This is a genomic window from Hydrocarboniphaga effusa AP103 (assembly GCF_000271305.1).
Taxonomy (GTDB): domain Bacteria; phylum Pseudomonadota; class Gammaproteobacteria; order Nevskiales; family Nevskiaceae; genus Hydrocarboniphaga; species Hydrocarboniphaga effusa.
This window is the reverse complement of the sequence record NZ_AKGD01000001.1, coordinates 113,180-165,592: the sequence shown is the minus strand read 5'-3', so window position 1 is coordinate 165,592 and position 52,413 is coordinate 113,180. Positions and strand designations below refer to the sequence as shown.

Annotated in this window: 68 protein-coding genes and 2 tRNA genes (2 of these 70 only partly in view); 27 read left to right on the top strand and 43 right to left on the bottom strand. The window is 62.3% G+C overall.

The features are described from left to right. Both WQQ_RS00765 and WQQ_RS24575 read right to left on the bottom strand, forming a co-directional pair. A protein-coding gene (locus WQQ_RS00765) for a tetratricopeptide repeat protein (RefSeq protein WP_007183303.1) crosses the window boundary here: on the bottom strand, positions 1 to 365 show its 5' portion. 2,503 nt of this gene lie to the left of the window's left edge; the window shows 365 of its 2,868 coding nt (coding positions 1-365); its start codon is at positions 363 to 365; its stop codon lies beyond the left edge, outside the window. Next, entirely contained in the window at positions 362 to 2,149 is a 1,788-nt protein-coding gene (locus tag WQQ_RS24575; RefSeq protein WP_192812939.1) for a tetratricopeptide repeat protein, read from the bottom strand. Before WQQ_RS24575 ends, WQQ_RS00765 begins: the two co-directional genes overlap by 4 nt. A 496-nt stretch (positions 2,150 to 2,645) precedes the next feature. On the opposite strand from WQQ_RS24575, the gene WQQ_RS22730 reads away from it, so the two are divergent. Continuing rightward, complete coding sequence (locus WQQ_RS22730) at positions 2,646 to 4,106, top strand: OmpA family protein (protein WP_007183301.1); 1,461 nt, start codon at positions 2,646 to 2,648, stop codon at positions 4,104 to 4,106. A 205-nt stretch (positions 4,107 to 4,311) separates the two neighbouring features. On the opposite strand, the gene WQQ_RS00750 is transcribed toward WQQ_RS22730, so the two are convergent. From WQQ_RS00750 to WQQ_RS00730, 5 genes are all read right to left on the bottom strand, one after another. Further along, positions 4,312 to 5,478: a CmpA/NrtA family ABC transporter substrate-binding protein gene (locus WQQ_RS00750; RefSeq protein WP_007183300.1), complete on the bottom strand. Its 1,167-nt coding sequence runs from the start codon at positions 5,476 to 5,478 to the stop codon at positions 4,312 to 4,314. Positions 5,479 to 5,489: 11 nt separating this feature from the next. Beyond that, positions 5,490 to 6,059 carry an ANTAR domain-containing response regulator gene (locus WQQ_RS00745; RefSeq protein ID WP_007183299.1) on the bottom strand — a complete coding sequence of 190 codons (570 nt, stop codon included), beginning with the start codon at positions 6,057 to 6,059 and terminating at the stop codon, positions 5,490 to 5,492. A 213-nt stretch (positions 6,060 to 6,272) separates the two neighbouring features. Continuing rightward, positions 6,273 to 7,031: an ABC transporter substrate-binding protein gene (locus WQQ_RS00740; RefSeq protein ID WP_007183298.1), complete on the bottom strand. Its 759-nt coding sequence runs from the start codon at positions 7,029 to 7,031 to the stop codon at positions 6,273 to 6,275. Positions 7,032 to 7,036: 5 nt separating this feature from the next. Beyond that, positions 7,037 to 7,480 carry an SRPBCC family protein gene (locus WQQ_RS00735; protein WP_007183297.1) on the bottom strand — a complete coding sequence of 148 codons (444 nt, stop codon included), beginning with the start codon at positions 7,478 to 7,480 and terminating at the stop codon, positions 7,037 to 7,039. 59 nt (positions 7,481 to 7,539) lie between these two features. Further along, the gene (locus tag WQQ_RS00730; protein ID WP_007183296.1) at positions 7,540 to 8,136 is read right to left on the bottom strand and encodes an NUDIX hydrolase; all 597 of its coding nucleotides are present in this window, start codon (positions 8,134 to 8,136) and stop codon (positions 7,540 to 7,542) included. 186 nt (positions 8,137 to 8,322) lie between these two features. Here WQQ_RS00730 and WQQ_RS00725 point away from each other — a divergent pair, with 186 nt between their 5' ends. The 4 genes from WQQ_RS00725 to WQQ_RS24090 all read left to right on the top strand — a co-directional run bounded on the left by WQQ_RS00725 (position 8,323) and on the right by WQQ_RS24090 (position 10,967). Then, the gene (locus WQQ_RS00725) at positions 8,323 to 9,153 is read left to right on the top strand and encodes a hypothetical protein (protein ID WP_007183295.1); all 831 of its coding nucleotides are present in this window, start codon (positions 8,323 to 8,325) and stop codon (positions 9,151 to 9,153) included. 62 nt (positions 9,154 to 9,215) lie between these two features. Then, a tRNA-Leu gene (locus tag WQQ_RS00720) sits at positions 9,216 to 9,303 on the top strand. Positions 9,304 to 9,520: 217 nt separating this feature from the next. Continuing rightward, positions 9,521 to 10,744 (top strand): tyrosine-type recombinase/integrase, encoded by a 1,224-nt coding sequence (locus tag WQQ_RS00715; RefSeq protein WP_040452800.1) that lies wholly within the window; start codon positions 9,521 to 9,523, stop codon positions 10,742 to 10,744. Between the two features lie 43 nt (positions 10,745 to 10,787). Next, positions 10,788 to 10,967: a hypothetical protein gene (locus WQQ_RS24090; protein ID WP_157534463.1), complete on the top strand. Its 180-nt coding sequence runs from the start codon at positions 10,788 to 10,790 to the stop codon at positions 10,965 to 10,967. Between the two features lie 84 nt (positions 10,968 to 11,051). Here WQQ_RS24090 and WQQ_RS00710 read toward each other — a convergent pair whose 3' ends face one another. The 26 genes from WQQ_RS00710 to WQQ_RS23440 form a co-directional block, all read right to left on the bottom strand. Next, positions 11,052 to 11,504, bottom strand: coding sequence for a hypothetical protein (locus WQQ_RS00710; protein WP_157534462.1), 453 nt, complete (start codon positions 11,502 to 11,504; stop codon positions 11,052 to 11,054). Further along, on the bottom strand, positions 11,504 to 13,495 hold the full coding sequence (locus WQQ_RS00705) for a phage tail tape measure protein (RefSeq protein WP_007183291.1): 1,992 nt from the start codon (positions 13,493 to 13,495) through the stop codon (positions 11,504 to 11,506). Before WQQ_RS00705 ends, WQQ_RS00710 begins: the two co-directional genes overlap by 1 nt. Positions 13,496 to 13,503: 8 nt before the next feature. Next, the gene (locus WQQ_RS00700; RefSeq protein WP_007183290.1) at positions 13,504 to 13,812 is read right to left on the bottom strand and encodes a phage tail assembly protein T; all 309 of its coding nucleotides are present in this window, start codon (positions 13,810 to 13,812) and stop codon (positions 13,504 to 13,506) included. 14 nt (positions 13,813 to 13,826) lie between these two features. Further along, positions 13,827 to 14,189: a hypothetical protein gene (locus tag WQQ_RS00695; RefSeq protein WP_007183289.1), complete on the bottom strand. Its 363-nt coding sequence runs from the start codon at positions 14,187 to 14,189 to the stop codon at positions 13,827 to 13,829. Then, positions 14,186 to 14,650 (bottom strand): phage tail tube protein, encoded by a 465-nt coding sequence (locus WQQ_RS00690; protein WP_007183288.1) that lies wholly within the window; start codon positions 14,648 to 14,650, stop codon positions 14,186 to 14,188. Before WQQ_RS00690 ends, WQQ_RS00695 begins: the two co-directional genes overlap by 4 nt. Before the next feature lie 61 nt (positions 14,651 to 14,711). Further along, a complete protein-coding gene (gene gp17, locus WQQ_RS00685) occupies positions 14,712 to 15,083 on the bottom strand; it encodes a tail completion protein gp17 (RefSeq protein ID WP_040452796.1) in 372 nt (123 codons plus the stop codon). Continuing rightward, entirely contained in the window at positions 15,083 to 15,577 is a 495-nt protein-coding gene (locus WQQ_RS00680) for an HK97-gp10 family putative phage morphogenesis protein (protein WP_007183286.1), read from the bottom strand. Before WQQ_RS00680 ends, gp17 begins: the two co-directional genes overlap by 1 nt. Further along, positions 15,567 to 15,914, bottom strand: a complete 348-nt coding sequence (locus WQQ_RS00675; RefSeq protein ID WP_007183285.1) for a phage head closure protein — start codon at positions 15,912 to 15,914, stop codon at positions 15,567 to 15,569. Before WQQ_RS00675 ends, WQQ_RS00680 begins: the two co-directional genes overlap by 11 nt. After that, positions 15,914 to 16,213 (bottom strand): head-tail connector protein, encoded by a 300-nt coding sequence (locus tag WQQ_RS00670; RefSeq protein WP_007183284.1) that lies wholly within the window; start codon positions 16,211 to 16,213, stop codon positions 15,914 to 15,916. The genes WQQ_RS00675 and WQQ_RS00670 overlap by 1 nt, the downstream gene beginning before the upstream one ends. Beyond that, the gene (locus WQQ_RS00665) at positions 16,210 to 17,517 is read right to left on the bottom strand and encodes a phage portal protein (RefSeq protein WP_007183283.1); all 1,308 of its coding nucleotides are present in this window, start codon (positions 17,515 to 17,517) and stop codon (positions 16,210 to 16,212) included. The genes WQQ_RS00670 and WQQ_RS00665 overlap by 4 nt, the downstream gene beginning before the upstream one ends. Beyond that, positions 17,514 to 17,720: a hypothetical protein gene (locus WQQ_RS00660; protein ID WP_007183282.1), complete on the bottom strand. Its 207-nt coding sequence runs from the start codon at positions 17,718 to 17,720 to the stop codon at positions 17,514 to 17,516. The genes WQQ_RS00665 and WQQ_RS00660 overlap by 4 nt, the downstream gene beginning before the upstream one ends. A gap of 3 nt (positions 17,721 to 17,723) precedes the next feature. Continuing rightward, positions 17,724 to 19,616, bottom strand: coding sequence for a phage major capsid protein (locus WQQ_RS00655; protein ID WP_007183281.1), 1,893 nt, complete (start codon positions 19,614 to 19,616; stop codon positions 17,724 to 17,726). Between the two features lie 9 nt (positions 19,617 to 19,625). Then, positions 19,626 to 21,341, bottom strand: a complete 1,716-nt coding sequence (locus tag WQQ_RS00650) for a terminase large subunit (protein ID WP_007183280.1) — start codon at positions 21,339 to 21,341, stop codon at positions 19,626 to 19,628. 3 nt (positions 21,342 to 21,344) lie between these two features. After that, on the bottom strand, positions 21,345 to 21,656 hold the full coding sequence (locus WQQ_RS00645) for a hypothetical protein (RefSeq protein ID WP_007183279.1): 312 nt from the start codon (positions 21,654 to 21,656) through the stop codon (positions 21,345 to 21,347). A gap of 302 nt (positions 21,657 to 21,958) precedes the next feature. After that, positions 21,959 to 22,261 (bottom strand): HNH endonuclease, encoded by a 303-nt coding sequence (locus tag WQQ_RS00640; RefSeq protein ID WP_040452794.1) that lies wholly within the window; start codon positions 22,259 to 22,261, stop codon positions 21,959 to 21,961. Next, complete coding sequence (locus WQQ_RS24085) at positions 22,258 to 22,428, bottom strand: hypothetical protein (RefSeq protein ID WP_007183276.1); 171 nt, start codon at positions 22,426 to 22,428, stop codon at positions 22,258 to 22,260. Before WQQ_RS24085 ends, WQQ_RS00640 begins: the two co-directional genes overlap by 4 nt. A 528-nt stretch (positions 22,429 to 22,956) precedes the next feature. Continuing rightward, positions 22,957 to 23,430 (bottom strand): RNA polymerase sigma factor, encoded by a 474-nt coding sequence (locus tag WQQ_RS00635; protein ID WP_007183275.1) that lies wholly within the window; start codon positions 23,428 to 23,430, stop codon positions 22,957 to 22,959. Then, positions 23,427 to 23,699, bottom strand: coding sequence for a hypothetical protein (locus WQQ_RS00630; RefSeq protein WP_157534461.1), 273 nt, complete (start codon positions 23,697 to 23,699; stop codon positions 23,427 to 23,429). Before WQQ_RS00630 ends, WQQ_RS00635 begins: the two co-directional genes overlap by 4 nt. A gap of 9 nt (positions 23,700 to 23,708) precedes the next feature. After that, positions 23,709 to 24,479, bottom strand: coding sequence for a hypothetical protein (locus tag WQQ_RS23445; RefSeq protein ID WP_007183274.1), 771 nt, complete (start codon positions 24,477 to 24,479; stop codon positions 23,709 to 23,711). A gap of 193 nt (positions 24,480 to 24,672) precedes the next feature. Next, complete coding sequence (locus WQQ_RS00620; protein ID WP_040452789.1) at positions 24,673 to 24,888, bottom strand: hypothetical protein; 216 nt, start codon at positions 24,886 to 24,888, stop codon at positions 24,673 to 24,675. Beyond that, positions 24,885 to 25,145, bottom strand: coding sequence for a hypothetical protein (locus tag WQQ_RS00615; RefSeq protein ID WP_040452787.1), 261 nt, complete (start codon positions 25,143 to 25,145; stop codon positions 24,885 to 24,887). Before WQQ_RS00615 ends, WQQ_RS00620 begins: the two co-directional genes overlap by 4 nt. After that, positions 25,142 to 25,396 (bottom strand): hypothetical protein, encoded by a 255-nt coding sequence (locus WQQ_RS00610; RefSeq protein WP_007183271.1) that lies wholly within the window; start codon positions 25,394 to 25,396, stop codon positions 25,142 to 25,144. The genes WQQ_RS00615 and WQQ_RS00610 overlap by 4 nt, the downstream gene beginning before the upstream one ends. After that, positions 25,393 to 25,674: a DUF3077 domain-containing protein gene (locus WQQ_RS00605; RefSeq protein ID WP_040452785.1), complete on the bottom strand. Its 282-nt coding sequence runs from the start codon at positions 25,672 to 25,674 to the stop codon at positions 25,393 to 25,395. Before WQQ_RS00605 ends, WQQ_RS00610 begins: the two co-directional genes overlap by 4 nt. After that, positions 25,667 to 26,014, bottom strand: a complete 348-nt coding sequence (locus tag WQQ_RS00600; protein ID WP_007183269.1) for a hypothetical protein — start codon at positions 26,012 to 26,014, stop codon at positions 25,667 to 25,669. The genes WQQ_RS00605 and WQQ_RS00600 overlap by 8 nt, the downstream gene beginning before the upstream one ends. 5 nt (positions 26,015 to 26,019) lie before the next feature. Continuing rightward, on the bottom strand, positions 26,020 to 26,511 hold the full coding sequence (locus WQQ_RS00595; RefSeq protein ID WP_007183268.1) for a hypothetical protein: 492 nt from the start codon (positions 26,509 to 26,511) through the stop codon (positions 26,020 to 26,022). Then, positions 26,508 to 26,732 carry a helix-turn-helix domain-containing protein gene (locus WQQ_RS23440; RefSeq protein WP_007183267.1) on the bottom strand — a complete coding sequence of 75 codons (225 nt, stop codon included), beginning with the start codon at positions 26,730 to 26,732 and terminating at the stop codon, positions 26,508 to 26,510. Before WQQ_RS23440 ends, WQQ_RS00595 begins: the two co-directional genes overlap by 4 nt. Before the next feature lie 127 nt (positions 26,733 to 26,859). Here WQQ_RS23440 and WQQ_RS25050 point away from each other — a divergent pair, with 127 nt between their 5' ends. Further along, entirely contained in the window at positions 26,860 to 27,426 is a 567-nt protein-coding gene (locus WQQ_RS25050) for an Arc family DNA-binding protein (protein WP_050997541.1), read from the top strand. A 462-nt stretch (positions 27,427 to 27,888) separates the two neighbouring features. Here WQQ_RS25050 and WQQ_RS00585 read toward each other — a convergent pair whose 3' ends face one another. Beyond that, positions 27,889 to 28,266, bottom strand: coding sequence for a response regulator (locus WQQ_RS00585; RefSeq protein WP_007183266.1), 378 nt, complete (start codon positions 28,264 to 28,266; stop codon positions 27,889 to 27,891). Between the two features lie 539 nt (positions 28,267 to 28,805). Beyond that, entirely contained in the window at positions 28,806 to 29,198 is a 393-nt protein-coding gene (locus WQQ_RS24080) for a hypothetical protein (protein ID WP_157534460.1), read from the bottom strand. A gap of 149 nt (positions 29,199 to 29,347) precedes the next feature. Between WQQ_RS24080 and WQQ_RS23435 the strand changes: the two genes are divergently transcribed. The 3 genes from WQQ_RS23435 to WQQ_RS00575 all read left to right on the top strand — a co-directional run bounded on the left by WQQ_RS23435 (position 29,348) and on the right by WQQ_RS00575 (position 31,278). Next, complete coding sequence (locus WQQ_RS23435) at positions 29,348 to 29,506, top strand: DUF3309 family protein (protein WP_007183264.1); 159 nt, start codon at positions 29,348 to 29,350, stop codon at positions 29,504 to 29,506. 127 nt (positions 29,507 to 29,633) lie between these two features. Further along, positions 29,634 to 30,674 carry a tRNA preQ1(34) S-adenosylmethionine ribosyltransferase-isomerase QueA gene (queA, locus tag WQQ_RS00580; RefSeq protein WP_007183263.1) on the top strand — a complete coding sequence of 347 codons (1,041 nt, stop codon included), beginning with the start codon at positions 29,634 to 29,636 and terminating at the stop codon, positions 30,672 to 30,674. A 58-nt stretch (positions 30,675 to 30,732) separates the two neighbouring features. Continuing rightward, entirely contained in the window at positions 30,733 to 31,278 is a 546-nt protein-coding gene (locus tag WQQ_RS00575; RefSeq protein WP_007183262.1) for a glutathione peroxidase, read from the top strand. Between the two features lie 182 nt (positions 31,279 to 31,460). Here WQQ_RS00575 and WQQ_RS00570 read toward each other — a convergent pair whose 3' ends face one another. Next, positions 31,461 to 31,694 carry a hypothetical protein gene (locus WQQ_RS00570; RefSeq protein ID WP_007183261.1) on the bottom strand — a complete coding sequence of 78 codons (234 nt, stop codon included), beginning with the start codon at positions 31,692 to 31,694 and terminating at the stop codon, positions 31,461 to 31,463. 300 nt (positions 31,695 to 31,994) lie between these two features. On the opposite strand from WQQ_RS00570, the gene WQQ_RS00565 reads away from it, so the two are divergent. The 14 genes from WQQ_RS00565 (at position 31,995) to WQQ_RS00515 (ending at position 42,011) form a co-directional block, all read left to right on the top strand. Further along, a tRNA-Ala gene (locus tag WQQ_RS00565) sits at positions 31,995 to 32,070 on the top strand. Between the two features lie 182 nt (positions 32,071 to 32,252). After that, a complete protein-coding gene (locus WQQ_RS00560) occupies positions 32,253 to 33,467 on the top strand; it encodes a tyrosine-type recombinase/integrase (RefSeq protein WP_007183260.1) in 1,215 nt (404 codons plus the stop codon). Between the two features lie 102 nt (positions 33,468 to 33,569). Next, on the top strand, positions 33,570 to 33,758 hold the full coding sequence (locus WQQ_RS00555) for a hypothetical protein (RefSeq protein ID WP_007183259.1): 189 nt from the start codon (positions 33,570 to 33,572) through the stop codon (positions 33,756 to 33,758). Beyond that, a complete protein-coding gene (locus WQQ_RS00550; RefSeq protein WP_007183258.1) occupies positions 33,748 to 33,999 on the top strand; it encodes a hypothetical protein in 252 nt (83 codons plus the stop codon). Before WQQ_RS00555 ends, WQQ_RS00550 begins: the two co-directional genes overlap by 11 nt. Further along, positions 33,996 to 34,217, top strand: a complete 222-nt coding sequence (locus tag WQQ_RS24075) for a hypothetical protein (RefSeq protein ID WP_157534459.1) — start codon at positions 33,996 to 33,998, stop codon at positions 34,215 to 34,217. Before WQQ_RS00550 ends, WQQ_RS24075 begins: the two co-directional genes overlap by 4 nt. A gap of 41 nt (positions 34,218 to 34,258) precedes the next feature. After that, positions 34,259 to 34,612, top strand: coding sequence for a hypothetical protein (locus WQQ_RS00545; RefSeq protein ID WP_040452780.1), 354 nt, complete (start codon positions 34,259 to 34,261; stop codon positions 34,610 to 34,612). Between the two features lie 132 nt (positions 34,613 to 34,744). Beyond that, positions 34,745 to 35,158, top strand: a complete 414-nt coding sequence (locus WQQ_RS24070; RefSeq protein WP_157534457.1) for a hypothetical protein — start codon at positions 34,745 to 34,747, stop codon at positions 35,156 to 35,158. Between the two features lie 95 nt (positions 35,159 to 35,253). Continuing rightward, entirely contained in the window at positions 35,254 to 35,589 is a 336-nt protein-coding gene (tnpA, locus tag WQQ_RS22720) for an IS66-like element accessory protein TnpA (RefSeq protein ID WP_083844375.1), read from the top strand. Continuing rightward, positions 35,586 to 35,933: an IS66 family insertion sequence element accessory protein TnpB gene (gene tnpB, locus WQQ_RS00535; protein WP_040452778.1), complete on the top strand. Its 348-nt coding sequence runs from the start codon at positions 35,586 to 35,588 to the stop codon at positions 35,931 to 35,933. Before tnpA ends, tnpB begins: the two co-directional genes overlap by 4 nt. A 28-nt stretch (positions 35,934 to 35,961) precedes the next feature. Beyond that, complete coding sequence (gene tnpC / locus WQQ_RS00530) at positions 35,962 to 37,497, top strand: IS66 family transposase (RefSeq protein ID WP_007183254.1); 1,536 nt, start codon at positions 35,962 to 35,964, stop codon at positions 37,495 to 37,497. A 41-nt stretch (positions 37,498 to 37,538) separates the two neighbouring features. Next, entirely contained in the window at positions 37,539 to 37,790 is a 252-nt protein-coding gene (locus tag WQQ_RS25365) for a phage tail assembly protein T (RefSeq protein ID WP_436198055.1), read from the top strand. After that, positions 37,787 to 39,763, top strand: a complete 1,977-nt coding sequence (locus WQQ_RS00525; protein ID WP_007183253.1) for a phage tail tape measure protein — start codon at positions 37,787 to 37,789, stop codon at positions 39,761 to 39,763. The genes WQQ_RS25365 and WQQ_RS00525 overlap by 4 nt, the downstream gene beginning before the upstream one ends. A 428-nt stretch (positions 39,764 to 40,191) precedes the next feature. Further along, positions 40,192 to 40,719 carry a hypothetical protein gene (locus tag WQQ_RS00520; protein WP_157534456.1) on the top strand — a complete coding sequence of 176 codons (528 nt, stop codon included), beginning with the start codon at positions 40,192 to 40,194 and terminating at the stop codon, positions 40,717 to 40,719. Further along, a complete protein-coding gene (locus tag WQQ_RS00515) occupies positions 40,716 to 42,011 on the top strand; it encodes a di-heme oxidoredictase family protein (RefSeq protein ID WP_007183251.1) in 1,296 nt (431 codons plus the stop codon). The genes WQQ_RS00520 and WQQ_RS00515 overlap by 4 nt, the downstream gene beginning before the upstream one ends. Before the next feature lie 10 nt (positions 42,012 to 42,021). Here the strand turns inward: WQQ_RS00515 and WQQ_RS00510 are convergent, their stop codons facing one another. After that, a complete protein-coding gene (locus WQQ_RS00510) occupies positions 42,022 to 44,202 on the bottom strand; it encodes a TonB-dependent receptor plug domain-containing protein (RefSeq protein ID WP_157534455.1) in 2,181 nt (726 codons plus the stop codon). A gap of 509 nt (positions 44,203 to 44,711) precedes the next feature. On the opposite strand from WQQ_RS00510, the gene WQQ_RS00505 reads away from it, so the two are divergent. Further along, positions 44,712 to 45,074 (top strand): hypothetical protein, encoded by a 363-nt coding sequence (locus WQQ_RS00505; protein ID WP_007183249.1) that lies wholly within the window; start codon positions 44,712 to 44,714, stop codon positions 45,072 to 45,074. A gap of 30 nt (positions 45,075 to 45,104) precedes the next feature. On the opposite strand, the gene pgl is transcribed toward WQQ_RS00505, so the two are convergent. Further along, positions 45,105 to 45,824, bottom strand: a complete 720-nt coding sequence (pgl, locus tag WQQ_RS00500) for a 6-phosphogluconolactonase (RefSeq protein ID WP_007183248.1) — start codon at positions 45,822 to 45,824, stop codon at positions 45,105 to 45,107. Positions 45,825 to 46,002: 178 nt separating this feature from the next. Here pgl and WQQ_RS00495 point away from each other — a divergent pair, with 178 nt between their 5' ends. Next, complete coding sequence (locus WQQ_RS00495) at positions 46,003 to 47,487, top strand: DUF7125 family protein (protein ID WP_202800593.1); 1,485 nt, start codon at positions 46,003 to 46,005, stop codon at positions 47,485 to 47,487. Positions 47,488 to 47,489: 2 nt separating this feature from the next. After that, entirely contained in the window at positions 47,490 to 47,861 is a 372-nt protein-coding gene (locus WQQ_RS00490; RefSeq protein ID WP_040452773.1) for a response regulator, read from the top strand. 21 nt (positions 47,862 to 47,882) lie between these two features. On the opposite strand, the gene WQQ_RS00485 is transcribed toward WQQ_RS00490, so the two are convergent. Beyond that, positions 47,883 to 48,236 (bottom strand): YciI family protein, encoded by a 354-nt coding sequence (locus tag WQQ_RS00485; RefSeq protein ID WP_007183244.1) that lies wholly within the window; start codon positions 48,234 to 48,236, stop codon positions 47,883 to 47,885. A 199-nt stretch (positions 48,237 to 48,435) separates the two neighbouring features. Here WQQ_RS00485 and WQQ_RS00480 point away from each other — a divergent pair, with 199 nt between their 5' ends. Beyond that, positions 48,436 to 48,876: a VOC family protein gene (locus WQQ_RS00480; protein WP_007183243.1), complete on the top strand. Its 441-nt coding sequence runs from the start codon at positions 48,436 to 48,438 to the stop codon at positions 48,874 to 48,876. Here the strand turns inward: WQQ_RS00480 and WQQ_RS00475 are convergent, their stop codons facing one another. The 4 genes from WQQ_RS00475 to WQQ_RS00460 form a co-directional block, all read right to left on the bottom strand. Then, positions 48,877 to 49,872 (bottom strand): hypothetical protein, encoded by a 996-nt coding sequence (locus tag WQQ_RS00475; protein WP_007183242.1) that lies wholly within the window; start codon positions 49,870 to 49,872, stop codon positions 48,877 to 48,879. A gap of 22 nt (positions 49,873 to 49,894) precedes the next feature. Then, positions 49,895 to 51,391 carry a protein adenylyltransferase SelO gene (locus WQQ_RS00470; RefSeq protein WP_007183241.1) on the bottom strand — a complete coding sequence of 499 codons (1,497 nt, stop codon included), beginning with the start codon at positions 51,389 to 51,391 and terminating at the stop codon, positions 49,895 to 49,897. A gap of 68 nt (positions 51,392 to 51,459) precedes the next feature. Then, positions 51,460 to 52,263 carry an ABC transporter permease gene (locus tag WQQ_RS00465; RefSeq protein ID WP_007183240.1) on the bottom strand — a complete coding sequence of 268 codons (804 nt, stop codon included), beginning with the start codon at positions 52,261 to 52,263 and terminating at the stop codon, positions 51,460 to 51,462. Beyond that, positions 52,260 to 52,413, bottom strand: partial view of an ABC transporter ATP-binding protein gene (locus WQQ_RS00460; RefSeq protein WP_050997634.1) — the final stretch only. Its footprint extends 614 nt past the window's final position; the window shows 154 of its 768 coding nt (coding positions 615-768); its start codon lies beyond the right edge, outside the window; the stop codon is at positions 52,260 to 52,262. The genes WQQ_RS00465 and WQQ_RS00460 overlap by 4 nt, the downstream gene beginning before the upstream one ends.

The window sequence follows — 52,413 nt, the reverse complement described above, 5'->3', positions numbered from 1 at the left end:
TTGATTGCGCGCTTGACGTCGTCGGGCTTGCCATTCCCCGCGTCGGAGCGCTGCACCCGCAGGTAGGCGGCGCGACGCATCGCCTCGGCGCGCACGACCGGATCGACGGCGGGCAGTTCGAGAATGCGGTCGTAATGTTCGAGCGCGACGCCGATGTCGGCCGGAATCGCTTCCGACATTTCGAGCCGCAAGATGCTCGGCGTCTTGACGACGAACCAGCCGTCGGAAGAGCGTCCGTTATCGTTGGCGACATCGCCGATGGTGGATGGGTTGTCCGCGGCGAATGCGGCCGTGGTCGCAAGCAGGGCTGCGGTGAACGCGGTGACGGTGAAGCCGGCGCTGCGTTGTTTCGGAGAGAGTTTCATTTTGCGCTGACCTGCAGCGGACGATCGTTGAGACGTGCGATCGCGAAATGAGCTTCGACGAGATAGCGTTCGGTCTGTTCCTTGATGCTCGTGATGTAGCGCGTGGCCGCGCTTTCGAGCACGGCGCGTTCTGCAACTTCGGCCGCGATCAGGCGATCTTCGATCGCATCCATGCGCTGTTGTAGTGCGGTGTCGCCCGATTTCTTCACGATGTCTTCGCGGCGCGACATCGCCATGCCGAGTTCGTGCAGCTGGTGCGCGGCTTCGAGGTGTTCGCGGAATTCCTCGTCTTCGGTGAGCCGTTCGAAGTAGAAATTCGGCGGCGCATGCGGGCGGTTCTTGAGCCACCAGCGCGGCGGTGGAAGGTCTTTGAGCCACCAGGACCAGCCGCTGCCTCCGGGGCTGTCGCTCTCGACGATCTTGCTCGCCATTTCGCCGCTGGCGATGTGTTCGAGTGCCTTTTCGAGATGCCCGCGCGTGTTCTCGAGTTGATCGACCGCGCGCTTGCTGTAATCGTGCGCCTGCTCGTGTGCGCCCAGATGTTCGAACGCATAGGGCAGGGCCAGCATCGCTTCCTGCACGGCGGCGTCGGTCGGATCGCGGCCGATGAGTTCGGTCCATGGCACCAGCGCGCGGCGCAGATCGTCCGCACGCTTGCCGGTGGCGACACCCCAGGCGTTGTTGAACGGCATCGCCTTGCGTGCGGTGCTGAGCTTCTCCGGGGCGCTCAGCGAGCTCTTCACCGATTGCGCGGTCAGCGGAGCCGTGCTTTCGGCGGCGTTGCCGCGCGGTGCGAGCATCGCCCAGCCCAGGCCGAGCAGCGCGGTGTTCGCATAGGGGCTGGCGCTGCGCACACGCTTGAACGTGGTCGCGGCCAGGTCGGGCTGCTTCATGCTCAGGAAGTAGTAGCCGAGCGTGGTGTTGGCCTGATCGCGCAACACCCAGGATTCGGCGCTGTTGGCCTTCTCGCTCGCGATCTGCTCGAGCATCGGAATCGCGTCGGCATTGCGGCCGGCGTCAAGCGAGGCGGCTGCGGACTGATACTTGGCGAGCACCGGCGAGGCGCTCGCATCGGCCGGCATGCTGTGGCGCAGCCCGCCGATGCAGGTCTGCAGGCGCTGTTCGTAATCGGCCGGCAGGTTGCCGCCGGCGGCGTCGCGCATCTGCATGATCTGCGAGGCCGCGCTGAAGTAGCGGCCCGAGTGGATCAGGTAGTCGATCTGCCGCAGCACGACGTCGCCCGCGGCGTTGACGAGCGTGAGCGAAGGATCGCCACCGAGCCCTCCCGGCTTGACCTCGATGACGATCGGCTGGCCGGCGGCAGGCGCTTCGATGGTCTGCACCAATCGCGAGCGCAGGCGCGGAACTCCAGGGCGATCGTCGTCGCCACGTGCGGCGTAGTCGATATAAAGACGATGTTGTCCCGGCGCGAGCGGAATCTGCGTGAGCTTGTGGAGTCCGCGTTCGTTGAGCGCGGCGGATTCTGCTGGGGAGTACGCGTAGCGCACCGGCTTGACCGCATCGATCTGGAACGTGACTTCGAGTACCTGCACCTCGCCGGCTTGCGATCCGATGTAGATCGGGGTCAGCGCCTGTGCGGATGGGCTCGCAGCGGGATCGAGTTGCATTGCGAGGCGCTCGATGTCGAGCGCCTCCATGACCAGATCGCCGGGAACTTCGGCGGAAGCGGTGGCTTCGCCGGCCAGCAGCAACGTGGTCAGAGCCAAGAGCCCGCCGACGCGGCGGAACGCACGGACTGTGGTGGTATGGCTATCGGTCTTCATCTTCCTGAGTGGCAGTCGGGGCTGGCTACGTGAGCCAGTTAACCTGTCCATGAGCCGACGGTGATGAAGCCGTCGTCCCGTTGTTTGGGACCGCCATTGGTCCGTCTGATCGAGGCCGGCAACCACACCAGCGCCGTCAGACCGTGCTTCTTGAGGACCAGAACGGACCCTCAGTTTCAGCCGGAGCAACCATCGTGCCAGTGGCTGAAAGCCGATTCAGATGGGATGTGAGCGGTGGCGAAAGGCTTACAAGCGGTCGCAGCGCAGAAAAGTTCCAACGAGCCGACGATTGGCAGAGATATTGCTAACCCGTTAACCTGAGTTTGCCGTCAGGCAGCTCGCTCACGGACCAACGACGGTCCGGACCCCGACAACGACGTCCACCGAGTGACCCCTTCAGGGTAGGCCACTCGGTGGATTTTTTTTGTCCGGAGGTCGCCGTGCAGCGAGCGCTTGGACCGTGGACCGAGAACGATAGATCTATAGAAGGGGCCGCATGAAAACGTTTCGCTATGCCTTGTTGCCGCTGGTGATCGCCACGACCTACGGAGCCGCAGCGCACGCGGTCGAGGACGATCGCATCTACATCGCCCCCATGGGCTCCTATGCAATCGCCGACAAGGATCGTCTGAACTCCGACGATGGTATCGGCGGAATGCTGGCGGTTGGGTTCCCCATGACGCCGGCGTTCGCACTTGAGCTGCGTGGTGGCTATCTCGACTACGGCAAGAGAGATTTCTGCAGTGGTGCGTTGGGCATGATCTGCGAGAACAAGAAAGACGATGTATGGGGTGTTGGTGGTGGTGTGAACTGGTATCTGGCCGGATCAACTGTGGGGCCATATCTGCACGCGGATGTTATGGGCGGCGATCAAGTGCAGTTCAATGCGGGACTGGGCTGGGATTTCCCGTTGTTCGATACGTTCAGCATCCGAGCAGAAGCGCTCTATCACATTCAGAAGCCTGAGGAAAACGATACGCGGAATTCGGATTTCCACGAACCCCTGTTCAACCTCGGTATCCGGATTCCGCTTGGCGCCAAGCCGGTTGCGCCGCCGCCCCCGCCGCCTCCGGCTGTCGTGGTGCCCGCACCGCCGCCGCCGCCGCAGTGCAGCGACGGTATCGACAATGATGGCGATGGCGCGATCGACTTCCCGGCCGACAAGGGCTGCACCGACGCCAGCGACAACGACGAGTACAACCCCATCTGCAAGGCGCCCGGTCCGGGCGAGCCGATGACGCTGGAAGGCTGCGCGGTGGGCGACACCATCGTGCTGCAGGGCGTGACCTTCGAATTCGACAAGGCGCGCCTCACGCCGAACGCCAAGGTCATTCTCGACGGCGTCGCCGGTGCACTCGAGAAGCGTCCCGACATCAAGGTCGAGATCGGCGGCCACACCGACTCCAAGGGTTCGGATGCGTACAACCTGAGCCTGTCGGACAAGCGCTCGAAGTCGGTCAAGGACTATCTGGTCTCCAAGGGCGTCGCGGCCGGCCGCATGACCACGCGTGGCTACGGTGAATCCATGCCGGTCGCGGACAACAACACCGACGAGGGACGCGAGCTGAATCGCCGCGTCGAACTCAAGGTGACCGAGTCCACTGGCGGCGGCGTGACGGTCGCTCCGACCGAGGCAACCGCCGAGTTCGCCAAGCCGATGACAACCACGCCGGCCGCCGAGCCCGCTCCGGCTCCCGCGCCCGCGCCGGTAGCCGGCGGCACGACGGTGATCCTCAAGGATTACGCCTATTCGCCGGCGTCGCTGACGGTGCCGGTCGGTGCGACGGTGACCTGGAAGAACGAGGACGGTTCCAATCACTTCGTGAACTTCGCCGGTGAATCGAGCGGTCGCCTGAAGGAGGGCGCCACTTACACCAAGACCTTCACCTCGCCGGGTGTCTACGAGTACGCCTGTCAGCTGCATCCGCAAATGAAAGGCACGGTCGTCGTCCAGTAACGACGACCTGCTGCTCACAAAAATCAGTTAGCCGATCCTGAGATTCCGCCGGTCTGAATAAGACCGGCGGCTTTTTGTTGTCCGCGCCAAATTCAGGCAATAAAAAACCGGCTCGTGCCGGCGTGATTGCAGTCGCGGTGGTGTGAAGGAGCGGGCTGGACTATCGACGTGAATCGCCGATCGAAACCGATCGGCGATTCATGTTTCAGCGACCCTCGAAATGCTGGCCGTCGAAAAAGCGATCCGGGCCCATCGTGATGCCGCTGTCCGTGTTGCCGAGTTTCCAGCTGCGCGCGTGGTCGCCTTCACTCTTGAAATCCTGGGCGGGGCAGGGCTCGCCGACGAGCGCAGCCGCGGCACGGTACAGATCCGGCCGATAGCTCGCCGATGCGACCGCAGCGGCATCGATGTCGCTCGGAGCCTGCTGCCAGCGAATCATTTGCTGGATGAACCAGAGCGCGTGCGAAGTCCAAGGAAAATTCGCGGCGCCTTCGTGGAAAACCAGGCCGCGTCCGAGTGGATGTCCGCTCGATCGAGCCTGCAAGGCTTCGTGTACGACTTCGGGCGGGGCCTCGAGTGCGTGGCTTTCGACGACGATGCGGGCTGCCTCGGCGCGATTCTCGGTGCGATCGAGCCAGCGCGCGGTTTCGATCAGGGCCGCGATCAGAGCCAGGTGCGTGTTCGGATTCTGGTGAGCCCAACTATGGGTCACGCCAAGCACTTTTTCGGGGCTGTTGTTCCAGATTTGATACTTGCGCACGACGACGCGACCGATGCCGTCGGCCTGCGCTACCTCGCTCCACGGAGCGCCGACGCAGAAGCCGTCGATGCTGCCCTCGCGCAGTGACTTGACCATCTGCGGTGGTGGCACCACCGACAGATTCAAATCGCGATCGGGGTCGATGCCGCAACCGGCCAGCCAGTAACGCAGTTCGTAGTTATGCGTGGAGAACGGAAAGACATGGGCGAAGACGCGCGGTGAAGCACCTGCCGCACGATCGGTTTCGAGCACGTGCTTGAGCCGGCTTCCGACTTCGCGAGGCGTGATCGAATCGAGTTGCAATTGCCAGAACAGCGACTCGGAAATGGTGATCGCGTTGCCGTTGAGGTTGAGCGAGAGCGCGGTGAGCATGGGCACGCGCACGCCATCGATCCCCGCGGTCGCGGCGATCGGCATCGGAGCGAGCATGTGGGCCGCGTCCAGCATGCCGGCCGCCACCTTGTCGCGAATATTGGCCCAGGAGGCTTCGACCGACAGGTCGACCTGGAGCCCATGAGCGGCGAAGAAGCCCTTTTCTCTTGCGATGATCAGCGGTGCGGCGTCGACCAGCGGCACCAACCCGATCTTCAGTTCTGTTTTTTCGAGTGGCATGGCGTGTTTCACTAGAGGAGCTCGGCTGCCGCGATCAAGGCGCGTGCGGCTTCGCCAAGCTTGAGATTGCGGTCCATCGCCATGCGCCGCAATAGTTCATAAGCACTGTTTTCGTCCAGATTGCGGCGCTTCATGAGCAAACCCTTGGCTTTTTCGATGTCACGCCGGTCGGCCAGCTTGCTCTTGGTTTCTTCGAGCTCGTTGCGCAGCGCTTGGAATTCTTCGAAACGGGCAATGGCCACGTCCAGAATGGGCTTGAGCCTGGAGGCGTTGAGCCCATCGACCACATACGAGGTGACGCCGGCCTGCAGTGCCTTCTTGATGGTGTCGGGCGCGCCCGTGTGCGCGAACAGCACGATCGGCCGCGGGCGATCCCGCGTCACCTGACCGAGCGATTCGAGCGTGTCGCGGCTCGGCGAATCGACGTCGATCAGGATGACATCGGGTTGGTGGCGGCGCACGGCTGCCGACAAGTCGGCAGCCGACGTGATGGCGCCAACGACTTCGTGTTCGAGCGAGCGCAGCGACGCTTCGATAGCGGCGCGGCGCGCTGGATCATCGTCGACGAGCATCACGCGCATGTGCGGTATCTGCCTGAGAACATAGGTGGATCCCTGAGGTCGCCAGTTGCTGACGAACGGCTTCGTTAAAGTCCTGTTACAACGGCTTCCCTACCGCAGCATTCGTGCCATGGAGAAGCTGATCGCGGCCTCGATAAGCTGCGTGGACTCAGGGGCTTGGCTGGTTTTCCCGGGGCGTAGGAAAAGCCGCGCAGAACGCTGCTTTCCTACCGCTCAGAAAGTAGAAATGATCTTGCGCAACTCGGCGTAACCATGCACGAGTCGCGGGCCGGGACGACCCAGGTACGCTTCGGAGATCGCATGCACCCGGCCATGCACCAATGCCGGCCAGTGCCGTGCCTCTTGGCGACGCAGCACCACATCGGCCCGATATTTTTCGAGCGGCACACCGCACCAGGACATCACCACCGCGTCGGCCTGGCGCGCCACCTCGGTGTGATCGACGGTGACGCTCTTGGCTTCGGCATCGGCCCAGGGATTGCAGCCACCGGCAAGTTCGATGAGGTCGCTCACCCAGGATTGCCGGGCCGGTACGATCACCGGCTTGGGCCACCATTCAACGGCAATGCGCGGACGCTGCGTGCCGGCGGCGACGGGTGGCATCTGATCGCGCATCTGCGCGATCAGATCGGCACCGCGCTGCTCGATACCGAGCGCTGCCGCGATCGTGGCGATGCTCGCATAGACATCTTCAAGACTCAGCGGATCAATCGTGATCGTGCGCAATCCGAGTGCTTCGAGCTCGGCAACGATGCGCTCGTGCCCCGGCACCGTGAGCGAGGTCAATACGAGGTCAGGCGCCAGATCTGCGACCATGCTCGTGTCGAGATCGAGATCGCGTCCGGGCTTTGGCAGTGCGGAGACGAGGTCGGGCGGATAGTCGGAATCGGCGTCGACGCCGACTAGGCAGCTGCCGGCTCCGAGCGCGCAGACGATTTCAGTGTTCGAGCAGGTGTGGCTGAAGACGCGCATCGCGCTCAGCGATCGCCGCTCATGAGCCGGTCGACCGCTCGATTCACGCCGCGCAGCCAGGCTGCGTGCATGACCCCCGAAACGAAGTTGCCGAACAGCGGCCATCGGCAATCGAAGGCGATGTCGTAATCGAGCTGAGTGCCGCCCGGCACTTCGGAAAACCGCATGCGACCGACATGGTTCTTGAACGGACCGCCGCGCGTGACCCGGTATTCGATCGTGCTGTCGGGCGTGATCTCGGTGGTGGTCTCCTCGAAACGAACGAGCCCGACCCGGATTTCGCGAACCGAACCCACACCATTGGCGTCTCCGTTCGGAGCGGCCTTGATCCAGCGGCATTGCGCCGGCCACCAGAGCCGTCCGAAATTGTCGTGCTGCACGAAGTAGGCGAAGACGCGCTCGCGCGGCAGCGCGAAGAAATGCTGGAGCTGGATAAGCTGCTGGGTCATGCGCCGAATGTGCCGTTGCTTGCGTGATCGCTCAATGACTCTTTGGCATGCGTGTGCTGTCAGGGCGACAAATCGTCGCCGGTGCTGACTTCGCGATCGTCCGGATTGCTTGGCTTGCGAACCAGATCGAGCGCGTGAATTTCGAAGCGCCCCTTGGCGCGGTCGGCGAAGAAGAACTCGAGGCCGTGGTGAATGTTCGGAAACGCGAGTTCGTCCCACGGAATCTCGTGCTCGGCGAACAGCTGGGTTTCGCTGCTCTCGGGGGTCGGCGCGTGGTGGTCGCTGCGCATGCGCCCGCGGTGGATCATGAAGACCTGTGACACGTAAGGCACGCTGATGACCGCCACGAGCGGGCCGACATCGACGTCGGCTTCGGATTCCTCACGCGCCTCGCGGCCCGCGCCTTCGGCTGTCGTTTCGCCGAGCTCCATGAAGCCGGACGGAAACGTCCACAGGCCGATGCGCGGCTCGATGTTGCGCCGGCACAGCAGGATCCGTCCGTCCTCCCACTCGGGAATCACGCCGACGATCACGCGCGGGTTGAAGTACTGCACGTGGCCGCAGTTGGGGCAGACATGCCGAGGCAGGTGATCGCCTTCGGGCACGCGAAAATCCACCTTGTGGCCGCAGAGGTTGCAGAAATGAGCGGTCATCATGGGGCTGAGCGTCGGGGAAGAGATGCCATGGGTGGCCTATTGTGCATGAGCCCCCGCATCGGAGCCGCCGAGCACACTGCCGGGCCTGCACGCGTATGGTGCGGTGTGCGTCGAGCTGACATTAGAATCGCATGATCCGCCTCGAGCGGAGCACAAGGACACCAGAGTCCATACAGGGAGGAGAACATGCCGAAAACCGTTGCCGGTCTGGCCTTGCTGGCCTTGCTCGCGGCACCGTTGGTGTCGCTGGCGCAGGACGCTCAAGTCATGCCCGTCGAGGACACAGCCTCGACCGAGGCTCCGGCCGAAGAGGCCGCGCCGGCGACCGATAGCGTCGATTCGGCTTCCGGCCCCGATGCATCGGCGGACGCGACGAGCCCGGAAACGGCCGAAGCGTCGGGTGAGTCCAGCTCCGGCACGACCGACTCGACCGACACAGTCGATGCGGGTGGCTCGGGCGACAGCTACGACTCCTCGGGTTCGGGTGGCGAGGAGCCGGCCTCGCAGTCGATCGACGAGGAAGAGCATCCCAACTTCTACGTCGCCATCGATCGCGCCGAAGCCAGGATCGATCTGTCGGACGATGGCATCGAAGATCGCTTCGGTACAGACGAACTCGATGGCGGTTTCTATCGCGGCCATCTCGGCTGGCGCCTGATTCCGGGCGTCGCCATCGAAGGCTTGGTCGGCTTCGCACCCGACAAGGCCAAGGCGGTCGACGAGTTCGAAATGAAGAAGTTCTACGGCGCCTACATCGTGCCGACCGGAACCGTGCTCGACGTGCTCGAAATCTCCGGACGCTTTGGCTATTCGTGGTCCTCGGCCGAAGCAGCCAACGGAGCGGAGAAGAGCTTCAGCGGGGTCAGCTACGGTGCCGAGCTGCTGTTTCCGATTCGCGTGATCTCGAAATCGCTGCCGAACCTGCGCCTGACCGCCGGCGGCACGGTGTTCTATCAGGACCGCGATGCCCGCACGATGGCCTGGCACTACGGTCTGCGTTACGACTTCCGTCTTTGATCGCCAAGCGGGCCGCATGTGCATTGCTGCGCTTGAGGCCCGCGGGTATGATCGCGCCCCTTGCCTGGGTGGCGGAATCGGTAGACGCAGCGGACTCAAAATCCGCCGAGGTAGCCCCTCGTGAGAGTTCGAGTCTCTCCCTAGGCACCAGTTTAGAGTGTGTAGAAGTGCACCATAGAGTTTGATGAGTTAGCTAAGCCCCGGTAAATCCGGGGCTTTTTTGTTGCCGTCGTGTTTTATCGTGTGCCACCGGTTGCCTACAGCTACGCCGACGAGGGGGTACGTTTGGGGGTATATTTTGTGCTCGAAGAGGGTTAAATCTCTTCGAAGTGGCAGAAAGTACCCCCAAACGGAAAAGTACCCCCTCATGCTCACTGACACCTTGATTCGACAGGCAAAACCGAGAGACACGCCCTACAAATTGGCAGACGAGAAGGGCATGTATCTGCTCGTGACGTCCACAATGGACGCCACTAAGGGCAAGCGCTGGCGACTCAAGTACCGATTTGGGGGTACGGAGAAGCTTCTGGCACTGGGTTCGTACCCCCAGGTCAGCCTCAAGGAGGCGAGGGCCCGCCGCGATGAAGCTCGAGCTCTGCTATCGAATGGCGTCGATCCCGGCGAGCATCGCAAGACTGAGAAGCGGGAAAGTGCCTTGCGCCGTGAGAACACCTTTCGGGCCGTCTCGCAGGCCTGGTACGCGTTGAAGAGCGCCGAGTGGTCTGTGTCGACCGCGAGTAAGGTCAGGACCTACCTCGATCTCGATCTGATCCCACAGCTTGGCGATCGGCCCATCCCCGACATCAAGCGTCCCGAGCTCGTCACCGCGCTCCGCAAGATCGAGAAGCGCGATGCGCTCGACGTCGCGAAAAAGGCGAGGGGATGGCTCGGCGCGATCTTCGCCTACGCACACGCCGAAGGGGTCATCGAAGACAACCCGGCGCTGGCCCTGTCTGCGGTGGCCCTGAAGAAGCGGGCGCGATCACAGCACGCCCATCTGCAGCTCGACGAACTCCCGGCATTCCTCAAAGCGATGGACGGGTACGCCGCAGCGTCACCGGATGCGGTCGACGCGATCTCCATGCTGCTACTCACTGCGGTACGGCCTGGTGAGCTTCGCGGCGCCAGCTGGGACGAAATCGACCTCGACGCCGGCGTGTGGAGCATTCCGGCTGAGCGCATGAAGATGCGGCGCCCGCATATCGTGCCGCTGCCGACCCAAGCAATCACGCTGCTGCGCGAGCGGTTCGACGCCAATGGCGACCGGCCGCTTGTTTTCGCGAGCCCCTACAAGCCCAAGCAGGTGATCAGCGAGAACACGATCAATGTCGCTATCGGGCGCATGGGGTACAAGGGCAAGCAGACTGGCCACGGCTTCCGCCATATCGTGAGCACGGCCCTCAATGAGCGCGGCTACAACTCCGACTGGATCGAAAAGCAACTGGCACATGGCAGCGATGACGAGATCCGCGACACGTACAACAAGGCCGCATATCTCGAACAGCGCCGAAAGATGATGCAGGCCTGGGCCGATCATCTCGATCGATTACGTGACGGTGGCGGCAACGTGATTGAGTTGCGTGCGGCGTAATTTGGTAGTGTCGGCACCTTCAAGGGCGCAAGGAGTGCGACTGATGCCGAACAAGGATCCCAGGGCAAAAGCTGCGACGAGAACGAGAAAGCCAAGTCGACCGATCAGGATGCTGCCCTCGACTGGAAAACCCGATCCTGAAGTGGCTGCGCGTTTCGTTCGCAGGCTCATTGCCCTGAGTTTGGAAGAAGAGCAGGAGCGCGAGCGCAACACGCGTAAATGAAGCGCGGAAGCGCGCCTCCTTTGGGTGCAGGGTGTCGATTCGAGCCCGTTTCGGGGAGCTAAATAAATGTGCTTCTTCGGCGCTTTACCCGACGATGATGTGATCGTCGATGTAAAGAAACCCGCCTAGCACCACGTCTGCTTCGTCAGCTGAGATATCCCAATAGGAGCCGTCTGCTTTTGCGCGAATCTCCAGGTCGAAGGGGATAGCCCAGTAATCCATGCCAGTGAGGTTGTGAGGCATATCGAGCCGCAGGATTCTTGACTCGTAGAGCTGCACGCCGTAGCCGATGTTCGCGGGCATCAATACCCAGTTGACGTTCGGCTTGTACTTCGCGATCCACGCTCGAAACTCGAAAGCCTGAGTGCTCGTCACGATCACGTGATGTGGAACCACGATGCACGAGCCTGAGAAAACTTCTTCGACGTGCTCGACAGGCCCACCAAAAGCGGTGCGCTCATGCCTTGGGCCAGGAGTGCCGCTGTAGCTGCCTCTCAGCGGTTCCGGCAGTGAACTGGGGTATTGAGGTAGTGGCATCAGCCGTACACCTTCGAATTACGATTTCGGCGCTGCACCACAGAGCCAGCCTGTAGGCCGGCGTACACATCGCCTGAGCGGGATGCGAGTTGTGCTGCGGTAATTCCGACGGCCCGTGACGCCGCAGTCTGCATGCCTTGATCCACGCGATGGCTGATCTCGGCGATGATCTGGCCGTCGCTGAGTTGGCGAGCGTTGACCGCCACGCCGACGTTATCGTTGAAGGTGATTTTTACCCCACCGCCTCCTGACGAAAGCGGAGCAATGGCGCTCGCCGGCTCTACTACGCCGGATTGCGAGCCCATCATCAGCAGAGTCTTGTTGCCGTAGCGCAGTAGTTCCGGATTACCTGGCTCAGCTACCTCGTACATCCCACCGGCAGAGACAATACCGCCGTAGCGTCGGCCGCTGAACTGCATGGATCTGATTTGCTGGACCTGTGCGAGCTGGACGGCAACCGCCGCCGCCGCCGCCGCGGGCGCCAATGCCGGGCCTATCACCGGCACCGCCAGCGCCGATTCGTAGGCTTTGATCGCGCTGGATGGAATCGAGATCATTGCCTCGGCAATCTTCAGAGCTTTGAAAACCGCGAATCCCTTAGCCCCGAAGGCCGAGGCAGCATCGGCTGCCATGCTGAGCACGCCTGCGATCGCATCAGCCTGCGTAACCATCGCGTCGATCTGCTGCCGCTGGTAGTTCGCCATGCTGTCGGCGACTCCTTTCCGGCGCTGTTCGGCAGCGATCTCCGCGTCGTAGGAGGCTTTGTGATAGTCCTGCTCCTGCTGCAGACGTTGCTCAAGGAGGTCGTGCTCGGCCGTGATTTGCTCCCGCAGAGGGCGCAGCGCGTCAGCCTCGATCGACTTGAGGTCGAACCTGCCATCAAAGGTCGCTTCCGGCCCGAACTTGATCTGGGATTTGCCGTCGCCTGCTTCCGCCTTGGCGGCTCGCGTGCGTACCTGCTCATCGGTCTTGCCGAGATTGAGTAGCGCAGTATTGAGTTCGTCGATGCGCCTTCGAGCGTCGGCCGCGTCAGCGACCATCGCATCATGGATCGCCGCTGCACCACTGAAGTCTAGATGCGCGAGGGCGACAGCTTGGGCTGCGATGCCTCCAATCTCCCGGCCGATCTGCTCGAACACGTAGGAGACGTTGGCGACCACGAGCGCGACGCCCTGGAATCCAACGCGCAGCGAATCGGCCAAGCCTGCCGCGACGTCGCCTGTCGCGGAGGTTTCGGTGAATTGTGCGGTGAGATCGCGCAGCGATGGCAGCAGGTCAGCAGCGACCCGCGACGCTAAGCCGCTTGCTGAAGCTTGGAGGATGAATAGGTTGTCGTTGAACTCACCGGCGGCTGCGGCGATCTCGTCGTCGATAACCAGGCCAAGCTCTTCGGCTTTGCGGGTCAGTCGATCGAGTCCTTCCGCGCCGTTGTTGAGGAAGGGGATCATGTCCGCGCCACTGCGACCGAGCAGGGCCATCGCCACCGCGCTCTTGGTTGCCCCATCCTCGCTTTGTGCGAAGGCCTCTGCCATCTCGCGTAGTACGACATCGCTGGTCTTCAGCTGGCCGGACGCATCGCGCACGTTGATGCCGAGTGCGGCGAATGCGCGGCCTTGTTCGCTGCCGGCCTTCTCGCTCTCCACCATCGCCTTGCTGAGCTTGGCGAGCGCTTCGGTCAGGCCATCGACGCCTTCGAGATCGGCGGCGAACTTCAAGCCGGACAGTCCGCGCACGGATGCGCCGACTTTCTGCGCCATCTCGTCGAGCTCGTCGGCTCGCTCGATCGCAGCACGCAAGCCTTCGCCCAGGCGCCGGCCGATGTCGAGCGCCGCCAGGCTTGCGGCGATGTTCTTCGCCGCGTCCTGAAAGCCCTTCTGTATTTCGCGAGCGCGCTTCTCAGACTCGCGAGACGCACGTCCGATGTCTGTTTCAAATTTGGCTGTGTTCGCTGCTACATCGATAAACACACTGCCGATTGATCCAAGGTTCATCGTTGCTCCTACAGTAGGGCCAGCACTTGGTGATCGATGTTGACGATGGCGGCCGTTTCCGGTTCCCGATCTCGATACGGCATGAACTGCTCAAGCGGGATCATGGGCGTGCCTTCTTTGCGCCTGCTGTTGACGTAGAGGTGACGGATTTCAGCCGCGGGCCGATCGAAGCAGCGGCGATCGTCGAAGGGCTCTTCTGCGAAATGCCGAGCCCAATAAAGGAACTCCGCGTAGGACAGCTTTACTCGGGACAGGTATCGCAGCGAGCATCCCCAACGTAGGGAAAGCGCGCGGCGAACCCGATCCTCGTAAGCCAAAACCTCCGCGGGCGTTAGACTTTTGGGCTTGCACCCTCATCCGAGGCGCTCTCGGTACTTTGAGTCAGCGGGATGTTGTTGGTCGCGGCGGCGGCTGCAAACAGCGCCTGCAAGGTTGCCGATCCCAAGCCCTCCACCTCTTCAACAGTGGCGTTCCGCTCGCCACTGGCATCGCAGGAAGACGCGAGCACGAGTGAGCGCATGATGCGATTACCGCGATCTGCATCGGATTCGCTTTCAACCACGCGGAAGATCGTTCGACCCTCTGCATCAGTGATTTGGCGGAAGTGCAGAGGCTTGGTCTTGCCGTTGAGCGTGATCTGATGCGCCTGTACTTCAGCACCGATGAGGTCGGACAACTCGTCGCGCAGGCTCATGATGCAGCCTTCCAGTGCGGGGTTCTGCGCCCGCTACGTTGGACCGTCATGGCACTTTCGAACTTGGAGTTGAGTGCAGCGTCAATCGGGAAGTCGGCAATGAAGCCAGTGAACTCGATGTAGGTGCGAGAGGTGGGGAAGGTGATGACACCTGCTGCCGACGTCGGCGGAGCAACGCCATCGGACAGGCCGACCACCCACTTCACACGAGCGCCGCTTTCCCACAGCGCGTATAGGGCCTGATGGCTCGGGAGCGAGTGATCGAAGTTCATCGGGACGCTTACCGCGCCAGGCTGCGCCAAGCCCGGCTTGTACTCCATCTCCTTGCTCGAAAGATTGGTGACGTCGATCTGGCTTCGCGCGCCACCGGTGCCGGTAACGCCCGTGATTTCTTCGACAAGAGTCATCGTGTCGGGAGCCGACTGATAGAACAGTTCGGTCCCTTGAGTCAGCTGAGACATATGTAATCACCTCAAAAAAATGCCCGCAATTTTGCGGGCGTTGGGAAAGCAGTGGCGCCGGTCAGCGCTTCTGCCAGAACTCGAAATCAAAACTGATGCGATAGGCGCGCGTTGCAGCATCACGTCCATCGGCGTTGATGCTGACGATGTAGCCCTTCGGTTCGAGCGCGGTTCGCAGGGCGCTGGCTGCCGTGTCTGCCTCGTCTGCCTTCGCAGCCCAGACATCGATCTGCACGCGAAACCAATCCAGCGTGGCCGAGCCTTTGAGCTGGTTCTGAGGCAGGCCTGAGATCAGCTGCCAAGTCGCGTAGACCTGGTTGGCGTTGCTGCCCTCGTCGGCTTCACCGAACGGGAAGAAGCGCATCGGGTCATCGCCAAGGATCGCTTGCACACCTGCATCACCCTGGACCATCGGGTAAAGGTTGGGCCTCATCACTTCCTCATCTTTGCAACCACGCGCTTGATGCCGGATGCCAGCGAATCTTTAAAGTCGAGCACCGCCGCTTCCTTCTCGGATTCAAACGCAGGACGAAGGAACGGCTGTGCCTGTTGAGTGGCGGTGCCGAACTCCACCCAGCGCCAGTAATACGCATCGTTGCTGCGGCGATAGTCGATCTTGCCGTTGGCTCTGCGCGTGGCGCGTTCCTTCGCCTGCTTCGACCAACGCTTCTTGCGCACGGTGATGATGTAACGCTCGCTTGCGCCGTTGGCTCGTGGGTTCTTGTCCCGCACGGCGATGATGTTCTTCGCGAGGACACCGGTGTCGTGAGGTGCGCGCTGGCGTGCTTGCTCTCGAATTCGCTTCGTCGCCTTGAACAACGCGGTGCGCACCAATCCGCCGTTCTTGCTCACCAGCTCACGCGGCAGCTGCTCGAGGTTCTTCAACAGCTGGTCGAGCCCCTGAACCTTGATCGTGCTACTCGCCATCGTTGAGCCCCTGCGAGCAGTGCAGCGTCACCCACTCAAGCCCGCTGCGATCATCGGGCAGTGGCTCGGCTTCGATCGCGAAGATCATGTCGTCGCGTAATCGGCGCACGCGCATCTTGCGATCGATGTCGGTGCGGTACCGGATCGTGATCACGTATGTCGCCTGGCTTTGCAACGCCTGCGCGGCGAGCAGGCCCGTGACGGACATCGGTTTCACCTCGGCCCAGAGTTCGGGAATCACGGGCGTCCACGTCACGACTTTCTCGTTGCTCGGGCCACGGCTCACGATCTGCGCTTCGATCGCGATGCGCTGATTGAGTCTGCCTGCGGAGAGCATCAGGCCACCGTCGGCTTGCGCAGCGGGTACAGCAACGCGGTCACGGCCCAAGGTAGATAGCCCTGCGGCCAGTCCTTCGACTCCGTGCCGTCGGGGTCACGAGCCATCATGCCCACGAGGACGAGCGTCGCGTTCTTCACCTCGGGTGGAATGGCATTCTGCGCGTAACCTTCCGGCTTCTTGAGATAGTTGAGCACCGCGGCTGATGCGCCTTCGATCATCAGCGTGACGTTCGGATCGTTCTCGGCGATGTCGAGTTTCAAGCGCGCCTTCGCCTGGGCGACGGTCACGAGCATCATTCGTTTTCTCCGGGCTTCGGTTCGTTCGCTGGCCGCAAATTTGTGTTCAGTGCTTTGGCAAACGGCTTGTCGCCATCGCGCTCGGCCAGCGCCGCCAGTGCGTAGTTCTGCTGCTGCAAGTAGGGCGATTCGCCACCCTTCACCGGCTTTAGGTTGAGCCGCTTGCGCGCCTCGTTCGGGGACTTGATGCCGGCGCCGACTGCGGCAGCTTCGGCAGTGATCAGCGTCGAGGTATCCATGCGTAGCAGGCTGTCGAGCTCCAGCTCAGTGCCGTAGTTCACTGGCAGACCCAACCCTTCGTCCTGACACGCTTCCCAATGTTCGATCAGGGTTTGCAGGCAGGTGGAGTAGTACTCCTGCGCCAGCGCTTCGATGTTGTTGTAACTCGGTGGTGGCGCGGCGCCGATCTTGTAGGCCGGCACATGGAAGGTTGAGCACACGTTCTCGGCAGTCCACTTCAGTTGCTCGATGACCTGTGCATCAACGGCAGTCATGCGCATCGGCTCGAACTTCAAGCCATCACCGAGAACTGCGATCTTGCCGGCGTTCTCGCCGCCGTAGTTCACGGACCAGTTGTCGCGGATCTCGTTCGCTGTCTGATCGCTGATGGCACCGGGCGCGATCAGCACGCCGCCGGGGTTGGCCCCGTTGGCGAAGAAGCGATTCGCGTCACGCTGCATCTGCAAGCCTTGGCCTGCGGCAAGGCCCGCAGCGAACAGCGGAGAAACGCCCACGAGCGGGTGAAACAGGCAGTTCATGCGGTCGTGAATGATCTCGCTGGCCGGCACGATCAGCGCCGTATCGCGCACGCCGTTGAGCACGTCCTGGCCGAGCTGGTAGTAGATCGATCCGTCGCTGGAAATCAGCGGCGTGACGCGCATCGGGTCGAGCAGGTACTCGGCGACCACCACGCGCCGGCTGTCGCGCTGTTTCAGAACGTAGGCGTTCCCATAGACCAGCTTCGACATGATCCACCACTCGATGAACTGGATGCGGTTCTGAAAGTGGTTGGGCTTGCGCAGCACCGGCGAATACGCCGCGCTCGTGGTCTCGGTCCAGATGCCATCGGCGTCGATCTGCATCAGCATCGGACGAAGCTTGCCGATGTCGCTGGCGATCAGCGTCATGCACGAATACACCGCAGAGTGGGCCAGCGCCGTTTCGACGCTGACCTCCTCGTTGCGCTGCCACGCACCGGCGTAGGGTTCGCGAATCCACGGCAGCACGTTGCGACCGCCGACAGGCGCGAGCGTGCCGGCTTTCGTCACGGTGACGGTGGGGGCAATGCGCTGGCTGAGCTTCATGCTTTGCGGGCCTTCTTGGGCTTGGCCGGCTCGGGTTCGTCGTCGACCACGACTTCCAGTGGCGTAATCGCAGGCGCGTCATCGGCGAGATTCACGGCTTTGAACAGCCGAGCATCTTTCTCCGATGCGCTGTAACGCTGACCGACCGCGATGGGTCGGTCAGCGTAGCGATGCGGTTTGCGGGCGATGAGATCGACCTTCATGGCTTAGGGCGTCTCGGGTTCGGCCGGCTCACCCCAGGCCACGTTGTCTAGCACCACGACAGCGGCCGCGCGACGCTTCGACCAGTTGATCCAGCGCTCGGCGCGGATCGCCACCTGGTTCGTCTGGAACATGCTGACGAGCTCGGCTGCGCCAGCGACCGGGCTGCTGTCCATCTGCAGCGAGGCTTCGCGGCTCGCGTCGATCACGACCTGGCCATCGTCCGCCAGCCAGATGTCGGATGCATTGGCGAGGATCACCATGTCGTCCGGCACGTACTCGGACGTGATGATCGGCAAGCCCTGCAACGTGCCGCCCGTCATCGTGACGCTGGCGAACTCAGGCTGGCCGAGGGCGTTGTGCATCATGGAGAGGGCCAGCGCGCGGGTCGGCGACATGATCCAGACGCCGGCGGTGGGCGTGATCTTGGCGGCGATGAAGGCCGCGAAAGCCGCTCGGATATCGGCGCGCACGGCGTCGGCATCGTTGCCCGATGACTCGATCGGCGCCACACCATAGGTGATCGATGCCGGCGAGACATTTGCCGCCGCAGCCTTGGCCGGATCGATGAAGTCGGTATCGATGCGCGAGATCAGCGCCTCGGCGAGCGCGCTGCGCACCAGTTGTTCGGCGTTCGGATTCGAGAAGCGGACGAGGTCTTCGGTCAGCACGCAGATGTTCGCGACCTTCGCCCAGCCCAGGTAGGTATCGTTGAAGTCGAACTTGGTCAGGGGCTTGGGCTTGCCTTCACCGACCCAGTAGCCGGCACCACCCGAGGTCTGGCCCCGGATATGGATGTTGAAAGGCACGAGGCGAAGTGCCGGAATGCCACCCTGACCGAAGCGGCCGATGATTGTCTGCGGTCGCAGGAACTCCACGAAGTCGCCGGCGAAGTCGTTGTACTCGACCAGCGGCTTCGCCCAGGTCGCATCGGTCGTGGTGCCAGCAGCGACGGCCGCCTTGAGCACGGTATGCAGCTGCGGCGAATCGGCGAAGCGGGACTTCGCGATCTCGTGAGCCTGCATCAGGTTGCCTTTCGCGGAAGCCAGGCACATGACGTAGCGAGCGAACTCGATGCCCTTCTCGATGACGGGCTTGACCTGAGTGGTGTTCGGCCCCTTGATGCCGGTGATCGGAACGGCCTTGCTGATGTTGATCTTCTCGAGTTCGCGCAGACGCTCGAGGTGATCATCGATCGCTTTCACTTCGCCGGTGAGGGCGTCGTACTCCTTGGTCTGCTCGGCATCCAGCGACTTGTCGCCGGCTGCCTCCATGATCGCGGTCATGCGCACGCCTTTGGTGACGCGCTCGTCTTCGAACTGCTGAATTTTCTGTTGAATGTTCACGTTGCCCTCCTGGGGCGTCTTGATGGTCACAACGGGCGCCGGGGATGCGGCAGTGAGACGAACGACGACGGTCGCGGGCGGAGCACGCTGCTGAGTCGCGATCGACTTGATGGTTTGAATGGAGGCCTCGGCGTTGTCGGGAATCGCAACGCACGACAGTTCGAGCCAGAGCCATTTCAGATAGCGGGTGCCGAAGGTGCCTTCGATGCGTGCGGCTTCTTTCGGCTTGAAGCCCACGGAGAATCCGCGCACGAGGCCGGCCTTGATCGACTGCCAGGCCTCGTCGAGCCGATCCTTCAGCGTGCCGGCCTCGTCGACTTTCGCAATGCGGGCCTTCACTTCGATGCCGGCCGCGGTCACCTTGGCGGCGAAGACCTGTCCGACTGGAAACTTGTGCTCCCAGAACAGCGCGATCGGCAGCTTGAACTCGGCGCCCTTCGGTTCGACGACATCGCCGCTGCGATCAGGCGTCGGCGTTGATGCGATGCCCGTGATCTCGCGCGACTCTTCGTCCACGCTCTTGATCGTGAGCAGACTGTAGGCTCTTTGCATCGATACCCCTTAACGACGAAACCCCGCCGAAGCGGGGTCTCTTTGGTTCGTGCCGGCCGGTCGCCCGCCAGCGAAAAACATCTGGAACTTCCGCTTCTGCGCCGGCGGGTTCAGCGCGATCAGCGACACCGCGTTGAACAGCGCCATCAGCGGATCGATCTTGGCGGTGCCGCTCGCTTGCTTCGTGACCACTGTCGAGTTCGCGCGCTGTTCGATCTTCGCGTTGCCTGCACACCAGGCCATCAACGCTTGTCCGCAATGGAGCAATCGGCCCTCAGCCAATGCTCGCTCGGTGGTCTTGATCGCGCCGCCGAGCCGCCAGCCCTGCGAGACACCAACGATCTTGTCTTGCGGAACTGCGGCTGCAACCAGCGCATCGATGATCGCGCCGATGCCGGCCGGGTCCATGCCGATCTTGTCGAGCAGTTCGCGTGCGTGGATGCCGGCGACGATCTCTGCAAGATCCTCGATGTCCTCGCCGAGTTGCTTGACCAGCGTCAGGTCGCCGGCCTTCTCGAAATCGCGAAAGCGCGGTGCCTCTGCCTTGCGACGCTCCAGAACGCTCGGATGCGCCCAGGCATGGCACCAGGCCAGCCATTCGCGTGTCTCGCGATCGCGGCCCACAACAGCGAGCCCGAGAAGGTCATCAAGGCCGCCGCCATCAACGCCCACGTCGACCACCTCGCAGCGCTCCAGCAGCGATTCGAGCGTGAGCATTTGCCGCGCCTGCTGCCCCCAGAACTCAGCGCCCGGCCAGCCGTCGGACTTGAGCGCCAAGCCGATCTCGACGTTGCCGTGCTTCGCCATGAAGCCGATGAACGATTCGTCGCCGGATTCGCGCGCCTTCCGGTACTCGCGCATCAGGAACTCGCGATCGACGGAGTACCCGAGGTTCGGGTTCACCAGCGCCAGGTTCTCGGCGAGCAGGTGCTCCTTGCGCTCCACCATCTCCGTCGGGTGCTCGAAGATGATCGGCACGAACCGTGGATCGTGAATCGTCCCGTCGCGCACGCCGCGCGCGTACTGCAGCTTCTGCTTGAACACGCCGGCGGGTGCGTCGTCGCTCTGCGTGGTCAGGTAGATCACGAAGCCTTCTGGCCGCGATGCCAAGCCGCCGACCGCCTCGCGCAGCATGTTCTCCGCATTGGCCTGCTTGCCGAAGAGCCAAAGCTCGTCGACCAGCGTGCCCACCGACTTCTTGCCGCCGACCGTGTTCGAGTCGGCAGCTACGACTTTGAGCGTCGCGTTGCTCTCGCGATGCGTGATCGTCTTGGTGTGCCCTTGTACGTGCATCAGCGCGTCAAGGTCGTCATCCCGCTGCACCATGTCTCGCGCGGGCGTGAAGCTGTTGCCGGCGACTTCGATCGTCGGCGCGAGGATCGCGAACTCCCCCGACTGCCGCCAGTTCAAGATCAGGGCCGTCATCATGATGCCGGCGGCGATCGTCGACTTGCTGTTCTTCTTCGGCAGGCAGATGAACCACTCGGTGATCAGCCGTCGACCGCTCTCCGCGTCGTAGCTGCCGAAGATGCTCGCGACCAACTCGAACACCCAAGGTGCGCAGGCCTCGCCGAACGTGGGGCTACCCGGCGCATCGACGATTCGCAGTTGCTTGAATATCTCCAGCGCCTTCTCTGCCTCGTCGGGAAAGATCGGAGGCGGGATGATCGATTCACCCGCGCGCAGTCTATCCGCCCAATCAGGGCAAGCGGTTGTCCAATCCATCGATTACTTCGTGTTGTCGCGCACCAGGCGCGGCGGTGTGCTGGCTTGGAATCGCGTGGCGGCTACTTCCTTCGAAGCGCGCTGTTTCGCTTCCTTCTTGCCCATATCCGAAACCTTGGGATGGCGGTATTGAGCCGCTGCAATTGCGGCCTTCACCCGCAGTGCATCGTCGGCTTTCGTGTCGCGCATCACGCTCTCAAGGAACGCCAGCGGCGTGTCGGCGGCAACTTCACCGAGAACCGGCTCGGCTTTGGGCTTCGGCTTGCGACCAGCGCCAGGACGCGCGCCGCCGCGGCCCTTCTTCTGGTCGGCCATTTTGAATCTCGTTTGAAAAGGTCAAAAAATCTCTGCGTGAGAGGAAGTGCGATTTCCAAGGCATCGTCCTCAGAACTTTTTTACCTCCCCCGGTGGCGGAGAGAGAGGAATCCGAACCTCGGCGGATTTTGAGTCCGCTGCGTCCGCTGCGTCCGCTGGGCCCGTTAGAGGAGATTTAAAGTCTCTTCTGTCTACCGGTCCGATGATGGACTGGACCGACAGGCATTGCCGAATGTGGCAGAGAGGAGGGGATTCAAACTCCTAAACCCTTGTGGCGCTCCTGTGGGTATCCGAACCCGGATTTAAGCCTTGGCGTCCTCTCGCGTCTTGGCGAGGTGGCAGCCTTCGGTGCCGTTGCACAGCACTTGGCAGTTCTCGTCGGTGTCCTCACCGCCTTGGTGTAGCGGAACGCGGTGGTCGAGCTCGTAGCCGTGCGGGTGGATCGTCAGCCGACCACACCTCGCGCAGTTCGGGTCACGCTGCCAGATACGCTTGCGGCGCTCCTGCAGCCTTCTGCCGCTGATCCGAACGTCTGCCGTCGTCACCGTCTTCAAGCGGCTTGTGGTCGCAGGCTGAAGGCGCGACGGCAGGGTTCGGAGTTTCATCCTCGGGTCAGCATGCCGAACTGAGGCGGCCGAGTCATCGCGGCGATGGCACGCTCACGCTCTTCACGGAAGAAGCGCACGTCATCCGCAATGTTCTCGAGCAATTCGTTCTGCCGCTTCGTCTGCTCAGCGATCTGCTTGAGCAACTGCTTCACGTCATCATCCATATCGGTTCCTTGGTAGTTGAAGAAGGCCCGTCTCGTGGGCAAGACGGCGATTTCAGACACGGAAGGAAAAACCGTAGGAGAGCCGTATCCAATCGCTGCCGCTGTTACTCGCCACCTGCGGCTGGGCGCTCACCAAAAATTGGTAGCGGGGGCAGGATTCGAACCTGCCAACAAAAAGCCCGCTCAATGGCGGGTTTGGTGAAAGGCTTTAGGTGAGGCTTGTCCGCATCAGATGCGGAAACATTGCCGACTCTATGCACGGAGGCAGAGGCGAATCCGCAAAACCCAATTTTCGGCTTTGCCATGAAATCAGCCATTTGCCATTTCAAATGGCGTTTGGCTATGCGGTCAGTTTGCAGACCCACGGTACTTCACCGTGACCTGGCATTTCGCTAGGAAAACGCCAAGCGAAAACCCTGCGCCGCAAACGAAAAAACCCAGCCGGTTAGGGCTGGGTTTTTCTTTCAGGCACAGTTCGTCCGAGGCGGATTATGGGGTGCTTGCATGCAAAATCGCAAGAGAGTGCGTCTATCCGGTGCGTCCCAGATGCGATGGGTCGTTGACCCCTTGGAGGTTCAGCGCGCGGCTCCCGATCATCCACTTGCTGTCGTCGATGATGTTGCCCGCGTGGTTGCGGTCGACCCCGAGCATCGATGCGATCTGCTGGATCTTCCGCCTTTCGACGTAGAACAGCTTCACCGCGCGCCGGTGCTCACCCGGCAGTTCACTGACCCAGCGCTCCACTGTGAGCGTCGTCTTCGCACGCTCGGCGATCTTCTCCATCGCATCCAGCAGTGGATCGCCGAATGCATCGTGTGTGGCCGTGCTCCTCGCCAGCCCGTCGCGCATTTCCTTCGCGCGCTCCAATGTGCGATCAGGCCGCGCGCCGATCCGCTCAAAATCGATCTCGCGATGCTCAGCCCAGTTCTCCAGCATCAACTCACCGTAGGCCACGGTGCGGGTCCGCATGTCGTATGGGGTGTCGTTGGGTGCTGCCTTCACGCCTTCACTCCGAAGAGTGAGCGGATACTTCCGGTCAGTAGTGCGACCTGTTGTTCGCGTTTGCTCCAAGTGTCGTCGGTGACTGGGTCGAGGATTGTGCGCAAGGCAGCCTCTGACCTCTCAAGGAGATCATCGGCGAGCTCGCTTCGTTCGGCGGCGTCAGGGATAACTCGCTCCATAAGTAGCTTGATAGCCATGCCCAAGGAAAATATGTGAATCGCGACCTTCTCGCTTTCCAGCAGGTCAGGCAGGGGTCTTTCGTCACTCATCATCGGCTCCTATGCAGCTTTCGGTTTCACGCGGTCATGGGTTGGGGAAGGGTTCCGCAAGGGTTTCGGATTCGCCGCCCGCGGTGAGGCACTGCTTTCAGCAGCAGAAGCAACGTCAACAGCCACAGCAGAAGCATCTGCGTTCGCAGGCGCACCTGGTATATCTATAGAGGTATACAGATTCTGTATCTGAGGATTTGGCAAAAACGGCGAAACAGATACAGTTTCTGTAGCTGAAGGCTGATCACAGATACAGTTTCTGTAGCTGTCAGATACAGTTTCTGTATCACCGTGCTCCAGTTTCTGTATCACGGATTTTTTCTTGCTCTTCCTTTCGTTGAGCCCAAGCAACTCGACTTTTTTGGGGAACTTGTCGGGCTCTGGGTTCTTTCCAAGCTTCCAGTATCCGAGCGCCACCTGCGATGCTTTGACATCAAGCTTGCCGTTGCAGTCATCAATGGCAAGAAAGGTGAGTGCGTAGAGAACCGGGCTTTTTCGGGTTGCCCATGTCGTACGCACGATCCAGCCGCGATCCTCGAGCTCGTCACGTGCAGCTGCGAGCGTCATGGGTGATTTCCAGCCGCGTGGCTGCATGATCGTCATAGCAACGCTGAGGTCGCCGTTGTTCTTACCGTTGTAGCGGTGGTGCATGTCGTGAAGCAGCTTGACCGCGCTGCCACTGAGGCCCAGATAGTTCGTGTGCTCTGCGCAGGCGTGAGGAAAGGCGGCAAAGCTGCCGCCCTCCCTTCGTCCTTTCAGCTTGGCTCGCAACTTCGCCACTCAGTGCTGATCCTCGTTCTGAGCGTCACGGTTGCCGATGAACGTTGCGAGCACCGAGTTCGCCTTTGCCTTTGCAAGCGCCTCTGCAGCGGCCGTGATACCAAGCCGATATTCCGGCTGCACCTCGGCCGCTTCGAGCGCGTCTGCGAAGCGTTGGCGAGCTGCTTCGAGGTCGGCTTGTGGAGTTTTAGGACTAAGCATTGCCTGCCTCCCGCTCCGCTGCTGCGGTCAGTACGTCCGCCACGGTCTGCAAGATGATGAAGGCGCCATGGGCCTCGTCTTCAGTGAAGCTCGCTCGTTCCGCCTCGCAAAAAGCAGAGCCCATGAAGCGAACGACTGACGCGCACTTTTCTGCGGTGTCTTTCAGGGTGTCGCCGGCCATCCAACTGACATCGATCTGAGGTTTCATTTCGCAATACCCTTCAATGCAGCTCGCGCCGCTTCGTATTCAAGTGCGTCGCGAACCATAATGAAGATCCAGCGGGCCCCATCTCCTATCGTCTGCCGGTTGGCCGCCATGTCGTCGGCGATATCGGGGTTTGTCACCGCTTCTTCGAGGAAACACAGTACGTGCGAGCAAGCAGTGAGCGTGTCCGGAGCGTAGTCGTTAACAAGGACATTGGTGGGGCGTTCGGGGGCAGCTTTGGTGGGGGCTTTGGTGATCATGCTGCGCGCTCCAGTGATTGAACTCGCGCCTTCTCGTACTCGAGTGCATCGGTGATCGTCGACATGAGCCTGGACACTGCGTCGGCATCATCTGCGCTGAAGGTGAGGCCGCTCGGGACGTTGGCGAAAGCACCAGAGAGGAAGTTGGTGAGCTTGGCGCAGTTGAGTAACGTCTCAGACGGAAGGTCGTCGGACACAAACCAGCGAAGGGCCGGCATCGGTGGCACGGCGGGTTTCGACTTGGTGCTCATGCCTTCACCTCGATGGAATCGACGACCGCCTTGGCCATCTCAAGCAGGAATAGCGACGCGAATGCCGTTTGCCTGAGATCGCATGCCATGCCCGCGCGAACGTCGTCATCCGAAAGGCTGCCGATGCCTTTGCAGAGCGAGAGAGCGACGTCCATAAAGCACGACGCTGCTTCCAGGGCATCAGAGGCCGGAACGCCAGGGCGAACCGTAAATAGCTTGGTTTCCTCGGGGTTGACCTGATGGAAGGCAAAGCAGGTGGTTGCGGCGGACTTAGCCATTGCGCACCTCCGCGGCCAGGCGCTCGAACTCATCCGCTTCGTTCGCGGCCATCTGCAGATTCGCGGCGAGTTGTCGAGCCTGAGGAGGCGTCAGGTTCGGGATGCGGAAACTCAGCCCGAAGGTGGGAATCGACGCGTCGAAGGCGACGAACGCATGCGGTGTGGGGTTGTGAACAGAGCCGCGATCAGCCCAGTAGGCGCGAGCGTCGAGCTGGCAACGGTTTTCGTTCAGTCGCTGGGTGAGGCTGAAACTTGCGCCGCCAGTCCACTCGGTCGGGTTGAAGTTGAGGAAGTGCTCGGGCGCTTTGCAGAGGGGAAGGGCAATGCTATCGTTGGGCATCGGTGTTACTCCATTGGAAGTACATCGGACGCCCCGCCGCTCGCATCGCCGCCAAGCACACGCGATCGGTGGGGTTCTTTGTTTTCGCCGGCCTGACGCCAAGCGAATGCAGCGTTGACGATCACCAGCAGCATCAAGCCGGTAAGGCTCAAAGCCTGGATCGCGCTGGCGAGCATCACGCCCTCCAGCAGCACCGCGAAGGCCCAGGCCTTGATCCGCGAACGGCACCAGCCTTCCGCCCACTCGGCGAGTGACGGCGCGCTGTAGATCAGCGAAGCCCCTACCAAGGCCCAGAGAAGGGGCTTCTCGGCGGTGATCTCGACGTGGGCCAGCACGTAGGCTGCGACGGGCAGGAAGCCCGCTGCGATGGCCGCGAGCGAACGGTGAGCTGCACGCTGCCAAGTCGATGCGGTGCGAGACGCAATGAAGCTCCGGCGCTTACCCGTGCCCGGCCCACGCTGCGCCGGCTTGCGCATGGGCGTGTCGATGGCGCTCAAGCGGCCACCTTCCTGGCCTTGCGGGCCTCTGCTTCCTTGCGAGTCAAGTAGTCCTCGATCGCGCGATGCGTGATCCGGCGGGACTTGCCGCTTTTGAACGATTCCAGTTCGCCGTCGCGGATCAGCTTGAACACCTTGCTGACGCAACTGCCGATTAAGTCTCCTGCTTCCGCAGGCGTGTAAGCCAGCTTTGGCCGTTCTGGGGTGTTGCCGTGTTTCATCGATGTCTGTCGCCTCCCTCTGAGTTCCTGTGGGTGTAACTAGCGATGTCGAGTCGCTACCATTCAAAAATATGTCGAGTCGACACTACTGTCAACTCGACATCATCACAGCTAATCTGGGGCCGATATGAGCGACTATCCGAGCGATCAACAAGATAAATTCATGCTTCGCCTGCCTGCAGGTATGAGGGCGCAGTTGCGTGATATGGCGAGAGTGCAGGGACGATCTATGAATGCCGAGATCGTCCTGCGGCTAGAGCAGTCGCTTGGTGGGGGCATGCCTGCCGAACTTGATGAACAGTTCAATGCCCAACTTGATGCTCAGCGGAGGGAATTGGCCAACTTGGAAAGATTGATTGAGGCCAAAGAAAACCAAATCGATGCGTTGACGCTTGCGCTGAACGCTGTATCAAGCGCGCACCAGGATCTGCGTAAATTTTCAGATCACTACGCGCCGCTCCTTGATTACATTCTTGACAAGTCCTCTAAGGCGAGAGTTGGGTTTGAGGGGGTCCGAGAGCAATATCTCGAGTCACGCAAACAAGTCGTGAAATCTTCGGAAGAGGCGCAGAAAGTTTCCGCAGACTTGCAAGTTGCTGCGTCAAAAATGATGGATGCCATTGAGGCAAGGATCGCGCGCTACAAGTCTGGGCTTAGCAGTTCAGCACCCGGTACTGATCGCAAGAACGAGTGACTGTTAATCATTTGGTCTGGTGCGGCGTCCCCGGCGGGCCTGAAACCTGCGACCTCACGCGAGGCAAAGAGCAGATGATTAAAAGTCAACTGCTCGACCGGTCGCGGTTGACCCGCAGCCTTGCACTCGGCAGAGCGTGCAAAGGTGTGGGGGTATCTTTGGGGGTATGTTGGCCGTTTTTAGGTGAATTTACCTCGAAAGTATTAAGCCCTCCCTAGCACACCTGATCAGTTTGTAGAAGTGCATCATAGAGTTTCATGAGTTGGCTAAGCCCCGGTAAATCCGGGGCTTTTTTGTTGCCACAGCGTTATCGAGTGCCATGATGTGCCTGCAGCTTCGCCGTAATGGGGGCGTCGATCCTGCGACTCTAGGCTTGAGCTCTTTCGGGGCGTACAGATGGCGGAAGCTATCTGGACGCGTCGGGAGCAACGCGGGAACTCGCCGCGCTGCCCTTTGTGGGGTTCACCGTATGGGGCGCTGCGCTTTCTCGATGAACATCGCGATCTGCTTTTCGAACTCGTCCTTGCTGACGAAGGCATCGGCGCCTGCGGCGGCCGCATGCTCGCGACGCTCGACGTCATCGTGGTAGCTGGCGATGACGATCAGGGGTGGCTGATGTTGAGCCTTGATCAGGCGGGTGGCTTGCAACCCTCCCATGCCAGGCATGCCGAGATCCATGATGACGAGATCGGGGCAGAGTTCTTCCGCCAAGCGGACTCCATTGAACCCGTCGTATGCCCAGCCGATCACTTCGACGTCATCCAACGATGACAGCAGTCGCAATGCGAGAGCCAGAAACGTCTGATTGTCATCGACCAACAGGATCTGCAGCGGCTTCATCGTCTATTCCCTGAGACTACGGGGCCCTGCACTTCCATGGTGCAAGGTGGCAAAGCGGCGCTCGCTTCGAGGACAAGTGGCGCAGCCAAGTATTGGCCGGGGATCCTGTTGCAACCTGCCAGGGACGGGGATTCCAAGCTCGGCGATACGGCAGCATGCCGCTGGCGAATTTACGCGCCAAGGTAAAAAGTGCTGAGTGAGCGCGGGAATTCGACCAGCGGCCGTATTGCGTGCGATCAACGGTCCGACATTTTCGCTTTCCCCGGCTGTGGCCCGGACGGAGAATCGGGGCGCAGGTAGCCGGTGGCATGCGCCTGGGCCGAGTGGCGGACAAAAAGAAGCCCCCAAAAGGGGGCCAAAGTGCGAGAAGGGCGCGTAGCCCTTCTGGAGGAGACTGGCTATGCCTCGGAGCCGGAGCTCAACGAGCCATGTTGCGGTGCAGTATATAGAAACTTACTGAAAGGTAAATAGGGCCGTCGAGCGCCTTGACGCGAAGGCGGTGCAACGCCCATCGCAGCATTGCGGGTAAGGCGGCCTGCTTACCGATCTTCCCAGCTGTCATCGACTTCCGCCTGCTGTGTCTCGGCATAGGCCAGGCAGCCCTCCACGAACGAGGACGATTCGTTGTCGCAATCGACGGGGTCGTCGACGCGCATCTGTTCTGCCCAGTTGTATCCGGCTTCCTGCTCGAAACAGCCTGCTGTGCAAGGGCTGTCCTCCGGCGGTTCCTTGTTTTTTGGAACGAGGACCGCGGTGCTTCGAGTTTCGCCGCTCGAGATTGACTGCGCCGGTTCGGGGGCTGCGGCGTTTGGGGCGGCAGCCGTTAGCGGTCTGGCTACCGCATGGGCAGTGGGAACCTCGTGACGAGACGCCCAGTGAACCAGCAGCGCCAGGGTCGCGGCTCCACCTGCCAATTTCAAACTCGTGCGCATCTCGCTCGCCCACGGCATCCGTATCAACGCGACAGCCTAGCGCGGCTGTTTGCCATTTTGATTAAACCGGCGGGCCCGGTTTCCGAAGCAGGTGCGAATCGTTCAGCCTTTCCGGTACACGCTGGAGCTTCAAACGCAAGAGGCCCGCCATGACGACCGGAACCATTCTGCTGATCATCCTGTTGCTTGCACTGCTCGGCGTGCTGCCGGTATTTCCGCATAGCCGCAGCTGGGGCTATGGACCGTCCGGGGGGCTGCTCGCTGCGGTCATCATCGTGGCGGTGCTTTTGTTCGGGGGCTTCGTCTGATCGGGTGCCCCGCCCGTCGCCGTCGCGTCGGTTCGCGGAGGTTGGCGCGAATGGTTCAGTACCGTCGAATGCGCGGGGCTTCAGGCTGAAACCGGCGGGCTCCGCTGTGTAAACTGCGCGCCTTCTTATGCGCCGCTCCGATTTCAACTACGAACTCCCCCCGGAACTGATCGCCCAGTTTCCGGCTGAGCGACGCAGTGCCAGTCGCCTGCTCGAGCTTGCACCCAATGGCACGCTGGCTGACCGACAGATGCGCGATTTCGCTTCGCTGATCGAGCCGGGCGATTTGCTCATTTTCAATGACACCCGCGTGATTCCGGCTCGCCTGTTCGGGCGCAAGCCGACGGGCGGACGTGTCGAGATTTTGATCGAGCGGCTGCTTGGCGAGCGCGAGGCGCTCGCGCAGGTCGGTGCGTCGAAAACGCCCAAGCCAGGCGGCGAGATCCTGATCGATCTGGCCGATGGCGAAGCGCCTGCGGTGCTCGTGATGATCGATCGGCAGGACGACATGTTCCGCCTGCAGTTGCATTCGGCGGGCAGCTTCGAGCGCTTGATGGAGCGCGTCGGCCGGCTGCCGCTACCGCCCTATATCGAGCATGCGCCGGGCGGTTTCGATGCGGAGCGCTATCAAACCGTGTTCGCGGCGAAGCCGGGCGCTGTCGCGGCGCCGACGGCCGGGCTGCATTTCGACGACACCTTGCTGGCGGATTTGAATTCCCGCGGGGTGCGGACGGCTACGCTGACGCTGCACGTCGGCGCCGGCACGTTCCAGCCATTGCGCGTCGATGATGTATCCGAGCATCGCATGCACGCCGAGCGCTACGAGATTTCGCCGGAGCTTTGCGAGGCGATCGTCCGGACCAAGGCACGGGGTGGTCGCGTCGTCGCCGTCGGGACTACGGTGACGCGAGCGCTTGAATCGGCCGCGCTCAGTGGAACGCTGCAGTCCGGCGCGGGCGAGACACGGCTGTTCATCACTCCGGGCTACCGCTTCAATGTCGTCGATCGCTTGCTGACCAATTTCCACTTGCCCGAAAGCACGCTGCTGATGCTCGTGAGCGCTTTCGCGGGCTACGAGCGCATCATGGCCGCCTATCGACATGCGGTGCAGCAGCGTTATCGATTTTTCAGCTACGGCGACGCCATGCTGCTGACCCGGCAAGGCTAGAATCGAAGACTGGCTGTTCAACAAGCCGATTCGCAAGACAAGGCCGACGGAGAATCACATGAGTGTCTACGATTACAGCGCCAAGACCATCAAGGGACAGGAGCAGTCGCTCAGCGCATACAAGGGCAGGCTGCTGCTGATCGTCAACGTGGCGAGCAAGTGCGGTTTCACGCCGCAGTACACGGGCCTGGAAGCGCTGTACAAAAAGTACAACGGCAAGGGGTTGGAGATTCTCGGCTTTCCGTGCGATCAGTTCGGTCATCAGGAGCCGGGCACCGAAGCCGAGATCGAAGAGTTCTGCTCGCTCAACTACGGTGTGAGCTTTCCGCTGTTCGCCAAGATCGAAGTCAACGGCGCGGATGCGCATCCGCTGTATCGCTACCTGCGCAAGGAGCAGCCGGGCCACTTCGACGAGAACTTGCCCGGTGCGCAGCGCCTGGTCTCGCATCTCAAAGCCAATTTCCCGGAGTTGATCGGCACCGACGCGGTCAAGTGGAACTTCACCAAGTTCCTCGTCGATCAGCAGGGCAAGGTCGTCAATCGCTACGAATCGGTCGCCACGCCCGAAGAGATCGATCAGGATCTGGCCAAGCTGTTGGGCTGAGCCATCGGGTTGAGATTCAAGGCCGGCGCGCGCGCCGGCGGTATGCGATGCGCTGACGGATAAAACAAAAGCCGGGCTGCAACAGCGGCCCGGCTTTTTGTTCGATGCACCGGGATCGCCTCGCAGGGCTCATCGACGGATGCACAAGGCCTGCGCCAGGCGGCGCAGGGCTGACGAGTGCCTCAGCGACGCGGGCGAACGTCGTCGAGGAGATCGAAGTCGTCGCCGACGAGGCGGCGCAGCTCGCGCATCTCCTTCAACTTCTCGACGTCGCGCCAGTCGCGCAGCTTGCCTGCGGAGACGGCTTCGACAGGCTCGACGTTCACGTCTTCTTCGAGTCCTTCGCTTTCTTCGGCGAATTCATCGAAGTTCTTGGCGGGCTCCGCCTGCGGCTTGGGTTTGGGCTTTCGGGCCATCGCTGCTGAGTTGTGGACCAGTGCGGCGCCTATTTAGCAGGGTTTTTTTTCCGCGTGAAGAGGGCGCTGCGAAATGGTCGAACAGATGGTGTGAAGCTCTCGCGGACGATGATTGGCCCCGCCGCTTTTGCGCACATCGTTGCGGCGCCGAAGCATCGGCCCTGGCGCGACCGCACGCATTCCGCCGCGCATCAGCCGGCCGACCTGCGAGCCGCCGCTTGGCCCAAGGGCTTCGTCCTGAGGCTCTCGGAGAGGGGCTGTTTTCTGGCCGATGACTCGCTATACTGCGCGCCCTTGTGTGGGGCGGTAGCTCAGCTGGGAGAGCGTCGCGTTCGCAATGCGAAGGTCGGGAGTTCGATCCTCCTCCGCTCCACCATTACAGGTTCCATAGACGTCCAAAGATGCACAGATAACCCCGCTAAACGCGGGGTTTTTCTTTGGTTTCTCTGTTTTTGCTTCCACCGTCGTCCGCCGACTTCCAGCACTTGCGCCGGGTAACTTTCCGGGTAACTTCGGGATCACCGAACGAGTTACCCGACTTCGAGTTACCCGACGACCATGAAGCTCACCGACACCGGCATCCGCGCGGCCAAACCCAAGGCCAAGCCCTACAAGCTGCCTCGCGAAGACGGCCTGTTCCTGCTGATCAACCCGAGCGGTTCCAAGTGGTGGCGCCTGGCGTACAGCTTCGACGGCAAGGAGAAGCTGCTTTCCTTGGGCGTGTATCCCGAAGTCAGCCTGGCCGATGCCCGCCGCCGGCGGGATGAGGCACGCAAGCTGCTCGCGGCAGGTGTCGACCCGAGCGGGCACAGGAAGGCCGAAAAGCTGGCCGGAGCGGAGCGAGCCGCCAACAGCTTCGAGGTGATTGCTCGGGAGTGGTTCGGCAAGTTCTCGACCCGCTGGGCTCCCAGTCACTCATCCAAGACCATCGGCCGGCTTGAGCGGGATGTGTTCCCGTGGCTCGGTGATCGGGCCGTCGCCAGCGTCACCGCCCCTGAGCTCCTGACGGTACTGCGGCGCGTGGAGGCCCGCGGCGCCCTGGAGACTGCCCACCGAATCCTGCAGGTCAGCGGCCAGATATTTCGCTACGCCATCGCCACCGGCCGGGCCGAACGTGATCCGTCCCAGGATCTGCGCGGTGCCCTCGCGCCCTGGAAGCCCGAGCATTACCCGTCGATCACCGAGCCCAAGGCCATCGGCGGCCTGCTGCGCGCGATCGATGGTTTCTCCGGCACCTTCCCGGTTGCCTGCGCCCTCAAACTCGCCCCGATGCTGTTCGTGCGTCCCGGCGAGCTGCGCCAAATGGAATGGGCAGAGGTCGATCTCGACTCAGCGGAGTGGAGTATCCCGGCAGGCAAGATGAAAACGCGCGAGCCGCATCTCGTACCCCTGCCGACGCAGGCTATTGCCATCCTGCGCGAGCTGCAGCCGTTCAGCGGGCGAGGGCAGTTCGTCTTCCCTGGTGTTCGCAGCCCGCGCAAGCCGATGAGCGACGCGGCTTTGAATGCAGCCCTGCGACGTCTGGGCTATCCCAAAGAAGTAATGACGCTGCACGGTTTCCGCGCAACGGCGCGCACGCTGCTGGATGAGACCTTGGGCTTTCGTCCGGACTTCATCGAGCACCAGCTCGCGCACGCGGTCCGCGATCCCAATGGCCGCGCGTACAACCGCACGTCGCACCTGCCCGAGCGCCGCAAGATGATGCAGGCCTGGGCCGACTATCTGGATACGCTGACGGCCCCGGCCGCGGTGTTGCCGCTGCGCGCCGCTTGATCGCTGTACCGCGAAGCCCTGCGGCGGATTTCAGCGGGGCATGAGGCGGGGAGACGGCGTGTACGAGACGCCGTGCCCCTGACTCGCAACATGGAGATACCCATGGAGCAAGCTGTTGAGGATGGTATCAAGGCCGAAAGGCAGAAGCCGACGCTGAGCTACATCGTCGAAGACGGGCAGACCCTGCTCAACTGCGACGACAAGGACGCCATGTTTCGGATCATGCACACCGTTGCGGATGCGCTGGCTTGGGAGCATGGTCGCACGAGGGAGGTGAGCAATGGCAATTGAGCCCCGCACGTTTCTCGAACTGAACGCCAAATATCAGATCGTCCCCGGCAGCGGAGACGCCATCAGCTACTACGACGACGGAACAATGCTCTTTGGGGAAGCGCTTTCCGTTCTAGAGCAATTCACCGATCTCAATCAGCAAGCCATTTATGACCCGATCCACGCCGCCATTCACATGCTTCAAATGGCAAGCGCTGCATTCGCCGCGAGCCATGCGGAACATCGGAAGGTGAAGTCATGAGCGCCGCCGCGAATACCGTTGCAGGAGCCAGAGCGTTTGCTGGTGAAATCTACGACTCCGTAGATGTTGCTCTCGCTGTACTCGGAGAATTGGCACCGAAACTTTGCTTCGCCGACAGACGCCTAGTTGCCGCCGCGCAGACTCTCTGTCGCAAGGCGCTCGAGGCTCACAACGATCTTGATTGCACGCTTGAAGAGCTTGAAGGGGGTGGGGTATGAGTGCGGTTATAAAGCTTCGCGAATACGTGCCAGGTTCTGGTATGACCGAGGTGCGCCGCTCCCAGAAATGGGTTATTTCAAAAGATGCACCGTCTAAAGTGGAAGACTTGAGTTTCGTCAGTATTGGGCCCGATGAGCGCCCAATCTGGTGGAAGCCGGAGGTGCTCAAAACTCGTTATAGCCAAGCGCACTGCGCGCTCGGCACGGCGTACGCCTATGAGTTTCTGGATTTCATGAACAACCCGCATGCGAGTGACGACACCAAAGAACTGATCCTTGGCTTCATCGTGTCTGCCATGATTCATGGATCTCGCGACTGGAAGGCGGTTACGGTAGCGGAATCTTTCATGAAAACGGTCGGCACTTACATGTCGACCGGTGCGGTGTATCGATAGAGTCGCTGCTTCTGAGCAGACTTGAATAGATCAAGCCACGTCTAGCCCGACGGGGTGAAAGGCCGGATTCCTTCACCGGCTTGGCGTGGCCCTTTCTTGAGAAGCTCGGAGAAGCGAGGCTAGTTGACATAAATGGACAAACGGCTTGGATCAAAAGAGGTGCGCTATGCGGTAGCAGTCCAGCACCCCACCGAAGATCGCTGCTTTTCGTTCTCCCTGTCGAGCATTGAACCTGCTCGACAGGGAGAACGGAACGCGCTGGCCCGTGTGCTAGCCGAATCTGCTCTAGCGATAAGATCGGGGTTTCCGTTGCCCGAAGAGCTAGCCGAATTTATGAGTAGTCGCCTGCTGGCTTCCGCAAACCTTGTCGGTGCTGCTGGGGCGCTTGATCCGAAGGAATTCCAAGCGGCCATGCTGGGACCGCTACCCCGCGGCGCTGCGGCACGCAGGCGGGTAGATATCAAGAGCTGGATTCAGCTCTCCCATCAGACCAACAGAGCGCTTGGACGAACCGCAAAAGAATCCTTTGCGCGTATAGAAGCGTAAGCGTCCGAGGCTCACCGCTTGAAGGGAGTGTTGTGGCGTAGAAGATAAGCGTCCCTTGGGCGCCGATGGTGTCCACGATTGATTAAGTGGACACCATGCAAGCATCATCCTTGGGCAAGAAGCGGCGCAGCTATTCGGCGGAATTCAAGGCGGCGTGCGTAGCCGAAGCACGGCAGAAGCAGAGTTCGGTCTCGTCGATCGCCCGGCGCCATGGGCTGAATCACAATCTAATTTTCAAATGGTGGCGCGAGGCGGACGCGGCGAGCAAGACGACGTTGCTGCCGGTCACGATCGTCCCGCCTGCTGCACCGACTCCGCAATCGACGAGCGTCGCTTTGAGCGTGTCCTTCGCCGACGGTGCCTGCCTACGCATCGAATCGGCATCCGATGCGATGGTGCTGACGATCCTTGATCGCCTGCGCTCACGATGATCGGTTTGCCAGCCAGCACACAGGTGTGGATCGCGGCCGGCGTGACGGACATGCGCAAAGGCTTCGATGGTTTATCGGCACGGGTGCAGCAGGTGCTCGCAGATGATCCGTTCTCGGGCCATGTCTTCGCCTTTCGCGGTCGCCGCGGCGATCAGCTCAAGCTGCTGTGGTGGGACGGTGACGGCTTGTGTCTGCTATCGAAGCGACTGGAGCGCGGCCGCTTCGTCTGGCCGAAGGCGGAGTCGGGCCGCGTGCATCTGACCGCAGCCCAGCTCTCGATGCTGCTCGAAGGCATCGACTGGCGACGACCGGAACGCACCACAAAACCCTCGAAAGCCGCCTGATTCTGCAAGCTTTTTGCATCGAGATGCCATGCTCGATGCGCCCGAATCCGATCTGCCCGATACCGTCGAAGCGCTGCGTGCGCTGGTGCAGTCGCATGCCGCCGAGCTGTCGACGCTGCGCAGCGTGCTGCGCCATCGCGATGCCCAGATCGACAAGCTGCTGATCCAGCTGGCACGCCTCAAGCGCATGCAGTTTGGCGCCAAGAGCGAGAAGCTCGACCGTGAGATCGAGCAGCTCGAATTGCTGATCGAGGAGCTGCAGACACCCGACGCGGTACCGGTCGTTTCAGCGGCCACGGAAGCCAGGCAGAAACCTGCCCGCAAGCCATTGCCCGATCACCTGCCGCGCGAGTCCATCGTCCATGCGCCGGCATCGGCGTGCCCCGACTGCGGCGGCGCGCTGCGGCCGATCGGCGAAGATGTTTCGGAAATGCTCGATTACGTGCCGGCGCACTGGAAAGTGATTCAGCACGTGCGCCCCAAGTGCGCCTGTGATGCCTGCTCGCGCATCGTCCAGGCCTCGGCACCTTCACGGCCGATCGCCCGTGGCCTGGCCGGCGCTGGCCTGCTGGCGCATGTGCTGGTCAGCAAGTACGGCGACTCCCTGCCGCTGTATCGGCAAAGCGAGATTTACGCCCGTGAAGGTGTCGAGATCGAGCGCTCGACGCTGGCCGAATGGGTCGGCGGCAGCGCGGCGCTACTCGCCCCGCTGGTCGAACGCATTGCCGCGCACGTGATGAGCGCGACCAAGATTCATGCGGACGACACGCCGGTGCCAGTGCTCGCGCCAGGCAATGGGAAAACCAAGACCGGACGGCTGTGGACTTACGTGCGCGACGATCGCCCGGCTGGCAGCCAGACTCCCGCAGCGGTGCTCTTCCGCTACACGCCCGATCGCAAGGGCGAGCATCCGAAGCGGCACCTGAGCCGTTTTGAAGGCACGCTGCAGGCCGATGGTTACGCCGGTTTTCATCACCTCTACGGCGGCGGCAAGATCCAGGAAGCCGCCTGCTGGGCGCACGTGCGAAGAAAATTCTTCGACATCCACCAGGCCAATGCCTCGCCCATCGCCAAGCAAGCCCTCGATCGCATCGGCGCTTTGTATGTCGTCGAGCAAGACATTCGCGGTAAACCAGCACAAGAGCGAAAAGCACAACGGCAATCGCGCGCCGGACCACTGCTGCAAGAACTGAAGGGCTGGTTCGATCAAACCGTCGGCACGCTCTCGACGAAATCCGAACTCGCCAAGGCGATTCGCTACGCCACCTCACGCTGGCCGGCGCTGACGCGCTATCGCGACGACGGGAATCTGGAAATCGACAACAACGCAGCGGAGCGATCCCTGCGCGTCGTCGCGCTCGGGCGCAAGAATTTTCTCTTCTGCGGCTCCGATGCCGGCGGCGTGCGTGCCGCTGCGATCTACAGCCTGATCGGCACGGCCAAGCTCAACGGACTCAACCCCGAAGCCTATCTGCGGCATGTGCTCGATCGCATCGCAGATCATTCCATCAACAAGCTTGATGAGCTGCTGCCCTGGAATGTCGCCGCTCAGCTCCCGCTATAGGTAGTCTCTGGACGCTTACCCTGGCGATCCTCAAACGAGTCATGACCTACGGGGAATTTAGGGGGTGGTGCTCTTATTTCGAAGTTCACCCCTTTGATGACCGCAGCAATTTTCAGATTCCTTCTGCGCTCACGCGCGCACTGCTGGCAAACATAAATCGCGATAGCAAGGTTCGGTGTGAGCCTTTTACCTATAAGGATTTCATGCCGTATGACCCGCCCGAAGAAGAGCGGGTTGGCACTATAGAAGACGTGATGAAAATTTTTGGCCGGCACCGAGAGTCATCCCAATGAGTACAAGAAGCTTAGGCACACTCACGCTGGATTTGATCGCTCGTATCGGTGGATTTGAAGACGGTTTGGATAAAGCAGGTCGGCTCGCTGATAAACGGACCAGCGAGATGCAGCGGTACTTCGAAAGGCTTGGTCAAGCCGTCGGCGCGAGCTTGGCTGCAATCGCTACTGTTTCTGCAGCTGCCGTAGCAAAAGCCATTGGCCGATTCGATGAACTGGATGAGATGGCCCAGAAGGTGGGCTCGTCCGTCACCGCCTTGTCCCAGCTTCAGTTCGCCGCCGATTTAGAGGGCGTCAATGATTTCACTGGCGCGCTGGTGAAGCTCAATCGATCGATGATTGAATCGGCCGAGAACGCACAAGGCGAGCAAGCGCGCGCATTCAAGGCGCTCGGGGTGATCGTAAAAGGTGCGGATGGGCAGCTGCGCTCGACGGACCAAGTGCTGACCGATATTGCTGCGGCCTTCGGCGATGCTCGTGACGGTGCTGCCAAGAGCGCCGTCGCCATGGCGCTTTTTGGTAAGTCTGGCGCCGATCTGATTCCCTTTCTCAACAATGGCGCTGATGGCTTGCAGCGGCTGAGAGACAAGGCTGATGCACTAGGTTTCACCATTGATGAAAAGACCGCGTCAGCCGCGGGCAGTTTTAACGACAACCTCTTTCTTATGGGGCGAGCCGCCGAAGGGTTGACGACACGCCTTGCAGCGAACTTGATGCCAGCGCTTGAAAGCTTGTCGTCGGAGTTCGCGGATGTTGCTGCAGATGGCGACGTAGCCGTTGCTTTGGCTGATTCGCTTCTTGTCGGATTCAAAGGTGTCGCGCTTGTCGCGGTCAATGTCGCGCATGTCTTCAAGCAAGTTGGAAATGAGATCGGCGGTATCGCTGCTCAAGCGGTTGCGCTGGCTCATCTGGATTTTCGTGGCGTTGCGGCCATTCACGGCGCGATGGTTACTGACGCTGAAGAGGCACGAAAGCGAATCGATGAGCTCAACGCCGCAATCCATGCTTTGGGCAAAGCCGACAAGCAGGTGCGTGACCAGGCACAGGAATCAGCGGCACCGGAGGCACCCAAGCAGGAAATTCAGTTCGGCACAAACTTAGCGATGTTCGAGGGGAGACTCGATCTCAAGTCGTTAGAGGCCGACGCGCTTCGTCCATTAGGGGAGCAGATCGACACTGAGCGCACCTTGCTCCAGCAGTCGCTTGATCAAAACGAGGAATATCACGCGGCTCTTTACAAAGGGGCGTTGGACGCTGCAGAGCGACAACGCGCAATCGCCGACTCGCTCGCCGAGTATCAACGACAACAGATAGACGCGATGGTTATGCAAGCGGATGCAATCGCGAGCACGCTAAGCATGGCTGCGGATGCTGCTTCAGTGTTCGGTGCCAAAGGCTTTGCCGTTTTCAAAGCGCTGAAGATTGCCGAGGCACTGGTCTCGATTCCGTCGACTGCCATCAAAGCCTACGAATCCGCTATTGCCGTGCCCGTAATTGGTCCGGCTTTGGCCCCGGCCGCCGCCGCTGCTGCAGTAGCGGTTCAGCTGGCGCAGATCCAGCAGATGCGCGCAATGCAATTCACTGGGCGTCGGTACGGTGGCCCGGTGAACGCTAGTGGCATGTATGAGGTCGCCGAGGACGGTCCGGAGCTATTGAGAATTGGCAGCCGTACGTTGCTGATGATGGGAGCGCAGTCAGGCATGGTTGAGCCTGCCCGATCCGCCCCGCTTGCATCAGGCAAGCAGGGCATAAGTATCGTCTACAACGACAATGTTGGCGTCGCTGTGAGCATGCGCCAGCTCAGCGACGGGCAGATCATGGCGGAGATCAACCATCGCGTTGAGCGGGGCGTGGCGCAGTCGGTGAACATCGTCGGAGCTCAACTCGCGACGCGCACGGGCGCGGTCTACGCAGGTCTGCAAGGTGGCTCCGTGGTGCAGCGCCGTGCGACGCCGGCCAAGGTCTATGGCTGATTCATTCGGCTCCCCGAGACGGGCTCGAACCGAATAGCGCTGGCATCGAGGGCTGTGACTTTAGGGCGGCTGCCGTTGGTCAGATCGCTGCGGTAGCAGAATCGCTGATTTTCTGGCCGATGATTACCCCGCGAGAGCCAGTTGCGAATGGTCGGGTAACTTTCCGGGTAACTTAAAAGAGAGTGTCCAACATAGTCCAGCAGCATCATAATGTTAGGACGCGAATCACAGTGACCTCCGCCCACCATTACAAGATCCGAAGCCGCGCCGAAAAGCGCGGCTTTTTTGTTTCTGAGCCGATCAGCGTTTTTTTCCGCGTTTCGCCACACGGTTTTTCGCTCGCGCGGAGCTGCCGTGCGACGGTCCTATCGTTATGTTTGTTTTTATATAGCGTGTAGGATTCTCCGTCTCTGATACGGAAAAATCTCATGCGGACTCTGACGTGGATCGTTGGCGCTGCGATGTGCCTGGGCGCGATGCAGGCATCGGCCAGCGATGCCTGCAAAAGCTTCAAATGGGACGTTGCGCATGAGCACGCGCTGTTCGTGGGCAAGGCCGAGAGCGCCTCGGCCGGCAAGTCCGGCCAGAGCGCTCCGCTGCTGCAGCTCGATCGGCTCTACGCACTTGCGCTGCTGCCGCAGGACACCGTGCAGTTCGCAGCCAGCCCGAGCAAGAAAATGCTCGCCGACGGCGCGTCGGCCGGGCTGATCCGCTTTCGGGTGCCGAAGGCCGGGCAGTATCGCGTCGCGCTCGACGTTCCGTTCTGGATCGACATTGTCGCCACAGGCAAGGTCGTGCCTTCGCTCGATTTCAATGGCTCTCCCGGCTGCGACAAGCCACGCAAGGTGGTCGTCTATGACCTGCCGGCCGAGCAGGAGCTCACGCTGCAGTTCAACGGTCTTTCCGAAGACACGCTGCACTTCACCTTGACGCCGGTCGCACCTGCGACCCGGTGAAGTGGAGGCTTGCAGCGCTGCTCTGGGCCGGCGCGTCGGTGGCGACGGCGGCCAACGGATTCGGACGCGCGGAATTTGCCGATCGCCGTGATCCGCCGCCGTACACCGCTTTGAATGCAGCGCAGCGCGAGGCTTACGAGCTCGGCCATGCGATCTTCAACACGCAATGGGTGATCGCCGGAACGCCGCGAGCGGGCCGGCGCGACGGCCTGGGGCCGCTGTTCAACGCAGCGACTTGCGATGGCTGCCACAACGAAGGCGCGCGGGCGCAAGGCGCATCGGGCGATGAGCCCGCGCCGATCGGCCTCGTCGTGCAGCTCGGTTCGCCGACTGCGCAGTTCGACGTCGGCGATCCGGTTTATGGGCACGTGCTCAACACGAGTGCGATCGAGGGCTACGCGCCCGAGGCGCGCGTGCGCATGCGCTATATCGAGCGCGCCGGACGTTATGCGGATGGCGCGGCCTGGACTCTGCGCGCGCCGCGTATCGAGATCGATGCGCTCGCCCACGGAGCGCTCGCACGCGACACGCTGATCAAGCCGCGGCTGGCTTCTGCCTTGTTCGGCGCGGGCTTGCTGCAGGCGGTGCCCGATGCGGCGATCGTCGAGATCGCCCGGCGGCAAGCGGGAATCGATGGCCAAGTCGCCTGGCGTGAAGTGAATGGCCTGCAGCGTGCTGGCCGCTTTGGCTGGCAGGCCGATGCGGTGTCGATCGAAGCTCAAACCGCGCGGGCGTTCTCTCGCGAAATGGGGCTCGGTTCCACGCCGATTCCGCATGACGATTGCACCGCTGCGCAAGGCGAATGCCGCAAGGCCGCCGATGGCGGAAAGCCGGAAGCGACAGACGAATTTCTCGCCGCGCTCGTGAGCTTTCAGCAGTGGCTCGCGGTGCCCGCCGCGAGCGCATCGCAACCGCAGGACGGCGCTGCGCTGTTCGTGGCGACCGGCTGCGCGGCTTGTCATCGGCCGCAGTTGCCGGTCGAAAACATCGTGGGCGCCGAGATGATCGCCCCGTATACCGATCTGCTGCTGCACGATCTCGGCGCGGGGCTTGCCGATCGCACGCTCAGCGGCAAGCCGGTGACGAGCCGCTGGCGAACCGCGCCTTTATGGGGCTTGAATCATGTGCGGCGCAGCGGACGAGCCTGGGCGCTGTTGCATGACGGCCGAGCCCGTTCGGTCGAAGAAGCGGTGCTCTGGCACGACGGCGAAGCGGCGGCTGCGCGCCGCCGCTTCGAGAAGCTCGATGCATCGCGACGTCAGCGACTGTCGAGCTGGGTCGAAGGGCTTTGAAGACGCATCGTCAATAGCGATAGTCGACCTGCGCGAGCCAGGTGCGGCCGGCTTCGTAATAGCCTTCGTCGTAAGCGTAGAGCTCGTCGGTGAGGTTGCGAACGCCGATGTCGATGCCGACGCTCGTCACCGGTGAGAACCGCAGAAACGCGTTGGCGACCGTGAACGATTCGGCAACGCGTGTGCCCGTGCTGTTGCTGAAACGATCGGCCTCATGCTGCGCATCGAGACGCAGGCGCCATTGCGGCAGCAAGTTCCAGTCGGCGCGCAGGCGATAGATGGCGTCCGGCGTTCCGGTGATCTTCACCGCGCTGTTCTGGCCGCGGTTGTCGATGTCGACGAAGTTGGCCTGCGCGATCAGCGTGAGCGCGTCGATCGGAGTGGCGGTGGCCGACAGTTCCACGCCGCGATGGCGCTGCTTGCCGACGTTCTGCAACTGCGTACAGGTGGTCGTCGAGTTCGGACACGGTGGTTCGGCCGGGGCGGGCGGAGTGAGCAGGGTCACGCTCTGGATGGCGTCGTCGAGCTCGCTCTGGAACAGCGCGATCCTGCCGCCCCAGCGCTCGCGCCGCAACTCGTAGCCTATTTCGTAGTGGTCGGCGATTTCACGCTTGAGCGCCGGGTTCGGCCTGACGGTTCCGAGCCCGCCCGAAAAGCGGTCCTTGAGCGTCGGGAAACGCGTTTTGCGGCTCACGCCGGCCACGAAGGACTGGCTGTCGTCGAGGCGCCAGGTGCCGATGATCTGTGCGTTGTGAGCATCGGCATCGTCGACCGACTGCGGGTTGAAAGTCTGCGATCTGCTGTCGTAGATCTGCACCGTTCGGCCCGGTTGACGCAGAAACGAATAGCCGGGCGTGAGCGTGAGCTGCGGCGTGAGCTTCCACTCATGTTCGATGGCGACGTCGTAGGTCGGAATCTCCAGGCGCTGTTCGGGCAGCGCGGGCTGCCGCTGCGATTCGCGATGCACGTCCTGGCGATAATGGCTGGCGATGCGCGTGGTGTGCAGATCGCTCCAGCGCCATTCGAAGTCCGCGCCGCCGCCGTAGGTGTAATCGTCGTACTGGCTGCCGTAGAAAACGTAGCCCGGCAACGTTCCGGTTTCGTAGGTGTAGGAGGCGTTGCGGAACGACTCCAGCGAATTCTTGAAGCTGTCGTGGAACAGCCTCCAGCGCAGCGCGCCCTGCGAAGTCACCGCATTGCGGGCGACGAAGTAGAAGCTCTCCTTGTTCCAGTACGGCCATTGCCAGTAACGCAACGCCACGCCATCGGGGCGCGAGCAGTTGGTGTCCGGCGTGCTCGGGTCGTTGTCGGCGTCGCAGGCGTACTGGTTGAGATAGTTGCTCGAGTACAGCGGATCGTTCTTGTCGCCTTGCTGGCGGTAGTAGCTCAGCGCGAATTCGTTGTCCGCGTTCGGCACGAAGCCGATCTTGGCGCTGATGACGGTGTCGCGGCTGTCGGCGTTGTCGCGTGCGCCTCCATCTTCATGGTTGGATGGGCTGGCATTCAGCGGCAACGGACCTTGTCGCCTGAAATCATCGGACAGGCGATAGCCTTCGGAATCCGCATGCGAGACGGTGAAATTGCCGTACCAGGCGCCGCGCGCGCCGCCGACCGACACCGATCCGCGCTGCTCGATGTCGCCGAAGTCGTCGTCGAACTCGGCGCTCGCGCGCGCGAAGATTTCGAGCGGGGCGGTGGGCTTGCGGCTGATCACGTTGATGGCGCCGCCGAGCGCGTTCGGGCCATAGAGCAGCGAGCCCAGGCCTTTGCTGACGACGATCTCCGAAACGTAATCGATGCCGAAACGCGCGAGATCGACATTGCCGTCGTACGGCACGTAGACCGGCACGCCGTCGATGAACAGCGGCACCTGGCGGCTCGAAAACCCGCGCAGGGCGATCAGGCGTTCGCGGCGCTGGCCGAGATTCTGCAGGGCCACGCCGGGAACGAGGTCGAGCGCTTCGGCCAGATCGTCGCGATGCAGCGCGAGCATCTGTTCGACGTCGACCGTCTCGGTGGTCAGCGCGGTGGCGTCGGACTCGGCAGTGCCGATCACCTCGACGGTTCCGAGCGTGAAGGTTTTGCTCGGCCCGGCGGCCGCCGCGGCCTGTGCCTGCGCCGCGCCGCTTGAAAACACCGCGATCAATGCCGACGCGAACGCGCCGAGCTGGTGGCTCCCCACTCTCCGCATATCAACCCCTGTTCTGGATCCGGAAAGGCTCGGATCGATTGCCAATTCGCCAGCAACGTATCGTTATATAAAAAACTATACAACGAGGGCGCAGCGCAGGGCGAACCTGCGACTGGCGATGGGTTTGGCGGGAGCGCAAACAAAGAGCCCGCGATAACCGGAGGGAGTGGCCGGCACCGCGGGCGTGGAGCGGTCGGAACGGGAGAGAAGCGGTCCGACTGCAAGCAGGGCGACTGCGAACCCTGCTTGCGTATGACTCGGGTTCGAGCAGGTAGTTCCAAAATTTTTTTCGATCTGCGTGAGGTAGCCGTAAGGCTCAGCGCCCCACGAAAAGGCCCGGCCCGATAGAGAGATTTGCGTCCGTTCTGCTGAGGACTATTCCCCATAGGGTGGGCAAGTCCTTCTTGTTAGGCTCTTTTCAGCGGTCAGCGACTCATGCACAACGACAGCCTGCGGGGATCCATGGAGGCCGCTGAGCCTGCAGGCTGCGAGGCGTGGCGGGGAAAGGAATGGAAAGCGCGGAGCAGGCATCGCTGGAACAGTGGCTGCGAGCTTATCTGAAGCCGTTGACGGACCGCATCGCTCAGCTCGACGGCCAGTTCGCCCTGCTGCATTCACGGCTCATGGTGGCCGAGCATCTGAGCCTGCAACTCTCGACGGTGATGACCGAAGCGGCGCGCATCCGGGCGGTGCAGGAGGTTCGCAATTCGGTCGCCCAGGAGTTGCACTACGCCCAGCAGTCGGCCGGACTCGAAGTTCTCGCCCAACACCTGCAGGAGCAGGTCAACCATCTCGACAACAGCCTCGCGGTGATGCGGGCCAAGCTCGCAGCGGCCGAGGACGCGGCGCGGCTCGAAAGCGGCGAGATCTGAGGATTGCTTTGCCGAAACTGCTCGCGAAATTCAGTCCGAGTAGTACAGCCGCACCGGGATCTCGCGTAGCGACAAGATCGCAGCGATCGGACAACGCAGCGCCGGTTGGCCGACGGCCGCTTCGATCACCTCGCGCTTCTTGCTTCCCTGAATCTGCAGCACGATGCGCCGGCTGCGCTTGAGCGCTGCGAGCGTCAGCGTGATGCGGGCGTGCGGAGCCGTGCTTGGACGGATGATCGCAAGCGTGGCGGGGCCTGCCGGATCGAGCGCGCGCTCGGTTTCGGGAAGGTTCGGGAACAGCGAGGCGGTGTGCGCGTCATCGCCCATGCCCAGCACCACTACGTCGAACGGCGAAGGCAGGGCGGCGAACTCTCGCTCGACACGCGCTAGCGCGGCCTCCGGAGCGCTGTCCGCATGGGCCAGCGGGACGAAGTGCGCGGCCGCAGCCGGCCCTCGGAGCAAATGCTCGCGAACTAGCCGGGCATTGCTGTCCGCATGATCGGAGGGAACCCAGCGCTCGTCGGCCAGGCTCACGGTGATTTTCGACCAATCGAGCATCGCGCCCGACAAGGCTTGGAAGAATGCGATCGGGCTGCGGCCTCCAGAGACAATCAGCGTCGCCTGGCCGCGTTGCTGAACAGCGCCGTCGAGTTCGGTCGCGATATCGGCCGCCATCCGCAGGGCGCTCGTCTCGGAGTTCGCGTCGAGGCGCTGTTCGACGGTGTCGGGCAATGACAGCAACGTGGACATGGCGAGAATCTCCGCGGCTCGGTGAATGAGTGGTGTCCGAAGCTTAGGGATGTGCAGCTGACTCGTCGCGGGCTGGGTGGCTCGCGGACATCGGCGGAGCCCGCCGACGGGGTGTCCGCATCATCGCGCACGTCATCTGTTAGCCTTCGCCCATCGCGCGAGGAGTCAGGAGAAGTTTGTGAGTCAGGGCGGCGCAGGAATCGTGGCCGGGAACCAGAACGGGGCCGGCCGGATCTCCACAGGTATCTTCGGTCTGGACAGCGTGTTGCACGGCGGCCTGGTAGCCGGCTCGGTCTATATCGTCCAGGGCACGCCGGGAGCTGGCAAGACCATCTTCTCGAACCAGCTGTGCTTTCACCGCGCGCGGCATGGCGAAAAAGCGCTGTACGTGACGCTGCTCGCCGAGTCGCATTCGCGGCTCATGCAGCATCTCGAAGGCATGAGTTTCTACGACGGTACGCAAGTGCCCGATTCGGTCTACTACGTCAGCGGCTTCGACGATCTGCAGAGCGATGGCCTGCGCGGCATCCTGCGTCTGCTCAACGGCGAGAGCCGCCGCCTCGGCGCGCGCACCATCGTCGTCGACGGCCTGTTCGCGCTCGAGGAAAGCGTTGGCTCGGAGCGTGACTTCCGCAAGTTCGTCAACGATCTCGCCATTCTCGCCAACCTGCTCGGCAGCACCATCCTGCTGCTGACCAGCAGCCGCCGCGGGGCGACGAGCCCCGAGTTCACGATGGTGGACGGCTGGTTCGAGATCGGCACCATGACGCTCGACTACCGCAGCTATCGCTACTTCCAGGTCCACAAGTTTCGCGGCAGCGGCTTCATCATGGGCCGGCACATGATGCTGATCTCCAATGAAGGCGTGCAGGTATTGCCGCGCCTGGAGACCGTCACGGCGCTCGCTCCCGAGAACGGGCACTACGGCCAGCGCTTGAGCACCGGTGCGCCCGAACTCGACACGATGATCGGCGGCGGCCTGCCGCGAGGGTCGAGCACCTTGCTGATCGGTCCGACCGGCATCGGCAAGACCACGCTGGGCCTGCAGTTCGTCAGCCAGTCTTCGGCCGAGGAGCCCGGGCTGGTGTACAGCTTCTACGAAACACCCGCGCGCATTCGCCGCAAGGCCGATGGCAATGGCCTGGTGCTGCCCCGGCTCTGCGACGACGGCATCGTCGAAACGCAGTGGCAATCGCTGACCGACACGCTGCTCGACGACATCGGCTACCGCCTGCTCGCGGCAGTGCGCCGGCGTGGGGTCAAGCGCCTGTTCGTCGACGGGTTCGATGCGATCGAGCAATCGGCGATCTACCCGGACCGCCTCGCTCCGTTTCTTGCCGCGCTGACCAATGCCTTGCGCGAAATGGGCGTGACCTCGATCTTCACGTCGGAGAGCCCGCAGCTGGTCGGCGGCGAGACGTCGATTGCATTCGGCGCCGTTTCAGCGGTCGCTGAGAACATCATGCTCATGCGTTACATCGAGCTCGATTCCGAACTGCGCCGCATCCTGTCCGTGGTCAAGGTCCGCGAGAGCGGCTTCGACCCGTCCATTCGCGAAATCTCGATCACGTCCGAAGGGCTGCAGCTTCAGGCGCTACCAGGGCCCATGGAAGGGTTGCTTTCAGGTCAGGCTCATCGCCAGGCTCGCAGCGAGCAGGGCTGAAAATGAGCGCCAAAGCGCCGCCCCACGTGTTGCTCGTCGAGGACGAGCCGGGCACTCTCACGACGGTAGCGCTGCTGCTGGAGATGTCGGGCTATCGCGTGAGCCAGGCGGCCAACGGCGAGCGCGCCCTGCAACAGCTCGCGCGCGAACGGCCCGATATCGTCTTGACCGATTTCATGATGCCGCACGTCAATGGCCTCGAGCTGATCCAGGCCATGCGCGCCCAGCCGGCGCTCGCCGCGATTCCGGTGATTCTCACGAGCGCCGCCCTGCCGGCGGACATCGAGCCTTCGAAGGTCGCACAGGGCTTCATCACCAAGCCGTATCGCATCGAAGCGGTGATCCAGCTCATCGAGTCGATACTGGCGGCCTGATCCGCCGAGTGCACCGGCCGCTCAGGTAAAGCAGGGGCCGTTTTCGCGAATCTCGATGGTCGCGTACTGCGCCGCCGGGCAAGCGGCCGCGATCTCCAGCGCCTGCTCGCGCGTTTCGCAATCGAGCAGGAAGAAACCGCCGATCATTTCCTTGGCCTCTGAAAACGGGCCATCGACGAGCGTGCGCTTGCCGGCGCGAACCTGCAGCCGGACGCCGGCCGAGTCGGTCTTGAGCGACTGAGCCTCGATCAGCAGCCCGCGCTCCTTGAGCTGGGCGCCGAAGGCCAGCATCTGCTCGTAGACCTGGGCACCTTGTTCGGGCCCGCGTTCGGCGCGTTGGCCGCGCGGTTCGATGATCAGCATCGTGTACGGCATGAGTGTTCCTGGTTCCTTAAGTGCCTTCGATCGTCACGAGCGGCGCACTAAAAATCAAGCGCGTTTACGGACTTAGCAGGCGGGCGTAAAAAATCATCGCGCGTGTCGATTGTTCTGTCGATTTTTGCGAGCCCGATTCGACGTGTTCATAGAGTCTCGCGGCGAGGCTCCCGCAAATGAACCTGCAAGGAGAGCGGTAATGAAACTGAACACCTACCTGAGCTTCGACGGCAACTGCCGCGAGGCCTTCGAGTTCTATGCCCAGGCGCTCGGCGGCAAGATCACGGCGATGATGAGCTTCGGCGAAACGCCGGCCAGCGAATACGTTTCCGAAGCGTCGCGCAGCAAGATCATGCACGCCTGCCTCGATGTCGACGGACACGACATCATGGGCACGGATGGAACGCCCGAACATCCGCACGTGCCGGTGCAGGGCGCTCATGTCGTGGCCGATGTCGCCACACCGGCCGAGGCCGAGCGCGTGTTCGCTGCCTTGTCGCCTGGTGCGCAGATTCAGATGCCGCTGGCCGAGACCTTCTGGGCCCAGCGCTACGGGCAGCTGGTCGATCGCTACGGCGTCGCCTGGATGGTCAATTGCAGCCAGCCGTTGCCGGGCTGCGCGGTCGAAAGCTCAGGCTAATTAACCGCCCAAAGCCTTGTTGAGCAGCGACAGCACCTTGGCGAGCTTGGGCGTTTCCTGCGAAGCGAGCGTGCGACCGGCCGCGGTGATTTCGATATCGAGCGGCCGGCCTTCGTGCAGCTGCACGCATGAGAGCTTGTGCAGCATGTCGAGGCCATGCAGCAGCGCGTTGTCGTCCAGGCGTGTGCGCTGCATCCAGGCCGGGCGCAGCAGCGTGTAGTCGAGCCGGCTCTCGCCGGGGCCGAGCTCGGCGACGAGCACACGCGAGGTCAGCAGGCGCAGCTCGTCGGCCGGCGGGGTCGGGGAAACCCTGTCGAGCGGCGGGGCGAGTCGCGAAAGCGAGGCCGGGGTTTGCGCGCCGGCCATGAAGTGCGCGCCCTCCTCGGTCAGCATCCAGTGCTTGTCGATGCCGACCATGCGCGGTTGCAGGAAGCCGTCGCGCACGAGCACGTCGATCCCATCGCGCAGATCACCCGCGCGATTGCCGAGCTCCTGCCAGTAGCGCGACAAGGTCATGCCGATCAGCCTCGCGCCGGCCTTGAGCTTGAGTTCGCGATAGATACCGAGAATGTCGTTGCGCAGGCGCAGCTCGCTCGGGCCACGGAACGTGGCGGCGGCCGGAGCCGCAGTCGAGGGCGCCGCCGGCACGGTGACGGGGCGTTCCGCCGCCGATGCGGAGGCGACCGGCGCGGCTTCGGCGATCGCCTCCGCGACGGCTGCGGGCTCCTCGATCAGCGGCGCTTCGATGAGCTTGCGAAAGCCCTCGCTCGAAAACCGCAGGTGCGGCGGATCGAGGTCCGGCGTGATCGCGACCCAGTCCTGATCGAACAGCAGCTTGAGCGCCGGCCCGAGCTGGGCGGTCGAGCGCCCGGCCTGCTCCCAGCGCTTGTTGAGCAGCTGCGCAGGCAGGCCTTGCGTGACGCTGACGCTGTGCGCATCGAGCCAGTGCAGGATGTCGTCGCAATCGGCGTTGCGGGTCAGCTGGCGTCTGCGCATGGCGTTCTCCTCGCGATTCGGGTCAGGACGAGCAGCTCACGCTGATGTGGCGCGCTTCGGGAGGCGGCTCGGCTGCATACGCGTCGAATTCGGGCTGTTCGTCGTACGGGCGCTGCAGCACGCGGAACAGGCGATCGATCTCGCTCGCGTCGCTGGCTTCGGCCTTTTCGATCGCCGCCTGCGCCAGGTGATTGCGCAGCACGTATTTCGGATTGACGGCCCGCATCGCCTGCTGGCGCTCGGCCTCGGGCTGGCCGTCCTGCGCGAGGCGGGCGCGATAATCCGGCAGCCAGGCGTCGAACGCGGCCTGGTCGAGCAGCTCGTCGCGCATCGCCGGCTTGTCGTCGCCGTCGCGCAGATTCGACAGCGCGCGGAACGTGCGCGTGAAATCGCTCTTGCCCTTGTCGAGCAGGTTCAGGAAACGGTTGATGAGCTCGCGGTCTTCTTCCTGCTCGCTGACGAGCCCGAGCTTGCGCCGCCAGAGGCTCATCATCTGGTTCATGTAATCGGCCGGATAGCGCGTGAGGATCGCGTTGGCGATTTCGACGGACTGGTCCGGGTCTTCATGCAGCAAGGGCAGCGTGGCCTGCAGCAGCTTGCTGCAATTCCACTGGCCGATCACCGGCTGGCGATCATAGGCGTAGCGGCCGCCTTCATCGCTGTGATTGCAGATATGGTGCGCGTCGAAACCGTCGAGAAAGCCGTACGGGCCGTAATCGATCGTCAGGCCCAGCACGCTCATGTTGTCGGTGTTCATGACGCCGTGGCAGAAGCCCACCGACTGCCATTGCGCCATCAGCCTGGCGGTGCGCTGCACGATCTCGCTGAGCCAGGCCGCGTAGCGCTCGGGGAAGCCGGCCAGATGCGGGTAGTGCGCCTCGATCACATGATCGGCGAGCTGGCGAATCTCCTCGTGTCGATTGCGGAAGTAGAAATACTCGAAGTGCCCGAAGCGCACGAAGCTCGGGGCCACGCGGCAGACCACCGCCGCGCGCTCGAAGCGTTCGCGCTGCACCGGATCGCTCGCCCCGACCAGCGACAGCGCCCGCGTGGTCGGAATGCCGAGCGCGTGCATGGCCTCGCTGCAGAGGTATTCGCGAATGCTCGAACGCAGCACCGCCCGGCCATCGGCGAAGCGCGAGAATGGCGTCTGCCCCGAGCCTTTGAGCTGCAGTTCGAACTGCTCGCCAGACGGCGTGAGAACCTCGCCGATCAGGTTGGCCCGACCGTCGCCGAGCTGCGGAACCAGCGTACCGAACTGATGGCCCGCGTAAACGCTCGCCACATAAGCGCCGCCGACGATCTTGCGATTGCCGGCCATTGCCGCGACGAAGTCCGGGTCTCGCGCGGCCGCACCCGCATCGAGCCCGAGCTGTCCGGCAAGCTGGGCGTTGAGGTGCAGCAGGCGGACCTCGGACAGCGGCTGCGGCTCCACCTGGGCGTGGAACGGGCCGTCGAGCCGGGCGAAGCGGTTGGTGAATTCCAGCGAGTCCAGGGTGATGGCGGTGGTGGTGTCCATGCACACACTTTAACGCCTCGAACCCGGCCTGGCGGTTAGCGAAGGGATCGGGCCGCCGGATGCGCCGCTCAGGCGACGCTTTCGGCGCTGTAGCGGGCAAGCAGGCCGCTGCGGATCGAGTAGCGGAACACCCATTTGAAGCAGACTGCCGCGAGCAGGATCTGGCCGACCGCCAGTCCGAGTCCCCAGAGCAGCGTATGAGCCTCGAAAGGCTGACCCGCGACGATCGAGCGCATGCCTTCGAACACGTACGAAGGCGGCAGCGCGTGGCCGACCGCCTGCATCCAGCCCGGTAGGGTCGACAGCGGATAGAACACGCCCGCGAACGGAGACAGCAGCGCCGGAATCGGCCAGACCAGCCATTCGGAGGCCGGGCCGAGCCGCAGCACCATGGCGCTCGCGAAGATGCCGAGCGCGATACCGAACAGGAACAGCACGAGCAGGAACGGAATCAGCAGCAGCCCGTAGCTTACGAATGACAGGTCGAAGATGCCCATTGCGAGCACCAGCATGACGATCAGCCCGATGGCGCTGCCGATCAGGCTCGTGAGCACCAGGCCGGCGACGTAATCGGTCACCGACAGCGGCGAGGCGAACAGGTTGAGGAAATTGCGCGACCACACGTCCTCGAGGAACGAGGTGGTGATGCCCTGCATCACGCGCGAGAACAGATCCCATAGCAGCACCGCCCCGAGCAGGGACGGCAGCAGCGCACCGCCCGCCTGCGTGAGCGTGTCGAGATAGCGCGTGATGTAGCCCCACAGCACGATGTCGATCGCCACCCAGGCGAACATCGGCAGCAGGCGCGTCGGGCTGCCGCGCATGAGATAGAACTGTCGCAGCACGATGCCCCAGGTTCCGCTCCAACTCATTCGGTGCCCTCTGCGTTTTGCGCGGCGTTCGCGTGCGCGAGCTTCACGAACAGATCGTCGAGCGTGGCTTCGCCATGCTGCTGCGGCAGCGTGCGCGGATCGCCCTGGAGCAGGATGCGTCCGCGCGACAGGAACAGCACGCGATCACAG

Coding starts and splice junctions, on each gene's coding strand:
- WQQ_RS00525 (WP_007183253.1), top strand. CDS start 37,787: ATGAGTACAAGAAGCTTAGGCACACTCACGCTGGATTTGATCGCTCGT.
- WQQ_RS00675 (WP_007183285.1), bottom strand. CDS start 15,914: ATGCTCTCCGCAGGCAGACTCAATCAGCGCATCGCGATCGAAGCGCAG.
- WQQ_RS00655 (WP_007183281.1), bottom strand. CDS start 19,616: ATGCAAAGAGCCTACAGTCTGCTCACGATCAAGAGCGTGGACGAAGAG.
- WQQ_RS00660 (WP_007183282.1), bottom strand. CDS start 17,720: ATGAAGGTCGATCTCATCGCCCGCAAACCGCATCGCTACGCTGACCGA.
- WQQ_RS00735 (WP_007183297.1), bottom strand. CDS start 7,480: ATGACCCAGCAGCTTATCCAGCTCCAGCATTTCTTCGCGCTGCCGCGC.
- tnpB (WP_040452778.1), top strand. CDS start 35,586: ATGATCGGTTTGCCAGCCAGCACACAGGTGTGGATCGCGGCCGGCGTG.
- WQQ_RS00620 (WP_040452789.1), bottom strand. CDS start 24,888: ATGAAACCTCAGATCGATGTCAGTTGGATGGCCGGCGACACCCTGAAA.
- WQQ_RS00550 (WP_007183258.1), top strand. CDS start 33,748: ATGGCAATTGAGCCCCGCACGTTTCTCGAACTGAACGCCAAATATCAG.
- WQQ_RS25050 (WP_050997541.1), top strand. CDS start 26,860: ATGAGCGACTATCCGAGCGATCAACAAGATAAATTCATGCTTCGCCTG.
- WQQ_RS00575 (WP_007183262.1), top strand. CDS start 30,733: ATGAGTGTCTACGATTACAGCGCCAAGACCATCAAGGGACAGGAGCAG.
- WQQ_RS00630 (WP_157534461.1), bottom strand. CDS start 23,699: ATGAGTGACGAAAGACCCCTGCCTGACCTGCTGGAAAGCGAGAAGGTC.
- WQQ_RS25365 (WP_436198055.1), top strand. CDS start 37,539: ATGACCTACGGGGAATTTAGGGGGTGGTGCTCTTATTTCGAAGTTCAC.
- WQQ_RS00585 (WP_007183266.1), bottom strand. CDS start 28,266: ATGAAGCCGCTGCAGATCCTGTTGGTCGATGACAATCAGACGTTTCTG.
- pgl (WP_007183248.1), bottom strand. CDS start 45,824: ATGTCCACGTTGCTGTCATTGCCCGACACCGTCGAACAGCGCCTCGAC.
- WQQ_RS00520 (WP_157534456.1), top strand. CDS start 40,192: ATGCGGACTCTGACGTGGATCGTTGGCGCTGCGATGTGCCTGGGCGCG.
- tnpA (WP_083844375.1), top strand. CDS start 35,254: ATGCAAGCATCATCCTTGGGCAAGAAGCGGCGCAGCTATTCGGCGGAA.
- WQQ_RS24575 (WP_192812939.1), bottom strand. CDS start 2,149: ATGAAGACCGATAGCCATACCACCACAGTCCGTGCGTTCCGCCGCGTC.
- WQQ_RS00490 (WP_040452773.1), top strand. CDS start 47,490: ATGAGCGCCAAAGCGCCGCCCCACGTGTTGCTCGTCGAGGACGAGCCG.
- WQQ_RS00730 (WP_007183296.1), bottom strand. CDS start 8,136: ATGATGACCGCTCATTTCTGCAACCTCTGCGGCCACAAGGTGGATTTT.
- WQQ_RS24070 (WP_157534457.1), top strand. CDS start 34,745: ATGGACAAACGGCTTGGATCAAAAGAGGTGCGCTATGCGGTAGCAGTC.
- WQQ_RS00645 (WP_007183279.1), bottom strand. CDS start 21,656: ATGGCCGACCAGAAGAAGGGCCGCGGCGGCGCGCGTCCTGGCGCTGGT.
- WQQ_RS00695 (WP_007183289.1), bottom strand. CDS start 14,189: ATGAGCCTGCGCGACGAGTTGTCCGACCTCATCGGTGCTGAAGTACAG.
- WQQ_RS00715 (WP_040452800.1), top strand. CDS start 9,521: ATGCTCACTGACACCTTGATTCGACAGGCAAAACCGAGAGACACGCCC.
- WQQ_RS00740 (WP_007183298.1), bottom strand. CDS start 7,031: ATGCGCGTCTTCAGCCACACCTGCTCGAACACTGAAATCGTCTGCGCG.
- WQQ_RS00745 (WP_007183299.1), bottom strand. CDS start 6,059: ATGCGCGTGATGCTCGTCGACGATGATCCAGCGCGCCGCGCCGCTATC.
- WQQ_RS00600 (WP_007183269.1), bottom strand. CDS start 26,014: ATGCCCAACGATAGCATTGCCCTTCCCCTCTGCAAAGCGCCCGAGCAC.
- WQQ_RS00480 (WP_007183243.1), top strand. CDS start 48,436: ATGAAACTGAACACCTACCTGAGCTTCGACGGCAACTGCCGCGAGGCC.
- WQQ_RS23440 (WP_007183267.1), bottom strand. CDS start 26,732: ATGAAACACGGCAACACCCCAGAACGGCCAAAGCTGGCTTACACGCCT.
- WQQ_RS00605 (WP_040452785.1), bottom strand. CDS start 25,674: ATGGCTAAGTCCGCCGCAACCACCTGCTTTGCCTTCCATCAGGTCAAC.
- WQQ_RS00485 (WP_007183244.1), bottom strand. CDS start 48,236: ATGCCGTACACGATGCTGATCATCGAACCGCGCGGCCAACGCGCCGAA.
- WQQ_RS00545 (WP_040452780.1), top strand. CDS start 34,259: ATGACCGAGGTGCGCCGCTCCCAGAAATGGGTTATTTCAAAAGATGCA.
- WQQ_RS00505 (WP_007183249.1), top strand. CDS start 44,712: ATGGAAAGCGCGGAGCAGGCATCGCTGGAACAGTGGCTGCGAGCTTAT.
- tnpC (WP_007183254.1), top strand. CDS start 35,962: ATGCTCGATGCGCCCGAATCCGATCTGCCCGATACCGTCGAAGCGCTG.
- WQQ_RS00750 (WP_007183300.1), bottom strand. CDS start 5,478: ATGCCACTCGAAAAAACAGAACTGAAGATCGGGTTGGTGCCGCTGGTC.
- WQQ_RS00725 (WP_007183295.1), top strand. CDS start 8,323: ATGCCGAAAACCGTTGCCGGTCTGGCCTTGCTGGCCTTGCTCGCGGCA.
- WQQ_RS22730 (WP_007183301.1), top strand. CDS start 2,646: ATGAAAACGTTTCGCTATGCCTTGTTGCCGCTGGTGATCGCCACGACC.
- WQQ_RS00650 (WP_007183280.1), bottom strand. CDS start 21,341: ATGGATTGGACAACCGCTTGCCCTGATTGGGCGGATAGACTGCGCGCG.
- WQQ_RS00510 (WP_157534455.1), bottom strand. CDS start 44,202: ATGCGGAGAGTGGGGAGCCACCAGCTCGGCGCGTTCGCGTCGGCATTG.
- WQQ_RS00670 (WP_007183284.1), bottom strand. CDS start 16,213: ATGATGCTCGTGACCGTCGCCCAGGCGAAGGCGCGCTTGAAACTCGAC.
- WQQ_RS00465 (WP_007183240.1), bottom strand. CDS start 52,263: ATGAGTTGGAGCGGAACCTGGGGCATCGTGCTGCGACAGTTCTATCTC.
- WQQ_RS24090 (WP_157534463.1), top strand. CDS start 10,788: ATGCCGAACAAGGATCCCAGGGCAAAAGCTGCGACGAGAACGAGAAAG.
- WQQ_RS00610 (WP_007183271.1), bottom strand. CDS start 25,396: ATGAGCACCAAGTCGAAACCCGCCGTGCCACCGATGCCGGCCCTTCGC.
- gp17 (WP_040452796.1), bottom strand. CDS start 15,083: ATGAGGCCCAACCTTTACCCGATGGTCCAGGGTGATGCAGGTGTGCAA.
- WQQ_RS24085 (WP_007183276.1), bottom strand. CDS start 22,428: ATGGATGATGACGTGAAGCAGTTGCTCAAGCAGATCGCTGAGCAGACG.
- WQQ_RS00475 (WP_007183242.1), bottom strand. CDS start 49,872: ATGCGCAGACGCCAGCTGACCCGCAACGCCGATTGCGACGACATCCTG.
- WQQ_RS00690 (WP_007183288.1), bottom strand. CDS start 14,650: ATGTCTCAGCTGACTCAAGGGACCGAACTGTTCTATCAGTCGGCTCCC.
- WQQ_RS00555 (WP_007183259.1), top strand. CDS start 33,570: ATGGAGCAAGCTGTTGAGGATGGTATCAAGGCCGAAAGGCAGAAGCCG.
- WQQ_RS00570 (WP_007183261.1), bottom strand. CDS start 31,694: ATGGCCCGAAAGCCCAAACCCAAGCCGCAGGCGGAGCCCGCCAAGAAC.
- queA (WP_007183263.1), top strand. CDS start 29,634: ATGCGCCGCTCCGATTTCAACTACGAACTCCCCCCGGAACTGATCGCC.
- WQQ_RS00710 (WP_157534462.1), bottom strand. CDS start 11,504: ATGCCACTACCTCAATACCCCAGTTCACTGCCGGAACCGCTGAGAGGC.
- WQQ_RS00470 (WP_007183241.1), bottom strand. CDS start 51,391: ATGGACACCACCACCGCCATCACCCTGGACTCGCTGGAATTCACCAAC.
- WQQ_RS00705 (WP_007183291.1), bottom strand. CDS start 13,495: ATGAACCTTGGATCAATCGGCAGTGTGTTTATCGATGTAGCAGCGAAC.
- WQQ_RS24080 (WP_157534460.1), bottom strand. CDS start 29,198: ATGCGCACGAGTTTGAAATTGGCAGGTGGAGCCGCGACCCTGGCGCTG.
- WQQ_RS00560 (WP_007183260.1), top strand. CDS start 32,253: ATGAAGCTCACCGACACCGGCATCCGCGCGGCCAAACCCAAGGCCAAG.
- WQQ_RS00615 (WP_040452787.1), bottom strand. CDS start 25,145: ATGATCACCAAAGCCCCCACCAAAGCTGCCCCCGAACGCCCCACCAAT.
- WQQ_RS24075 (WP_157534459.1), top strand. CDS start 33,996: ATGAGCGCCGCCGCGAATACCGTTGCAGGAGCCAGAGCGTTTGCTGGT.
- WQQ_RS00640 (WP_040452794.1), bottom strand. CDS start 22,261: ATGAAACTCCGAACCCTGCCGTCGCGCCTTCAGCCTGCGACCACAAGC.
- WQQ_RS00680 (WP_007183286.1), bottom strand. CDS start 15,577: ATGGCGAGTAGCACGATCAAGGTTCAGGGGCTCGACCAGCTGTTGAAG.
- WQQ_RS00665 (WP_007183283.1), bottom strand. CDS start 17,517: ATGAAGCTCAGCCAGCGCATTGCCCCCACCGTCACCGTGACGAAAGCC.
- WQQ_RS23435 (WP_007183264.1), top strand. CDS start 29,348: ATGACGACCGGAACCATTCTGCTGATCATCCTGTTGCTTGCACTGCTC.